The sequence below is a fragment of the Nonomuraea diastatica genome, from assembly GCF_004349015.1.
Lineage (GTDB): Bacteria > Actinomycetota > Actinomycetes > Streptosporangiales > Streptosporangiaceae > Nonomuraea > Nonomuraea diastatica.
On record NZ_SMKP01000004.1, the window covers coordinates 1 to 55,888 of the forward strand.

Consider the following 55,888-nt stretch of genomic DNA (forward strand, 5'->3'; position numbering starts at 1 on the left):
GGTGGGTGGCGGTGCCGAGCCGGGCCTGGGTCCAGGCGATGACGTGGCCGGCGGGCGCCCAACGGGCGGGGGCGGCGAGCGACGCCTCGACGGTGAGCCAGGTCTCGCCCCCCGTCGCGACCGCCACGGCGGGAAGGGGAACGCGCACCGTCGCGCGGGCCGGGCAGTGCGGCACGGAGAGCGTCCCGCTGTGCCAGGGTTCGCCGTCCACTTCCGTGGACCAGCGGAACGCCAGGTGGGCGAGGTCGATCTGGTCGTGTTTGTTGGTGACGGCGACCTCGCCCGCGACCGTGTCCACCGCGATCCCCACGGGCGCGATGGCCGCGCGCAGCTCGCCCAGGCCCGGCGAGGGTGTGCGGTCGGGGAACAGCAGCCCGTCCAGGCAGTAGCGGCCGCCGTTCGGCTGGTAGTCGATGTCGCCGCCGTGCCGGTGGCAGGGGCGGCCGCGCTCGTCGGTCCCGGTCAGACCGTGGTCGATCCACTCCCACACGAACGCGCCGCAGAACCGCTCGTACGACTCCAGGATCGCCTGGTAGCCGGCCAGCGAGCCGGGCCCGTTGCCCATGGCGTGGGCGTACTCGCACAACAGGAACGGCAGCCCGCGCCGCCGCACGTCGTCGGGCGACTCCGAGGTCACCCCCTCCGGTGTCTCCTCCTTGCGCTGCCCGATCCGCTCCAGGTCGTCCAGCGACGGGTACATCAGGCTGTAGAAGTCGGAGTGGCGGTAGCTCGGGTCACGTTCGTAGTGCAGGGGCCTGGTCGGGTCGCGCTCGCGGATCCAGCGTTCGATGTCGCCGAACGCCGCCCCGCTGCCGCTCTCGTTGCCGAGCGACCAGATGACCACGCTGGGATGGTTCTTGTCGCGCTCGACCATCCGGCGGGCGCGGTCGAGCAGGGCGTCGCGCCACATCGGCTCGGCGGGCGGGTTGCCCTCCCAGCCCGCGTAGATGAAGCCGTGCGTCTCGATGTCGCACTCGTCGACGACCCACAGGCCGTACTCGTCGCACATCCGCAGGAACTCGGGGTGAGGCGGGTAGTGGGCGGTGCGGACGGCGTTGACGTTGTGCCGCTTCATCAGCTCGATGTCGCGGATCATGGTGGCGCGGTCGAGCGAGCGGCCGCGTACGGGGTCATGCTCGTGCCGGTTGACGCCGCGGAGGAGGACCGGCCTGCCGTTGACGAGCAGCCGGCCGCCGGCGATCTCGACGGTCCTGAAGCCGACGGGCAGGTCGATCGTCTCGCCGGCGGCGCGGAGGGTGCCGCGGTAGAGGCGGGGGTGTTCGGCGCTCCACGGCTCGACGTGCGCGACCGTGACCTCTTCGCCCGTGGGCACGGCGATGCCGAGTTCGGGGATCTCGACCAGGCCCGGAGCGTCGGCGGTGACCAGGAGCGCGCCGGAGCCGGTGGCGGCGTCGTAGGAGGCCCGGACGGTGAGGTCGTCGATCCCGCCCTCGGGTCTGGCCAGCAGCTCCACGTCGCGGAAGATGCCGGGCAACCACCACATGTCCTGGTCTTCCAGGTAGCTTCCGGACGACCAGCGCTGCACGCGTACGGCGAGCAGGTTGCCGCCGGCCCGCACGAGCCCGGTGACGTCGAACTCGAACGGCAGCCTGCTGCCCTTCGAGTGCCCGAGCAGCTCGCCGTTGAGCCACACGGTGCCGCAGGAGTCGACACCCTGAAAGCGCAGCACGGCCCGGCCGCGCGGCCAGCCTGAAGGCAGGTCGAAGCGGAGCCGGTAGTCGCCGGTCGGGTTGTCGTCGGGCAGGTGGGGCGGGTCGATGGGGAACGGGTAGGCGGTGTTGGTGTAGAGGGGCCGGTCGTGGCCCTCCAGCACCCAGTGCGACGGCACCCTGATCGTGTCCCAGCCGTCGTCGTCGAGCGCCGGGTCGGGGAGCGCGGGCCCCGTCCCCGCGGCGGTGCCCGAGAGGCGGAAGCGCCACAGGCCGTTGAGCGACAGCCGCGGCGCGTCGGAGACGAAGTCCGCGCGCGCCGCCCGCCGCCCGGAGCCCGGCCCGGGGTCCTCGTGGAAGTCGACCATCCGAACGTCCCTCCGGTGAGACAAAACGTTTTAAGCCTATACGCGACGTTCCGTCGGCACCATCCCTCCCTTGCCTCTGACGACCTGCCGCCCAGACACGGGACGCAGGAAACGGGACAGCAACGAAGCGCCATCAGGGCATTGACATGAGGGCGTGAATAAATATATCATTCGATAAATCGTTTTAAGATTGACCACCGGTCCGTCTCGACACGGGGAGGACGCAAGAGCCCCCATGACGCCACCGCCCCCCACCCGCAGCCCTGGCATCCGATTCGGCACGGCTTACTACCCCGAATACCTCCGCGCCCCCGATCCGAAGCGCGACCTCGACCTGATGGCCCAGGCGAAGATCGACACCATCCGCGTCGGCGAATCCGTCTGGTCCACCTGGGAGCCCCGCGACGGCGAGTTCGACCTCGACTGGCTGACGCCGGTCCTGGACGCAGCGCACGAGCGCGGCATCGGCGTGCTGCTGGGCACCCCGACGTACGCCATCCCGCCCTGGCTGCAGCGCAAGCACCCCGAGCTGGCCATCGTGCGCGCCGGCGGGGCCCGCATCCCCTGGGGCGCGCGCCAGGAGGTCGACTTCACCTCGCCCGTCTTCCTGCGCCACGCCGAGCGCGTCATCCGCGCCGTCGTGGGCCGGCACGGCGGCCACCCCGCCGTGATCGGGATCCAGCTCGACAACGAGCCAGGGCTGCACCTCATCCACAACGAGCCGGTGTTCGAGCGGTTCGCGGCCTGGCTCGCCGAACGGTACGGCGACGTCGGACGGCTGAACGAGGAATGGGGGCTTGCCTACTGGTCGCACCGCCTCGGCGACTGGTCCGAGCTCTGGCGGCCCGACGGCAACACCACCCCGTCGTACGACCTCGCGTGGCGGCGCTTCCAGGCCGAGCTCACCACCCGGTTCATCGCCTGGCAGGCCGGCCTGGTCCGCGAGCTGGTGCCCGGCGACCGCGCGCTCACCACGTGCCTGGCCTACCAGCGGCCGGCCCTCGACGACGTACGGTTGTCCGAGCACCTGACCGTCACCAGCGGCAACGCCTACTACCTCGCGCAGGACGCGCTGACCCGCGACGCCGAGGACCGGCCCGCCGAGATCGGCTGGTTCGCTGCCGGGCCCGCCGCGCTGTTCCAGGCGGCCGACCGCATGTACGGCTCCAAGCAGCGCCGCTACTGGGTGACCGAGACGAACGCGACGTCGATCGCCGGATCCCAGCTCAACGTCACGCCCTACGACGGCCAGCTCCGCCAGGCGGCCTGGGCGCTGGTCGCGCGCGGCGCGGAGATGATCTCGTACTGGCACTGGAACACGCTGCACGACGGCGCCGAGACGTACTGGGGCGGCATCCTCGGGCACGCCATGACGCCGGGCCGGATCTACGACGAGATCGCGGCGCTGGGCGCGGAGCTCGACCGGGCACGCGACGACCTCGCCGGGCTCACCCCTGACGCCGACGTCGGGTTCGTCCACTCCCCCGACAGCAAGTGGGCGCTGACGTTCCAGCCGCCGCTCACGCTCGACGGGCGGAGCCCCGACCGCGACTCCTACGAGCGGATCGTCGCGGCGTTCTACCAGGGGGCGAGCGACGCCGGGCTGCAGGCGGGCTTCGTGACGCCCGAGCAGTTCGGGGCCCGGCGCTTCCCCGTCGTGGTGGCGCCCGCCCTCTACTGCCTGTCCGCCGCGACGGCCGACGCGCTCACCGGATACGTGCGCGACGGCGGGCACCTGGTGCTGACCTTCCGCACCGGGTACGCGGACGAGGAGGCGCGGGCGCGGGCCGAGGTGGCGCCGGGGCCGCTGCGCGAGCTGGCCGGGGTGCGCTACCTGGAGTACTCGACGCTGCTCGGCCCTGTTCCGGTGCGCGGGCTCGGGGAGCAGGGGGTGGCCCGCTCCTGGGCGGACGCGCTGGAGCTGGAGGGGGCCGAGGCGCTGGCCCGCTACGACCACCACCACTTCGGCCGCTGGCCCGCCGTCACCGAGCACCGCGCCGGGCGCGGCACGGTGACCTATGTCGGCACCCTGCCCGGCAGGGACCTGGCGGCGGCGCTGTTCCAGCGCATCGCCGCGCGGGTCACCGCCGAGGCGGGCCCGCGATCCGCCGCCCCAGCCCCTGTCACGGCCCCTGTCACCGTGCCGGTCTCCGCCGGCGCGCAGCCGCAGGTCACCGTGCACTCCGCGGTCAACGCGCGCGGCCGTCGGTTGTGGTTCGCGCACAACTGGTCGGACCGCGAGCGCGTGGTGACGGTGTCCCGGCCGGCCGTCGAGGTCACGGGCCGGCGGCAGCCGATAGACCCTGGCCCGCTCCGGCTGGCCCCCTTCGACGTACGGGTGATCACGTGAGCGGTTTCCTGCCGGATTGGCGGTCGTTGCGCCGGCACAGCGTGCCGGCGTGGTTCGGTGAGGCGAAGTTCGGCATCTGGTCGCATTGGGGCCCGCAGTCCGTGGCCCGCTCCGGCGACTGGTACGCCCGCCACCTCTACGGCATGCAGCCCTGGTCCGAGCCGTGGGAACGCGTGCGCGCGGAACGTCAGCACGCCCACCACCGCGCCCACTTCGGCCCCACCCAGCTCGGGGGGGCCAAGGACCTGTTCCACCGGTGGCGCGCCGAGCGCTTCGACCCGGACGAGCTGATCGACCTGTACGTCTCCAGCGGCGCCCGCTACTTCGTCGCCCTGGCCACCCACTGCGACAACTTCGACCTGTGGGACTCCCGGCAACACGACTGGACCGCCGCCCGCGTCGGCCCCCGGCGCGACATCGTCGGCGCGTGGGAGCGGGCGGCCCGCGCGGCCGGGCTGCCCTTCGGCCTCAGCTTCCACCACCACTGGACGTGGCGCTGGCTCGACGTGGCGCACGGGCGCGACCCCGAGACGGGCGAGCCGTACGACGGGGCGCTGACCAGGGCCGACGGCGCCGGCACCTGGTGGGACGGCCTCGATCCCGCGACCCTCTACCCGGAGCGGCACGACCCGGGAGCCCGGCCGCCCGCGCACGTCGCCGAGCGCTTCTACGCCCGCGTCGGCGAGGCGCTCGACCGCTACCGTCCTGACCTGGTCTATCTCGACGACGGCCGGCTGCCGTTCGACGCGGGCAGCGTGGTGGAGTCGGAGCCGGTCAGCACAGCCGGGCTGGAGCTGCTGGCCCGCTACTACAACACGTGCCCGACCGGCGGCATCGTGACGATCAAGGACGTGCCGGACGCCGACCGCACCGCGGTGGTCATGGACTGCGAGCGCCGCCAGCTCGACGAGGCCCAGCCCCACCCGTGGCAGTTCGACACCAGCGACGGCGAGTGGTTCGACTGCGCCGACGATGACCCGATGTTCCATCCGCGCAAGACCCCGCAGCAGATCATCCACCTGCTGATCGACGTGGTCAGCAAGAACGGCTGCCTGCTGCTGAACATCCCCCAGCACGCCGACGGCACCGTCGACGCCCGCGCCCGCGCGCTGCTGGCCGAGGTGGGCGGCTGGCTGCGGGTCTGCGGCGAGGGCGTCTACGGCACGACGCCCTGGCTGCGCGCGAGCGAGGGCACGACGGGAATGGGCGAGGTCAAGGGCTACGAGGGCTACAACGAGGCCGACCGCGCGTACCGGCCGGGCGACATCCGCTTCACCCGCAAGGGCGAGGCCATGTACGCCACCCTGCTCGCCTGGCCGGACGACCGCACGGCCAGAATCACCAGCCTGGGCACCGCGGCGGGGCTGCTGGAGCGCCGCCCGGCCACCGTGGAGCTGCTCGGCCACGGCCCCGTCGGCTGGCGGCTGGCCCCCGACGCCCTCTACGCCGACCTGCCGCCGGAGCCGCCCACCACGGCCGCGTACATGATCAAAATCACCTGAGGAGCCCCTGTCTTGGTGAGCAACCTGCGAACGTGCGACCTGACCGACCCCCTCGGCATCGAGATCACCCGGCCCCCGCTGAGCTGGCAACTGCCCGCCGGCCTCGTGCAGACCGGCTACCACGTGCAGGCGGGCGCCGCGGAGGGAGCGGCCGACCTGTGGGACACCGGCGAGGTCGAGTCCGCCGAGCAGCGCGTGACCTACGGCGGCCCTCCGCCGACGAGCCGGGCCGTCGTGCACTGGCGGGTGCGGGTCCGCGACGCCGGCGGCGCGTGGTCCGCGTGGAGCACGGGCGCGCGGTTCGAGACGGGGCTGCTGGACGCGGACGACTGGACGGCCTCCTGGATCACCCATGCCGGCTGGCACGACACGGGCAACCCGCGCGCCGGTGAGGGGCTCCCGCTGCCACTGCTGGCCGGCGAGTGCACCGTGACGGGGCCGGTCGCGCGGGCGCGGCTGCACGTCGCGGGGCTCGGCGTCTACGTGGCGTCGGTGAACGGCCGGCCGGTGACGGACGCCGTGCTGGAGCCGGCGTACACGGACTTCACCCGGCGGGTGGCGTACGCGACGCACGACGTGACGGCGCTGCTGCGCGAGGGCGCGAACGCGGTCGGGATCGCGCTGGGCCCCGGCATCGCGCACGTGTATCCGCACCAGGACCGCTACATGAAGTTCTACGGCTCCAAGGGCGCGCCGAAGGCGATCGCGCAACTAGAGGTGACCTACAGCGACGGGTCGTCGCACACGTTCGGCACCGGGCCGGACTGGCTGGCCACCGAGGGCCCGACCACGCGCTCGCACTGGTTCGGCGGCGAGGACCACGACGCCCGCCTGTCCGTCGCCGGGTGGGACACGCCAGGCGCCGACCGCTCGGGCTGGCGGCCGGTGACCGTGCCGGACGAGCCGGCCGTCTCGCTGCGCGCGCGGGCCTGCCCGCCCATCCGGGTCACGGAGACGCTCCCCGCGGTGGAGAAGCTGGTCGCCAAGGACGGCACGGCGGTGTTCGACGTCGGCACGGTCGTCGCCGGCTGGGCCGAGCTCCGGCTCGACCTCCCGGCCGGGCGCTACCTGCGGCTGCTGCCCGGCGACCAGCTCGACGACTTCGGCCGCGTGATCCAGTCGAAGCCCACGACGGGCGCGCCGATCTTCAACACGTACGTCACCAAGGACGGCCCGCAGACCTGGCACCCGAGCTTCCGCTACGACGGCTTCCGCTACGTCGAGGTGCAGGGCCTGCCCGAGCACGTCGGCCCCGAGGCGGTGACAGCGCTGGTGCTGCGCGCGGACAACACGCCCACCGGGGTGTTCGAGACGTCCGACCCGCTGGTCAACGACATCCACAGGATCATCGACCGCGCGGTTCGGGGCAACATGTACAGCGTCCTGACCGACTGCCCGCACCGGGAGAAGCTGGGCTGGCTGGAGCAGACCCACCTGCTCTTCGACGTCGTGGCCTACAACTACGACGTGGCCGCCTACTATCGCGAGCTGCTGGTCACGATGGCCGAGGCGCAGACCGGGGACGGGCTGGTGCCGGACATCGCGCCCGAGTACGTCGTGTTCGACGGCCCTTTCAGGGACGACCCCAACTGGGGCGGCGCGATGGTGCGCGTGCCGTGGCAGCTCTACCGCTGGTACGGCGACACGTCCGCGATGGAGCGGCACTACGACGCGATGCGCCGCTACGTGGACTACCTCACCGGGCGGGCGGAGGACGGTGTCCTCGGCCACGGGCTCGGCGACTGGCTCGCCCCCGACCCGTCCACGCCCGTGCCGCTGGTGTCGACGTGGGGCTACTGGCAGGCCGCGCGCACGATGGCGCGTGTCGCCGGGGTGCTCGGCCGCGACGGCGACGCCGCACGTTACAGCGCGCTGGCGGAGCGGATCTCGGCGGCGTTCACCGGCTTCTTCTCCGGCGCCTTCCCCGGCGGGTTCGGCAAGGCCACGCAGGCGTCGGAGATCCTGGCGCTCGACATGGGCGTCGTGCCCGGCGACGTCGTGCCCCACGTGCTGGACCGGGTGAGCGAGGACGTGCGCGGCGGCGGCATCACGGTCGGCGAGGTCGTGCTGCCCGCGCTGTTCCGGGTGTTGTCCCGCGCAGGACGGCACGACGCGTTGTGGGAGTTCGCCGTCTCCACGAGCAACCCGAGCTACGGCTACCAGGTCAGGCACGGCGCCACGGCGCTCACCGAGGCGTGGGACGGCCCGACGCGCGGGCTGTCGCAGAACCACTACATGCTCGGCGCGATCGACTCCTGGTTCTACCGGGGTCTCGGCGGCATCGGGCAGGCGCCCGGCTCGAACGGCTTCCGCCGGCTGCTGATCGAGCCGGCCGCGCCCGGTGATCTGAAGGCGGTGCGGGCGGGCACCGCGACGCCCTACGGGAGGGTCGCGGTGTCGTGGGAGCGGCGCGACGGCGGGTTCGCGCTCGACGTGGAGGTCCCGCCCGGCTCGTCGGCGGAGGTACGGCTGCCGGACCTCGGCCTGCCCCGGCACACCTCCCCCGACGGTGCCGTCGCGCTCGGCGGCCGCTCCTACGAGGTGCCCGCCGGACGCTGGACGTTCGGGGCGAGCCGGTGAACGGGCCGGTGAACGGGCCGGCGAGCGGGTACGACCCGGCGCGCGTCAGGACTCCGCACAAGGCGGGCCGGCTGCTGGTCGAGCCGTCACGGGAGCCCGGCCGCTTCGACAGCCTCTTCGTGGACTGCCCGTTCGTGTGCTCCGACGGCGGCGAATACCTGATGACGTACGTCGGCTTCGACGGGACCGGTTACCAGACCGCGCTGAGCCGCTCACCGGACCTGGAGACGTGGAGCCCCGGCGAGGTGATCCTGCCGCGCGACCCCGGCCATCCCCACCGGCGCCACAACGCGGCGCTCACGTCGATCCTGCGCGACAACCGGCTCGGCTCCGACGGCCAGGTGACCTGGCTGGACGGCCGGGCGCTCGCCACGTACCACGCCTACCCGGAGGCCGGCATGGAGGTCGGCGCCGGCGTCATCGGCTTCCTGGCCAGCGACGACCTGCGGACCTGGAAGGACACCGGCGCGGTGCTGCGCCCGCAGGACGGCGGTGCCTGGGAGCGCGGCGGCCTGTACAAGTCGTGGTTGTTGCGCCACGACGGCCTCTACTACTGCTTCTACAACGCCAAGGACCGCACCTACGGCGGCTGGCGTGAGCAGATCGGCTACGCCGTCTCCCCCGACCTCGAACGCTGGACGCGGCCCAGCCCCGGGCCGGTCGTGCCGCACGGCGGCGAGGGAGCCTTCGACGAACGGTTCGCCTCCGACCCGTGCGTGCTGCGCGACGGCGACTGGTGGGTGATGTTCTACTTCGGGCTCTCCTTCGACGGGCACGCGCGAGAGAGCTACGCGGTCTCCCGCGACCTGCGCACCTGGCGCAAGAGCGGCGAGATCCTCATCGACGTAGGCCCGCCCGGGTCGGTGGACGACACGTACGCGCACAAACCGGCGATCGTCTCGCGGGACGGCCGGCCGTACCACTTCTACACGGCGGCGCGGCGCTGCGCGCCGTACCAGGTCGGCGAGCACACGCAGGTGGAGCGGCGGGGCATCTCGATGGCCCGCGGCTGAAGGACCGACACCCCCTAGCGCAGACGGAGGACTTCGATGGACCAGTTACGCAGAAGGTTGCTGGCCGGCGCCGTGGGCGGCCTGCTGGCCGCCGGGGTGGCCGGTCGTGCGGCCGCCGCCCCGGCCACCGGCACCGTCACCGACCCGGCCGCCGCGGCGTGGGGCCGGGTACCGCGGATCAGGCGGCGCATCACGCCGCCGCGCTTCCCCGGCCGCACCTTCCCGATCACCGACCACGGGGCCGCCGGTGACGGGGGCACCATGTGCACCCAGGCCTTCCGTGACACGATCGCGGCCTGCTCGGCGGCGGGCGGCGGGCGCGTGCTGGTGCCGGCGGGCACGTACCTGACGGGCGCGATCCACCTGGCCGACGACGTCGAGCTGCACCTTGAGGCCGGGGCGACGATCAAGTTCAGCCGCGACCCCGCCGACTACCTGCCCGTCGTGCACACCCGGTACGAGGGCATCGAGCTGATGAACTACTCCCCGTTCATCTACGCCCACGGCAGGACCAACGTCGCGATCACCGGAGACGGCGTCATCGACGGTCAGGCCGACGCCGAGCACTGGTGGGACTGGTCGAACGACCCGCCCCCCACGGAGGGCCCGGACAAGAAGCTGCTCGCGAGCATGGCCGAGGAGGGCGTACCGGTCGCGGAGCGGGTGTTCGGCGAGGGCCACCACCTGCGGCCGAACCTGATCCAGCTCTATCAGTGCCGCAACGTGCTCATCGAGGGCGTCACCGTCAAGGACTCCCCCATGTGGAACATCCATCCGGTCCTGTGCACGAACGTGACCGTCCGCGGGGTCACCGTGGACAGCCCGCACGGCCCGAACAACGACGGCTGCGACCCCGAGTCCTGCGTGGACGTGCTCATCGAGCGGTGCGAGTTCAACACGGGCGACGACTGCGTGGCGATCAAGGCGGGCAAGAACGCCGACGGCCGCCGGGTGAACGCGCCGTCCACGAACGTGCTCGTGGACTCGTGCGTGATGCGCGACGGCAACGGCGGGGTGACCATCGGCAGCGAGACCACCGGCGGGGTGAGCTGGGTGTTCGCGTGGAACTGCACGATGAGCAGCCCTCGCTTGGAGCGGGCGGTGCGCATCAAGACCAACCCCGAGCGCGGCGGGTACGTCAGGGACGTCTACGTCAAGGACATCACCGTGGAGCAGGCGGCCGACGCGGTCGTCGAGGTGGCGCTCAACTACGAGAACAAGCACACCGGCCCCTACTTCCCGGAGGTGGGCCGGATCGACATCCAGCGGCTGCGGGCCGGGCGGGCGCCCAGGGCGTTCAACCTGATCGGCAACCCGGACAATCCGATCCGGGGCGTGCGGGTCACGAACAGCGTGTTCGAGGAGATGACCGAGGACGACGTCGTGACCGACGTGACGGGCCTCGTCCTGCGCAACGTGTGGGTCAACGGCCACCGCGTCTAGCCGCCGGACCGGGGCGGGGCTCATGAGCGGGATGGGAACCGCTGATGGCCCCGGCCCGGCCCAGTGACTGACGGCGCTGTCCGGCAAGCCCGGCCTTGGGCGGCGGCCGGGCGGCGGCCCGCCGGCTCCTATGCCCTCGACGGCGTGGGCGCGGCGAGTCCGGCGGAGGGCCCCCGTCCCAGCAGCAGCGCACCCAGCCAGACGAGCGCCATGCCCACCGCCGCCAGCGCCGCGTCGCGGCCCGTCTGGAACGTCGCCACCGCCATCACGACCACCCCGACGACGGTGACGCCGGCGCCCACGGGGGTGACCCGGCGCAGCGCGGCCAGGATGACGGCCAGCGCCACGAGGGCGGCGAAGAACAGTTGCGCGCCCGCCGAGTAGACCAGCGCCTCAACCCCCGGGTAGCCCTTCACCTGCTCGAACAGCGCCCGCATGGCCGCACCGTCGGCGGCCGTGAAGCCCGCGTACAGGTCGATGGCCAGTTGGACGACGTTGGCGGCGACGCTGAGCAGGGCCGCCGCCACGGCCACGTCCACCGCCGCGCGCCGCCCGCCCGTCACGGGCCCGGCCACGCCGCGCAGCGCCAGGGTCATGACGCCGAACATCGCGAAGCCGGCCAGCCAGACCACGTGAGCGGCCGTCCACCAAGGACCTGGCACGAGGTCGCCGTCAATGGGGCGCATGAGGAGCCAGCCGCCGAGCAGGGCGGCCGGCCCGGCGGTGAAGGACGCTTGGGCCAGGCGGTTCGCGGGGTTCATGGGGATCACGATGCCCCTTCGCGCCTGGCCGGCCCATCAGTGATCGTCCCTGATTTCCCCCTGGCCTGTTCTCAGGGGCGGCGTCAGGTGAAGTAGCGCAGCCATACGTACAACCAGGCCATCGCCGTGCTGAGGACGGTGACGACGATGCCGTACCGGGTGAACTGCCAGAAGCTGATCTTGTGTCCGGTGCGGGCCGCGATGCCGATGGCGACCACGTTGGCGCTGGCGGCGACCGCGGTGCCGTTGCCGCCGAAGTCGGCGCCCAGGGCGAACGCCCACCACAGGGCCTGGCCGGTCTGCGGGTCGGGCACCTGCGCGACGACGCCCTCGACGATGGGGGCCATCGTGGCGATGTACGGGATGTTGTCGAAGAACGCGCCCAGCGCGCTGGAGCCGAACAGCAGCGACGTGGCGGCGAGGAAGTAGTTGTCGCCCAGCACGTCCACGGCCCAGGTGCCGATCGCCTCGATCACGCCGGTGTGGGCCAGGCCCGCGACCATGACGAACAGGCCCATGAAGAACACCAGCGTGGGCCACTCGACCTCGTTCAGCACGTCGTGCACGTTCGAGCGCGACACCAGCAGCATCACCCCGGCGCCCACCAGGGCGACGATCGACGGCTCGGTGTGCACCACGGCGTGCAGCCCGAACGCGACGACGACGACGACGAGCACGGCCAGGCACCGGACGAGCAGCCGCGGGTCGGTGATGGCCCGCCGCTCCTGCAGCGCCGTCACCGCGGCGACGTGCTCCTCGTGGTACTGGAGCGAGTTGCGGAACAACACCCGGGTGAACAGCACGAACACCACGAAGATGATCACCACGATGGGCGCCATGTGCATGAGGAAGTCACGGCTGCGCGGGGATGTGCAGCCGGTTGCACACCATCACGGTGACCGGCGCGACCAGCATGATCGTGGTGACGTTGTCGAGGAACGGCGAGGCCACCGCGGTGATGACCATCAGCCGGTAGGGCCGGCCGCGCGATCGTTTGGCGGCCCAGATCGCGAGATAGTCGAAGAGCCCCGTCTGCTTGATGATCCCGACGATGACCATCATGCCGAACAGCAGGAAGATGACGTTCCAGTCGATGCCCTCGTGCTCGGAGAAGAACACGCCGGCGCCGGGGATCAGTCCGGTCACGGCCATCAGCCCGGCGGCGATGATCACCACCTTGACCTTGCCGACCTTCTCGGTGGCGATGAAGAAGAACGCCACCGTGAAGATCCCGAGCGCGAAGAAGGCGCTCATCCGTCATGCCCCGGCGGCACGGCCTGCTCGCAGGCGGATGGTTCGGGCGCTGGACACGACGGCGTCAAGGATTGCCTTCTGAGAGGTCTCCAACTCCCCTCAGCAGGCCTCGCATGACACGTCCTGTATTCCCGATTCAGGCGCCAGGTGCCTGCTCCGGGATCGCAGGATCGTCTTGAACACAAGGGCCGAACCTGGCGGCCAGTTCAAGGCCTTATCTGGCTCTACGCTCAGAGCCGCAAGCGCGACCTTAGTGCTCCCGATTCGTATCGACGTTCATGGTCCTGCGAAGACGGTTGAGCTAACGGCGTCTGGCGCCGTACCGCACCGTTGCGATCACCTTGTCCCGGCTGCTCCCTCTGCTGGGGTTCCGCGCCCAGGTCGATGATGGCGATCCAAGTCGTGCGTGGCCCGGTCTCCAGATCCTTGGCGACGGCGTCGAGTCGGCCGCGGTCATATCGGATGGCGCTTCGCTGCGCACGCATCCTCAATCCTGAGGCCAGGGATGGCCCTGAAGACGCTGGCTGACCACCCTGCCCTCCCGCCGTAGCTTGCGGCGGACACTCTCACCTCGCTCGGGAGCCTGGCCGCTGTAGGCGGCCACCCGTTCCCAGCTTTCCGGCGGGTTGAGGGCGTAGTCCCACGCGATCCGCTGCTCTGTCGGGCGCAGACGGTCCAGAACGAGCAGAACGTGCGGATCGTCAACGGGCTCGATCCTGGCCAACACCTCATCCTCCAAGCTGACCGTGTGGAGATTGGGCGGTTCCGTCGCCCAGTCCAGGTAGCCGATGCGGCGTCGTTGCACCTGGTGATCGCCAATGAGATCACTGCCGTAACGGGCGCGCTGACGCAGCCGTGAACGCACTGCGGCGTCGTCGAACACGTTGAGTTCGTCGTACCAGTCGTCCGCCAGCAGAGTCAGCGCAAGAGCCTGGACCTGGTCCTCGGAGATTTCTCCGCGGCGAAAGCCGAGGTGATCGTGAAGGAAGTCACGTACCGGCGTCAGATCTCCTACCGCACAGCAGCTCTGACCGCCAGCACCGCGAGGTAGCACGTGTTGCCGAAGAGGACGAGCTTGGTGAGCACATCACGCACGCCATAAGAGGAGTCTACTGCAAACTTAAGCCGACTGCATTTTTGCAATGTGCTGCAGACTCTGCCATGGTCAACCAATGCATGTATCCCGATGCGAGCTACTGCGCTGGCAGTTCGACTTGACCTGGTCGCTGTTCGAATACCACCTGGAGCGGCTGGAGCCCGCGGACTTCCTGTGGGAGCCCGCTTCCCGCTGCTGGACTGTGCGTCCGGACGTCGAGGGGACCTGGGTGCCTGACTGGGCGGAGATCGAGCCCGACCCCGTCCCGGTTCCCACGATCGGTTGGGTGAGCTGGCACATCGGCTGGTGGTGGAGCGTGACTATCGATCACGCTCAGGGCCGGACACCGCGGGAGAGGGCCGAGATCGCTTGGCCAGGTGATGGAAGGACCGCCATCGAGTGGTTGCGCAGCCTCCGTGACGACTGGTCGGCGGTGCTGGATCGCCTCACCGACGCCGACTTGGACGCCACCGCCCCCGCCTTCCCATGGCCAAAGGACTCCAAGCACACGGTCGCCCATACGGTCGCCTGGGTGAATTCCGAGCTGATGAAGAACGTCACTGAGATTGGTCAGCTACGCCTGTTGCGGGCCGCTTCGGGGTGAGGTGAACGATTCGGGGACCGAGACAGGCGAGAGTCTGGTCGGCGACTCACGTCAGGACTGCGCAAGTGATCATTGGGTGGCCCTCCTCAGCGCGCGGCGGCCGCGCTGGGTATCCCCGGCGCCGAGCACGCGGCGGTGACGGTCGGCCCGCTCACCGACAACCGAGGCCGAAGCATCGACACCTCGCCGGCGGCGCTGGCGTCCTGGAGCCTGCTCAAGGGCCGCGTGCCCGGCCGCACCGACGTCATCGTGCGCAGCCGCTGCGTCGGCTGGCTGCAGCGCGACGATCGCGGCCGCGACGTCGCCCGCACCACGGACGGGCCCGTGCCCGGATCGGCCAGCAGCAACCGCGTGCAGGCCGTGACCGCGCTGCTGGCCGCGCTCATCGCGCCCGCGCCCCTGCCCGACCTCGGCCCCGAGGCCAGCACCGCCCGCCGGCCGCGCGCCCGCTCACCACGAGAGCGGCCGATCAGCTCCTTCACCCCGGCCCAGCTGGCCGCCGCCGCGCTGCCCGACAACCTGCCACGCCTGCCCGACGGCTCCTACCGCGTGCACATCAATGACGGCTACGACGACGTCGAGCTGGGCCGCGTGTTCCGCTCCGGCCGCCGCTGGCAGGCCCTGGCCCCCGACGGGCGCGTCGTCGTGCACCGCGCCGCCACCCGTACCGAGGCCGTCGACCAGCTGCTCGGCGAGCCCGGCCCGCTGTTCGGCGACCCCGCCGACACCGTCCTTCACGACCTGTGACAGGGCTGGCCGAATTCGCCGATGCGGGCCCGCGATATGTCGAATCAATTGACATGTCGAATGACTCGACACATGCAAGGTATGACGACAACCGAGCCACCCGCGGGCCCGCGCGGGTCCGCGATGCGGGCGCTGGCCACCTGGGCCGCCACGCAGAAGGACGTCCGGCCCCGGCTGACCGCCGCGGCCTGGCGCGCCGGGGAACGGTTCAACCGGATGTCGAGGTGCTTGACGTCATCCATGGACGCGAGCTGGTCCACGCGGTCGGCGAGCACGGGCAGGCACTCGGCGATCCGCTCGCGGAACCGCTCGATCCCCGCCGCGCGGAGCTGGGCGTCGATGCCCTTCAGCGCGAAGTAGGCGATCTGGAAGTAGCCCTCGCGCGGGATCGCCACGGCCAGCTGGCCCGCGCCGGCGTTGGGGCGCAGCGACGCGATCTCGTCCTCGGGCCTGCGCGGCAGCCGCAGCCACCAGGCGTCGAAGGGCACCGGCGTCTCGCGTGGGGCCAGGCCGGCTGCCGCGCGGACGGCCGACCAGCGGCCGTCCGCGGCCACGGTCAGGTCGGCGCGGATCTCGGTCTCCTCGCCCGCGCCGGTGCGGTCCCGGTAGCGCACGCCCACCACCGCATCCCCATCCCGGAGCACGCTGGTGACCTCGGCGTTCATTCGCAGGGTGAACCGCGGTTCGTCGCGTCCGGCGATCGCGAGCAGATCGAGCAGATCCCACTGCGGCACCATCGCGATGTACGGGTGCTTCACCCTCAGCCGCTTCAGGTCGACGAAGACCAGCTGGCCGCCACCGTCCTTCGGGAAGGAGATCTCGTCCACCCTCGTGTGCGGCAACCGAGCGAAGCGTTCGCCGAGGCCGAGCTCGTCCAGCAGCTGCAGGGTGGTCGGGTGCACCGTGTCGCCGCGGAAGTCGCGCAGGAAGTCGCTGTGCTTCTCCAGCACGGTCACCTCCACCCCTCCGCGGGCCAGCAGTAGTCCCAGCACCATTCCGGCGGGGCCGCCACCGACGATCACGCAGGTGGTTCGCTCGCTCATGGTCGTCCTTCCAGGATCCGGTGGGGGTGGATCGGGAGGTCTCGGACCCGGATGCCGGTCGCATGGTGAACCGCGTTGGCGATCGCGGCGGCCGTGCCGACGATCCCCAGCTCGCCGATGCCCTTCGCACCGAGCGCGTTGACCTGGTCGTCGGTCTCATCGATCCAACCGACCTCGATGTCCGGGACGTCGGCGCAGGTGGCGATGTGGTAGCCGGCGAGGTCGCCGTTGACGAAGTCGCCGAAGCGGCTGTCGAGCACGCTCTCCTCGTGCAGCGCCATCGACAGGCCCATCGTCATGCCGCCCAGCAGCTGGGAACGGGCGGTGTGCGGGCTGAGGATCTTCCCGGCTGCGAAGACGCCGAGCAGCCGGGTCACCCGGACTTCGCCGCTGTCGATGTCGACGCACACCTCGGCGAACTGGGCCCCGAAGGCGTACTTGGCCGTCTGGGCCCCCGTCGGCGTGCCGGCGAGGTCGCCCAGGGTCTGGCCGAGCGCGGTCAGGCCGTCCGGCGGGAGCGGGCGATCGCCCAGCTCGGTGAGCTGGGCCCGGAGCCGCCGGGCCGCGTCCACGATCGCCGAACCCCACGAAGCGGTGCCGGCCGAGGCCCCAGCCGGCGCGGCGAGGGGAAGGCTGCTGTCCCCGATCAGCACGTCGATCCGTTCCGGCGGCATCGCCATGGCCTCGGCGGTGATCGCGGTGAGCACCGTGCGGGCCCCGTTGCCGATGTCCGTCGCGCCGAGGGCGACCGTGCAGCGGCCGTCCGGGTGCAGCCGCAGCTGCGCGGTGGACGGGAACGTGTGCGATGGGTGTGCCGACGCGGCCACGCCGCTGCCGACGAGCCGGTGCCCGTCGCGCCGGGGCGGGGGTCGCCAACCGAACGCCCTGGCGCCCTCGCGCAGGCAGCGCACGAGGTTGCGGCTGCTGTACGGGAGGCCGGTGTCGGGGTCGGCTGCGGGTTCGTTGCGGATGCGAAGCTCGACGGGGTCGAGGCCGCACACCACCGCGAGCTCGTCGACCGCGGACTCGAGGGCGAACATCCCCGGCGCCGCACCGGGTGCCCGCAGCATGAACGGCGTCGGGACGTCGAGGCGCGCCAGGCGGTGCGTGGTGTGACGGTGCGGCGCCGCGTACATCGTACGCGTCAGGACGGCGGCGGGCTCACAGAAGTCGTGGATCGCGGAGGTCTGCGCGACGACCTCGTGGATGACCGCGGCGAGGCGCCCAGCTCGATCGGCGCCGAGCCGGACGCGCTGCACGGTGGGGCTGCGGTAGCCGACGAGGGCGAACATCTGCTGGCGGGACAGCGTCACCTTGACCGGCCGCCCCAGCATCCTCGTCGCCATCACGGCGAGCACCGCGACAGCCTGCGGGCCCTTCGCGCCGAACCCGCCGCCGACGTGCGCCGAAACGACCCGGACCCGGTCCCGCGGCAGGTCGAACATCCCGGCGATCACCCCCTGAATCAGGTGAGCGCCTTGATTCGCGTCGTACAGGACGACGCCCCCGTCTTGCCATGCGGCCACCGTGGCGTGGGGTTCGATCGGGTTGTGGTGCTCCGCGGGCGTGGTGTAGCGCGCGTCGATCGTCACCTCGGCACCCGCCAGCGCCGCCGCGGGGTTACCGATCGTCTGCTCGGGAGGATCCAGTCCAGGAGACGGCGGCGCCACCCTCAGCCGGGCTCCCGGGCGCAGCTCGGCATCGTGGGGTAGCTGCTCGTACTCGACGACGAGCAGGCCGGCGGCGTGCCGCGCGGCCTCGAGTGAATCGGCGAGCACCGCCGCGACGAGTTGGCCGTGGTAGGCGACGCCGTCCGACTGCAGGACGGCGAGCTCGGCCGGCTTCACGAGGACGGCGGACATCGGGTCGGCCGTCGGTGTGTGCAGGCGCGGCGCGTTGGCGTGCCAGAGCACGGCGACGACGCCGGGAACCGCGAGAGCGGCGCTCGTGTCGATCGAGACGACCCGCCCTTTTGCGATCGTGCTCGACACCGGCCAGCAGTGGACGGGACCGTCGAACGAGTGATCGGCGGCGTACCGGGCGGCGCCGGTGACCTTGTCCCAGCCGTCCACGCGGGGACCGGCGACGCGGGGGGTCACGACCGCGCCGCCAGCTCGAGGAGGCTCCGGAGGGTGACATTGCGGAGGAGAGTGATCTTGTGTTCGTTGCCCGGAAGCGGGGAGGCCACTGCGAGCTCGGCGTCCACCGCGCGACCGAACGAGCCCTCGTCGGCCCGCACCCCGACCAGGAGGGCCTCGGCTGTCCGGGCCCGCCACGGCTTCGGCGCCACCCCGCCGAAGGCGAGTCGAACCCGCCGGACGTGACCATCGACCACCTGCATCTCCGCGGCGACGGACACCAGCGCGAACGCGAACGACGCGCGGTCACGCACCTTGCGGTAGAGCGAGGGCAGACCGGACGGTGGCGGCAGCTCTACGGAGGTGATGAGTTCTCCGTGCTCCAGCACCGTCTCGTGCTGCGGCGAGACGCCGGGCAGCCGGTGCAACTCGGCCACCGGAAGGACCCGCGCACGGGCAGCACCCTGCAGCCGGACCCGGGCGTCGAGCATGACGAGCGCGACTGCCATGTCCGACGGGTGCGTGGCGACGCACGCGGCGGACCCGCCCAGGATCGCGAGATCCCGATGATGACCGCCGAGCGCAGCGCACCCGCTGCCGGGCCGCCGCTTGTTGCACGGCATCGCGGTGTCCTGGAAGTAGACGCACCGCGTGCGCTGCACGAGGTTCCCGCCCACGGTCGCGACGTTGCGAAGCTGCTCGGACGCGCCCGCCAGCAGCGCGCGGGCGAGAACCGGGTAGTCGCGGCGCACATCCGGATGCGCAGCGAGGTCGCTGTTGCGCATGCCGGCGCCGACGCGCAGGCCGCCGTCCCCGCAGCGGTCGACGCTCTCGTCACCGATCCCAGAGAGGTCGACGACCACGCTGGGCGCCAGCACACCGCGCTTCATCAGATCAACCAGGTTCGTGCCGCCCGCGAGGTAAGCGGCGTCCGGGTCCTGTGAGACCGCGGCGACGGCGGTCCGGAGATCCGGAGGGCGGTGGTAGGTGAAGGGTCTCATCCGCGCGCCGCCGCGATCGCCCGCACGATGTTGGCATATGCCCCGCACCGGCAGAGGTTTCCGCTCATCCGCTCCCGGATCTCTCCGCCGTCGAGCACCGGCACCGCCTCCAGGTTCTCGGTCCGCGCACTCGGGACGCCGCGCTCGATCTCGTCCAGCAGGCCGACAGCGGAGCAGAGCTGACCAGGGGTGCAGAATCCGCACTGGAACCCGTCGTGCCGGACGAACTCCCGCCGCAGGCGCTCGGCCACGTCGCCGCCGAGGCCCTCCACCGTCACGACCGCGCGGTCCTGCACCGCCACCGTGAGCGCGAGACAGCTCAGCACCCGCCTACCATCGAGCAGGACGGTGCATGCCCCGCACTGCCCGTGGTCACAGCCCTTCTTCGGGCCGGTGACGGCCAGCTTCTCGCGCAGCAGGTCCAGCAATGTCGTCCGCGGGTCGACCGACAGCGCGTGCTCGTCGCCATTGACCCGCACGACCACGTCGACGCGACTCGGGTCCCGGCCTTCGGCGTCCTCCATGACGTCGCTCACCGTCCGGTTGCCGCGACGACGACGCAGGTCAGGAAGAACTCGAGGTGCCGCTCCGCGAGGCGACGCCCGCTCGCCCGTGCCTCGTCCGTGGAGTCGGCGAGCATGTGGATCATCCTGATATGAGCGAGCGGCGCGACCAGCTCCCACGCGAGCTGGTCGACCGGGACGTCCGTCCGGACCGACCCGGCCTCCTGCCACATCCGGAAGAGCTTGCCCAGCTCGTCGAGGGTGCGGCGCGCCCCGGCGCTGACGCCCTCGGCGATCAGCGGGACACCCGGCCCGCCCTCGCGCATCCCGATGCTGATGAACTGCCGCGCACGCGGCAGGTCCCAGGCGTCGAGGACGTGCGCGACCAAGGTGCGCAGGACCGGCCCCGGGCCCTCACCGGGACCAGGAGCGTCAGCCAGCGCGTCGAGGATCGGCCCGGGCCCGCCCACCTCCTCCATCAGGGTGTCGAAGATCGCCTGCTTGCTGGGGAAGTGCCGGTAGAGGGCGCTGTCCTGGATGCCCACGGCCCCCGCGATCGACCGGATCGACGTCGCCGCGTAGCCCTTCTGCGCGAAGCCGTCGAGTGCGGTGTCGAGGATCCGAGCCCGGGTGTCGCGCCCTTCGCTCTTGGGCGGTCGGCCGGATCTACGCCGGCCGGACGGGGTATGTTCCATGAGGACTAAGTTAGCGAGCGACCGCTTACAGGGCAAGGCCACGACGAGACCGACAGGAAGATCATGTGCTCGGCGGCCGCTCGCAGGCTGGAGCGCCGGACGCACCTGGCCCGAGCAGGTGGAGCTCCGCGTCGGCACCGACGGGCACTCGCTTACAACACGTCTACGAACTGCTGCCCCGCCTCGCCGAACGCCGTACTCAGCAGGGCGGCACCCTGTCCGGCGGCGAGCAGCAGATGCTCGCCATCGGCCGCGCCCTCATCACCGGCCCCCGGCTGCTCCTGCTCGACGAACCCTCGATGGGCCTGGCCCCGCTCGTCGTCGCCCAGGTCATGAACCTCATCGCGCGCATCAACGCCGAAGGCGCCTCGGTCCTGCTCGTGGAGCAGAACGCCACCGCCGCTCTCAAGATCGCTCACCGCGGCTACGTCGTCGAAATGAGCCGAGAAGTGAGCCCGAGAAGTGAGCCCGAGAAGTGAGCACGGAAAGGTGAGCATGCGGCAGCGGGACGTGGCCGACGGCACACGCCCGAGAGGGAGCGGTTCGAGTGGTTCGGGCGGTCAGTCGTCCGTCGCGCCCTGTGGCACGGTCGCGAGCACGGCTGGTCGCGCCGGCAGGTTCACGGCGATGGTGCCGGCTCGCATGGCATCTTCCCGTCCGGGGGCGTAACCGGGCGTCCGCGACGGGGTCACGGCGTCGATGCCTGGCGTGGTGAGGTGCATGTCGCTGACTCCAATCCGGCTTGGCCTCAGTCTTGCCGCCGGGCCGCGACCGCCACCATCGGGCCTGGCACCCATATGGGCCGGGGCAGAACGTGTAGCGGCGGCCCTGACAATTGGGAGGTGGGCCGGATGGACAGCGGCCCCCGCAGGCAAGGAACCTGGCGAGATGGACCACCACGCCGAGCCGAGCCTCGTCAGTGCGAGGCTGGGGAGATGACCGAGCGCACCGACCTGCAGGCGGCCACGGCCGCGCCACGGCCGCCTGCGCAGGCGTTGTTCCGGCGGCTGTTCGCGATCAACGGTCTGGTCTACGCGGTGGGGACGCTGGTGCTGGCGATCTCGCCGGCCACGGTGTCGGCGCCTGTAGTGCTGGCCGAGGTGCCGGTGCTGCTGGTGGGGCTGGCCCTGATGCTGGGCGCCAACGCGCTGCTGCTGCGCCGCAGTCTGGAGCCGCTCGACGCGCTGACCACGCTCATGAAGCGGGTCGACCTGCTGCGCACCGGCGACCGGCTGGCCGGCAGCGGCAACAGCGACCTCGCCCACCTGATCGACACGTTCAACTCGATGCTCGACCGGCTGGAGGCTGAGCGCAGCGCGAGGCGGTCGACCTGGCCATCCTCGACATCGCGATGCCGCGCATGACGGGCCTGCAGGCGGCCCGCGAGATCTCCAGGCGCGCGCCCAGCATCCGCATCCTGATCCTCTCGATGTACGACAACGAGCAGTACTTCTTCGAGGCGCTCAAGGTCGGCGCCTCGGGCTACGTGCTCAAGTCGGCCGCCGACCAGGATCTCCTGGAGGCCTGCCGGGCCACGATGCGCGGCGAGCCGTTCCTCTACCCCGGCGCGGTCACCGCACTCATCCGCGACTACCTGCAGCGTGACCGCGAGGGCGAGCGCATGCCCGAGAGCATCCTGACGCCCAGGGAGGAGGAGATCGTCAAGCTGATCGCCGAGGGCAACTCGGCGAAGGACATCGCCGAGACGCTGGTCATCAGCGTGAGCCTGCAGAAGCTCGGCATGCGCGACCGGCTCGAACTGACCCGCTACGCCATCAGGTCCGGTCTCGTCGAGCCGTGACCTCCGCCCGCACGGGCGGGGGTCACGGCTCGCGCGAAGTGGCGTCTCCGCGCGGGAAGCGGGACGTCAGGAGCCGGTCAGGCGCCTGGGGCGTCGAACAGCGCGGTGGCCCGCTCGACCAGCATGGTGCGCCCCTTGATCTCGGAGGCCGCCTCGGGGCCGATGATGCCGTCCTGCCCGGGCAGCTGCCCGGCGCCGCCCTCAGGCCCGAGCGGGACGAGGATCACGGTCGGCTGCTTCTCGTAGGCGGCCGCCTCGCCCGCACCGGTGATCATCGTCCGGAGGTTCGCCGCGAGGAGCTCGCCCTGGGCGCCGGCGTATGCGGCCATGTCGCGGTCGGCGTCGGAGATGTCGCCGATCGCGAAGACCCGTTCGTGACCCTGGACGCGCAGGTGCTCGTCCACCCGCACATATCCGCGCTCGTCACGGGCGAGTGCGAGTGAGCCGCGCAGATAGTCCGTGCGTGGCGTCGCGCCGAAGCAGCGGAACCAGATGTCCGCGGTCATCTTCTCCCCCGCCTCTGTGGCGATCGCGACGGGCGCGGCGGTGGCGGGGGCCGCACCCGGGAGCTCGCGCAGCCTGCTTCCGAGCTTGAGCTCGATGCCGAGCGCGTCCAGCTGCTTGCGCAGCTCGTCGCGGAGCTCCTGGCCGAACGGGCCCGGCAGGATGTCGGGCGCCGCGTCGGCGACGGTCACGTGCTTGTGGGGGAAGAACGCCCTGATCTCCCCGGCGAGTTCGAGACCGGCCGCTCCTGCGCCGATCAGCAGCACGCGCTCCGCAGGGCTTCGTGCGCGTCCGCACCAGGGCCTTGGCCATCTCCGTGTCGGGCTCCTCCATCTTGGCGGGGAACGGGTAGGACGAGCCCGTCGCGAGGACCAGGTAGTCGGGCTCAAGGATGCGGCCCGAGGCGAGCGTCACCCGGCGGCCGTCCGCCGCCACGGCGCGATCACGCAGGTATCGCCCGTGGACCAGCAGCCGGCTGTAGGGCATGAAGATCTGGTCGAGCCACTGCGGCTCGACCAGCGCCCGCCAGGACGCGAGGTTGTGCACGAACGACTCCGACGGGTCCACCAGGGTCACGTCGGCCACGTCGTCGAGCAGCTTGGCCACCTTGTGGCCGCCGTAACCACCGCCGAGGACCACGGCGCTCGGGCGCGTGACGGCACTCTCCACCATGACATCTCCTTGCTAGGAATCGAGGTGCCGCTACAGTATTCATACTCGCTAGGAAAATAAAATCAGCACTGGATGCGCTAGTTTGGAGGTATGGCGACGGCACCTACGCATGACACTCACGAGTGCGTCCGCAGCGACGCCGCGCTGACCCGGGCGTTCACGATCCTCGGCAAACGCTGGAGCGGCGTCGTGCTCGGCTCCCTGCGTGCCGGCCCCGCCGGGTTCCGCGAGCTGTCACGGGCGATCGACGGGCTCAGCGACTCCGTGCTCTCCGACCGGCTGTCCGTGCTGACCAAGGAGGGCCTGATCGCGCGCACCGTCGACGAGGGCCCGCCCGTCACGGTCTCCTACGAGCTGACCGGGAGCGGCAAGGCCCTGATCCCCGCGCTGCACCAGATCTCCGCGTGGGCCGAGGAGCACCTGCGGCCCGAGGGCTGCTAGCCTCCGCGCGCGACGGGTACGGTGAGCGGAGAGCCCCCAGGACACCTGCGTGAGGAAGTGGTTCCCCGTGCTCTACCTCTTCGGCTTCGATCGGATCGGCGTGGCCGTCAGCGACATCTACTTCGTCGACCCCAACCCCATGAAAGGCCAGGAGGGAGCCGAGCACGGCGTGCGCCTGGAGCTGCGCAGGCTCGATTCGGGCGAGCTGAACGGGTCGATCTACTCCGCCAGGCCCATCACCATCGACCGGCCGCTCTGGAGAGTCGACCTGCTGGAGTCGGTCGACGGCACGCCCGGCAGCTTCGACCGCACCCACCACCACCCCGGCACCAGCGGGTGGGAGCCCGGGCAGCGGGTGTTCGACCGGAAGCTGTCCGCCGAGCCGCTGACGTGGCTGGCCGAGCGCCTGGCCGACCTCGAAGACGTCCTCGACCAGGCCGGCGCCGACCGTGACGAGGCGAGCCCCGCCGACGTGGCCGGGCTGCGCGAGCGCGCGCCGGAGATCGTGCAGACGGTCGGCCGGATGCTCGACGGCGTGCGCGCCGGCCGGCTCGGCACCCCGCCCGGCGCACCGGCGACCAGCGTCCGCGCCAGCTGGCTGTAGGAAGGAAGCGCGCGGGCGGTCAGCTGTGATCGCCCGCGACGGGGCGGCGGTGCAGGAGACCGAACCTGCCCCACATGGCCTCCGCCGCCTCGATGGAGGCCCCCGTCCGCGCCGGGTCGACGGCGGCGAGCTGGGTGACCAGCGCCTGCGCCACCGCCATTCCGGCCGTCAGCGACGGGAAGAACGCCTCGCCCTCCGCAGGCACCATCACCACCTCCTCGGCTGCCTCCGCCAAGGCGGGGCTGGCCGCGTCCGTCACCGCGAACACCCGCACGCCGCGCGAGCGCGCCACGTTCGCCGCCAGCACCGTGCTCTCGTACAGCCGCCAGAAGCTGATCGCCACCAGCACGTCCCCGTGCCCGAGGGCGGCCATGGTGTTGGCCAGCTCCGCGTCGCCCAGCGTCACGGCCGTGACGGGATAACCCGCCAGCCGGGCGTTGTGCGCGAGCGCCAGCCCGACGGCGGCGTAGCTGCCGTCGGCGACGATCACCGTGCGGCGGGCGGCGGCGACGGCCTCGGCGATCGTGAGCAGCACACGCTCGTCCATGCGCCGGTTGAGCAGCGCGAGGCTGTCGAGGTCGCGGCGGAGCGACCGGGCGCTGGGCGAGCCGTTGCCGCTGTGCTCGGCGGCGACCTGACCGGCGCTGAGCGAGGACAGGTAGCGGGCGCGCAACTCCTGCTGGAGTGCGGGCCAGCCGGTGAAGCCGAGCGCCTGCGCCGTGCGCGTCACGGTCGCCACGTTGACCCCGGCCAGCTGGGCCAGCTCGCTGGCCGACCCGAACGACGCCCGGCGTGGCTGCGAGAGCAGGACCTCGAGCACGGCGGCGGCCTTGCCACGCAGCCCGCGCCCGGCTAGCCGCGAGCGCAGCCAGTCTTCGAAGCTGTCCGTAGCGCGCTCTTCCACGTGATCCTCTCCTCGCCGGAATCATGCTACGCGCTCACGCCGACGCTGCCATGCAAAGACTATTGCGATTTTGACATTTCGCACTATATGTTGCTTCGCGTTCGACCTACTCGGCCACGACCTGGGAGAGGTTGCCCCATGACCTTGCTGGCCCGCTTGGACCGGCTCCCGCTGAGCCGCCCCCACTACCTGCTCCTCCTGATCGGCGGGCTCGGCTACACCTTCGACGGCATGGACAGCGCCGTGGTCGCGTTCCTGCTGCCGAGCGCGCAGGATGCCTGGGGGCTGTCCAACGGCCAGCTCGGCGTCATCGGGTCCGCGACGCCGTTCGGTTTCCTCTTCGGCGCGACGGTCGCGGGCCTGCTCGGCGACCGCATCGGTCGCAAGAAGGTGATGATGTACGCACTCGCCTTCTACGCCGTCTTCTCGGTGGTCGCCGCGTTCGCCCCTAGCTATGAGGTCTTCCTCGGCGCGCGGGTGCTGGCCGGAGCGGGCGCGGGGGCGGAGAGCGCGATCATCGCGCCGTTCCTGTCCGAGTTCGTGCCGGCCAAGCGGCGCGGGTGGTTCATCGGCGCGCTGGCCGGGTTCTTCTCGTTCGGGTTCGTGATGGCCGCCCTGATCGGACGGTTCGTCGTGCCGACCCTCGACGAGGGCTGGCGGGTCGCGCAGGTGATCACGGCGGTGCCCATCGTGATGCTGTTGTGGTGGCGGCGCTCACTGCCCGAGTCGCCGCGCTTCCTGCTCCAGCAGGGCCGAGCCGACGAGGCCGAGACCGTGGTCTCCGACCTGGAGCGCCGCGTCGAGCACGCCACCGGCCGCCCGCTCCCGCCGGTGCCCGACGCCGCCACCGCACCCTCCACGGAGAGGCCCAAGGTCAACCTGTGGAGCGCGCTCACGTTCCTCTGGAGCCCGGCCATGGCCAGGCGCACCGGGATCATCTGGCTGGTCTGGTTCGTGATCACGTTCTCGTACTACGGGTTCTTCTCCTGGATCCCCACGCTGCTCGTACAGCGCGGCATCACGGTGACCAAGAGCTTCGAGTTCTCGATCATCATCTACCTGGCGCAGATCCCCGGCTACTTCTCCGCGGCCTGGTTGTCGGAGCGGCTCGACCGCAAGAACACCATCGCGCTCTACCTCTCCGGCTCGGCGGTCAGCGCGTTCTGGTTGTCGCAGATGGAGACCCCCGTCACCATCACGCTCGCCGGCGCGGTGTTGTCGTTCTTCCTCAACGGCACGTACGCGGGCGTCTACTCCTACACCCCCGAGGTGTTCCCCACCTGGATCCGGGCCACGGGCACCGGCCTGTCGAGCGCGTTCGGGCGGGTCGGCAGCATCCTCGCCCCGACGATCATCGGTCTGTCGGCCGCGACCCTGGGCTTCGGCGGCGTGTTCGGCCTGACCACGGCGGTGCTGGCGGTCGGGGTGATCTGCGTGGTCGTGTTCGGACTGTCCACGGCCGGCCGGTCGCTGGAAGAACTGACGGAACCTGCCAAGGAGGCGACCCGATGAACGGATTTCCCGAGGTGGAGGAGAGCGTGCGGCGGGAGGTGGGCGTGCGGCTCTTCACGGTGCTCGCCTGGATCCCCGGCCGGCGTACGCTGCGCCGCGTCCACAGCAGCCACCCCGAGCAGTACCCGGTGGGAGGCGAGAAGAGCGTGGAGGTCGCCCAGGGCTGGCTGGCACGGTGCATCGATGGCGGGCAACCGTACCTCGGTGCGGACCGGGCCGCCGTGCGGGAGATCTTCGCCGACCACGAGCTGATCGAGAGCCTGGGGTGCGGGGCGGTCATCAACGTGCCCGTGACCGAGGACGGCCGGGTGATCGGCGTGCTCAACCTGCTCGACGCCGAGGGCCGGTACGACGAGGCGTCGGTGGCCGCCGCCCGGTCGCTCGCGCCCGCGGCCGTGCCCGCCCTGCGCGCGGCCCTCCGGGAAGGTGGCGCATGAGTCTGCTGCTCCGCAACGGCCTGCTGCTCGACGTGACGACCGGCGCGTACACCGAGGCCGACCTGCGCTGCGCCGACGGCCGCATCGTCGAGACCGGCCCCGGGCTGAGCGCGCCTGACGGCACCCGCGTGCTCGATCTCGCGGGCGCTCACGTCGTGCCCGGCCTCATCGACGCGCACGTGCACGTCACCGCCTGCACCGCCGACCTCGGCGCCATCGGCTCCATGGCGCCGTCGTACGTGGCCGCGCACAGCGCCCGCATCATGAGCGCCATGCTGGACCGCGGCTTCACCACGGTCCGCGACGCGTCCGGCGCGGACTTCGGGCTTGCCGCCGCCCAGGCGGAGGGGCTGATCCGCGGCCCCAGGCTGCTGTTCGGCGGCAAGGGGCTGAGCCAGACCGGAGGCCACGCCGACTTCCGCGGCCCTGGCGAGCACCTGCACGACGACCACCCGTGCTGCGCCGGCCTCGGCCGGGTCGCCGACGGCGTCGACGCGGTGCGCACGGCCGCCCGCGACGAGCTGCGCAAGGGCGCGCACCACATCAAGGTCATGGCCTCCGGCGGCGTGGCCTCCCCGACCGACAGGATCGACTCGACCCAGTACTCGATGGACGAGCTGCGCGCGGCCGTCGAGGAGGCCGAGGCCGCCAACCGGTACGTCGCCGCTCACGCCTACACGGCGCGGGCCGTCAACCGGGCGCTGGAGGCGGGCATCCGCTCCATCGAGCACGGCAACCAGATCGACGACGACAGTGTCGAGCTGTTCCTGCGGCACGACGCGTTCCTCGTCCCGACGCTGGTGACGTACTGGGCGCTCAAGGAGGAGGGGCCCGCGTTCGGGCTGCCGGAAGGGAGCCGGCGCAAGGTGGACGAGGTGCTCGGCGCGGGGCTGGCCGCGCTGGAGCGCGCCGCCCGCAGCGGCGTGCGCCTGGTCTACGGCACTGACCTGCTCGGTGGCATGCACCGGCACCAGAACCACGAGTTCCGGCTGCGCTGCGAGGTGCAGCAGCCGATCGACGTGCTGCGCTCGGCCACGACGGTCGCGGCCGAGCTGGCCGGCATGGCGGGCGAGATCGGCACGCTGGACGTGGGCGCGCACGCCGACCTGCTGGTGCTCGACGGCGACCCGCTCGGCGACGCCGGCGTGCTGGCCGGCCCGGAGCACATCCGCCACGTCGTGCAGGCAGGCGTGATCGCCTGAGGGCGTGCCGCCGGGGGGCGGGATGCGTACCGTGGGCAGGGTGATGACGATGGCGCGCACCGCTCTGGTGATCGTCGCGGTGCTGGTCCTGCTCCTCGGGCTGCTCTGGATCTTCCAGCGACGGCTGATCTACCTGCCGGACGGCGCGCAGGTGCCGCCCGCGGGCCAGGTCATCCCCGGGGCGCGCGACGTCTCGTTCACGACGGGCGACGGGCTCACACTCGGAGCCTGGTACGTGCCCGGCGACCACGACGTGACCGTGCTGGTCGCCGGCGGCAACGCGGGCAACAGGCTGCACCGGGCGCCGCTGGCCAGGGCGCTGGCGGCGCGCGGCCTGCCGGTGCTGCTGATGGACTACCGCGGCTACGGCGGCAACCCGGGCGCGCCCACGGAGGAGGGCCTGCGCCTCGACGCGCTCGCCGCGCGGGCCTTCCTGGGCGACGCGCGGGTGGTCTACTTCGGTGAGAGCCTGGGCGCGGGGGTGGTGACCGGGCTGGCGCGCGAGCGCCCGCCCGCGGGGCTGGTGTTGCGCTCGCCGTTCACCGACCTGGCCGCGGCGGGCCAGGTCGCCTACCCGTTCCTGCCGGTCAGGGCGCTGCTGCGGGACCGCTTCCCGGTCGCGGAGCACATCGCGGACGTGCGGGTGCCCGTCGTGGTCGTGTACGGCGCGGATGACACGATCGTGCCGCCCCGCCTGAGCAAGGCCGTGGCGGAGGCGGCGGGCCCGGGTGGCGGCGGGGTCACGACCGTCGAGGTGCCCGGCGCCGGCCACAACGACCTGGCCCTGCTGTCCGGCGAGGAGCTGATCGGCGCCGTGGTGGAGCTGGCCGGGCGGGTCCGCGGGGCGTAGTCCTGGCGCGGCCGGCCGCGCCAGGACGGGGTGCGTGCTAGCCGGAGCAGCCGGTGCCTCCGCCGGCGTGGTAGATCATGTCCTGGTACGTGACGCCGGCCCTGATCGGCGTCTTGCTCGTCAGGGTCTGGACGGTCTCGCCGTCACGCCGGAGCTCGAAGACCGGCGTCGTGCCCGGCACCATCGGCGCCTTGAACGACACCACGCCCGCGCTGGTGACCTCCTTGGTCTTCACGTCGGAGCCCTGCTTGACGACCAGCGTGCCCGGCTCCTTGACGAAGGCCAGCAGTTCGACGTCGTCGACCGGCCCGGGACCCGCCGGGATGGTGAACTTGCCCGCCGTCTGCTTGCTCGTGTCGTAGGGGGCGTTCGCCTTGTGGCTGCGGTGGAAATAGTAGAGGCCGTCGCGGACGATCTCAGGAGCCTTGCCCGTCTTGAACCACGTCGTGTAGTACGTGTTCACGTCGGCGAGCACCTTGCCGCGCACCTTGGAGGGCGCCTGCTGCGACTCGCCGTAGTCGTTCCAGGTGACGAGCTGCACCCAGTCGGCCTTGCCGTCGATCGCGGACTTCCACGAGCCGCGCAGGGTGCTGCTGTTCTGCGCCTCCCAGTAGTGCAGCTCCTTGGCCCTGGTGTCCTCGAAGCCGATCGGGGCCATGTACGTCAGGCCGCGCTCGTGCGTGGCCTCGGAGGCACGACGGAACGCGTCCGTCACCTCCGGCCGGTTCGCCCCCCAGGAGGAGTAGCCGTAGACATGGTCGTCCCACTGGGTCTTGCCGCTGCCGCTCCAGTAGTTGAACATCATCAGCAACGACGTCTTCATGCCCTCGGCGGACAGCTGGTCCCGCACCTTCTGCCACCAGGCAGGCGGCTGGCGGTCGCCGTGGTACGGCGCGAGCAGCACGCTGCCGTCCGGCAGCGTGTACAGCGACGGATGCCCCTTGACCAGCAGGACGTCGGAGACCACCTTCGCGACAGAGGCGCCCGACTCCGTCGGGAAGTCCGGGCTCAGCACGATCTTGAAGCCCGGGTCCACGTTCCTGGCCGCGTCCAGCAGCTCCGGCAGGTGGTTCCAGCGCTGGTCGCTGGAGGTGTGGTGCTCGTAGATGAACCCGTCCAGCCCCTGCGCGATCGCCTGGCGCACCTCCATCTCGAAGTCGAGCCGGCGCCAGTGCGCCTCCGGCCGCACGGAGCGGGTCACCGGGCGGTCCCTGAGGTAGCCGCCCCGGTCCTTGTAGGCGCCGCCGGAGCCGTCAGGGTCGAGCCAGGAGGCGTACTGGTCCTTCGCGGGGTCCTTGTTGTCGATGGACACGGGGAAGGGCGGGAAGTAGAACGCGAACGCCTTCTTGGCGGAGGCCCGCAGCGCGGCGACCGAGGGTTTGTCGAAGGGCAGCGCGGCGCAGGGCGCGGGCGTGCCGGCGGTGTAGGTGACGGTCAGCTTGGGGCCGCGGTCGCCTGTCTCGCGTGAGGAGAACAGGACCGTCGTCGTCTCGTCGGTCCCGGTGAGGGCGAAGGAGTAGGTGCCGTTGCCGGTCACGGCGGCCGAGACGTCCAGCTCGGCCTTCTCGCCGGCGGTGAAGCCGCTGTGCGAGGCGATCACGCCGCCGGTCTCCGGCCGGTCATTCCAGACGGTCCCGGTCTCCGTCCAGTCGCCGGTGACCGTGCGGGCGGACAGCTTCGTGCCGGTCGTCCTGGCGGAGGTGACGTCGAGGGTGGCCTTGACGTTCGTGGCGTCACCGGGGATGCCGGAGACCTTGAACCTGGTGAGCGCGAGCCGCTGCGCGGAGGTCTTGCCGCCGCAGGTCGGGCCGCACACGGACATCCACGTGGCGGTGCCGAAGCTCTTGGAGGGCTCGGCCTGGCTGACGAACACGTCGGCCGTGGCGGGGACGGTGACACGTTCCGCGGACAACGCGGTCGATGACGTGCGCGCCGATAACGGGCGCGCGGATAACGGGTGCGCGGATAACGGGTGCGCGGACGCGGGCGCCGCCGCGGCCGTCATGCCGAGTGACAGGACGACGGCGATCAGCGTGGATCCCACCCGTCGGTGCTGGGAGAACATTGCCCTCCTATGGCGTTCGTGCCGAATGATCACCGTCAAGGTAAGGGCGCGGGTGGATGTCTGCGGTGACTTCAGAAAATGGAACGGGGCAAAGCCCCACAAATCACGCCTGGTCAGCGCATGACACGGGAATGCATCCCCCGCGCCCCACCCCTAGACACCGAGACTCGTTAGGCTACCCTTGCCTATTCAAGACAGCTTGTAACAAAATAGCGGGCACCCCCGCACACCGCAGGAGGCCCATCCCATGACCATCACCGCCGAGGCGGCCGCCCCCGTGGCGCCCGCGCCGGACGGCGCCGGCACGCCCGCCCCCGGCCGCGCCGCGCTCATCGCGTTGCTCGCCCCCATCAGGCCACGGCTCATCGCCGCCGCCGCGTTCCAGCTCGTGTACGCGATCTCGGCGCTCGTGCCCTTCGTGTGCGTGGCGGAGCTGGCCCGCGTGCTGCTCAGCCCGGGAGCCGGCGGCCCAGGCCGGCCCTGGCCGATCGCCGCCCTGGCCGTCGCAGGGCTGCTGATCAGGTTCCTGTCGTTCGGGGCGGCCGGCGCGATCACCCACTTCGCGGACGCCGACCTGCAGCTCCACCTGCGCCGCCGGATGGCCGCGCACCTGTCGCGGGTGCCGCTGGGCTGGTTCGGCGAGCGCAACTCCGGCCACGTCAAGAAGGTGCTCCAGGACGACGTCAGGGAGATGCACCACCTGATCGCGCACGCGGCGCTCGACCTGCTCGCGGCCGTGGTGACCCCGCTGGCCGCGCTGGTCTACCTGCTGTACGTCGACTGGCGGCTCACCCTCGTCGTGCTCATCCCGGTGCCGCTCTTCGCCGCCGCGTTCGCGATCATGATGCGCGGCTACGACGAGCAGATGCGGCGCTGGAGCGAGGCGAACAGCCGGATCAGCTCGGCCGTGGTCGAGTTCGTGCAGGGCATCGCCGTGATCAAGACGTTCGGCCAGACCCGGCGTTCCTACCGGCGCTTCGCCGAGGCCGCCGACGACTTCGCCGACTTCTTCGGCGCCTGGGTGCGCCCCATGCTCCGGCTCAGCGGCCTGTCCATGGCGTTCATCTCGCCGCCAGCCATGCTGTTGGTGTCCGCGGCCAGCGGTGCGCTGTTCGCCGCGAACGGCTGGATCGAGCCGGTCGACGTGCTGCCGTTCGTGCTGGTCGGCGTGGCGCTGACGGCGCCCTTCCTGGTCCTGGACATGGGCTCGATGCGGCTGAGGAGCGCGGCCGAGTCCGCGGGGCGGGTGGCCGCCCTGCTGGACACGCCGCCGCTGCCCGAGCCCGAGACCCCCGTGCGCCCGGTCGGCCACGCGGTCGACTTCCGCGACGTGTCGTTCTCCTACGACGGCACGACGCCCGTGCTGCGCGAGGTGAGCCTCTCGCTGGAGCCCGGCACCGTCACCGCGCTCGTCGGGCCGTCCGGATCCGGCAAGTCCACGCTGGCCAAGCTGCTGCCCCGCTTCTACGATCCCGAATCCGGGCAGGTCGTGGTCGGCGGCGCCGACGTGCGCGCCATCGGCTCGGCGGAGCTTTACCACCATGTCGGCTTCGTCCTGCAGGACGTGCACCTGCTGCGCACGTCCGTGGCGGACAACATCGCGCTCGGCCACCCGGACGCGGGGCGCGAGGAGATCGAGCGTATGGCCCGCGCCGCGCAGATCCACGACCGGATCGTGGAGCTGCCGCGCGGCTACGACTCGGTGATCGGCGAGGACGCCCACCTGTCCGGCGGCGAGGCGCAGCGCGTCGCGATCGCCCGCGCCCTGCTGGCCGACGCGCCGATCCTGGTGCTGGACGAGGCCACCGCCTTCGCCGACCCCGAGTCGGAGTCGGCCATCCAGGACGCGCTGTCCACGCTGGTGGCCGGGCGCACACTCCTGGTCATCGCGCACCGGCTGAGCACGATCACCGGCGCCGACCAGATCGCGGTGCTCGACGGCGGCCGGATCACCGAACGCGGCACCCATGACGAGCTGCTCGCGGCGGACGGGCTCTACGCCCGGATGTGGGCGGCGCACGTACGCGACGACGAGCGGGATTGGACGGCAAGATGATCGGAGAGCTGGGCGCCGTACTCGGCCCGGAACATGGCGCGCGCCTGCGCCGCAGCCTGCTCGCGATGGCCGTGTACGGCGTGCTGCAGGGCCTGTCGTTCGCCATGCTGGTGCCGGTGCTGCGGGCGCTGTTGTCGGGGGAGTCGGTCGGTCCGTGGCTGGCCGCGTTCGCCGCCGTGGTCGTGGCCACCGCCGTCGCCTCCTACGTGCAGGCCCAGTACGGCTACGCGGTCGGCCTGGCCGCCCTGCGCACCCTCTACCACCGGCTCGGCGACCACGTGGCCGGACTGCCGGTCGGCTGGTTCAGCGCCGACCGCGTCGGACGGCTCGGACAGCTCGTCGGCAAGGGCGTCATGGACGTGATGAGCGTGCCCGCCCACCTGCTGCAGGTCGTGGTGAGCGCGGTGGCGGCGCCGGCGACCGTGCTGGTGTGCATGTTCGTCTTCGACTGGCGGCTCGGGCTGGCGGCCCTGCTCACGGCGCCGTTCCTGTGGCTGGCGTTCCGGTGGACGCAGAGCCTGGTGCAGCGGAGCGACACCGCGATGGACGACGCCGGCGCCGAGGGGGCCGACCGGGTGGTGGAGTTCGCCAGGCAGCAGCCCTCGCTGCGGGCGTTCGGGCGCACGGCCGACGGCTACGACCTGCTCGACGACGCGCTGGTGCGGCAGCGCAGCACGCTGCGGCGGCTGCTGCGCACCACGCTGCCAGGGCTGGGCACGGTCGCGCTGACCGTGCAGCTCGCCTTCACCGCGATCCTGATCGCCGGCTGCTCGCTGGCGCTCGGCGGCGCGGTGGACGTGCCGGAGCTGGTTGGAGTGCTGGTGCTGGCCGTGCGGTTCACCGAGCCGCTGCTCGCCGCCGCCGACGTCGGCGGCGAGCTGCGCATGGCGCGCGGCAGCCTGCGCCGCATCAAGGCGGTGCTCGACACCCCGCCGCTGCCGGCCACCGGCACGGCGCGGGCGGGCGAACCGTCGATCGAGCTGGACGGCGTCGGCTTCGCCTACGCCGAGCGGCCGGTGCTGCGTGACGTGAGCCTCACCGTCGCCCCCCGGACCGTGACCGCCCTGGTCGGGCCGTCGGGCTCCGGCAAGACCACGCTCACCCGGCTCATCGCCCGCTTCTGGGACGCGGGCTCGGGTGTGGTGCGGGTGTCGGGGAACGACGTGCGCGACTACGCGCCGGAGGAGCTGATGGCGCAGCTGTCGATCGTGTTCCAGGACGTCTACCTGTTCGAGGGCACCCTGGAGGACAACATCAGGATCGGCCGTCCCGAGGCCACCGACGAGGAGGTACGCGAGGCGGGCCGGCTGGCCCGGGTCGACGAGATCGCCGAGCGCCTGCCCGGCGGCTGGCAGGCGAGGGTCGGCGAGGCCGGCGCCACGCTGTCGGGCGGCGAGCGGCAGCGGGTGTCCATCGCCCGCGCCATGCTCAAGGACGCCCCGATCGTGCTGCTCGACGAGGCCACCGCCGCGCTCGACCCGGAGAACGAGTCCGCCCTGATCGACGCGCTCGCCACGCTCGCCCGCGACCGCACCCTGCTCGTCATCGCGCACCGGCTGACCACGATCGCCGCCGCCGACCAGATCGTCATGCTGGAGGGCGGCGCCGTCGTGGAGCGCGGCACCCACCAGGAGCTGCTCGATCTCGACGGCCGGTACGCTGCGTTCTGGACGGAACGAACGCGAGCCCGTGGCTGGCGATTGACCCAGCCGGCATGAGTCCGGCGAGCCGCCCCCGTCGCGACGTGCTCGTGCGAGGGGCGGGCGCATGAGCGGGGATCGGGGAGCGTGATGGGCGGCGAGCAGACGGGCCACGAGGTTTCCGGGCGAGAGTGGCGCGTGCGCGGCCGCCCGCGCGGCCGTCCCCCGCGCATCACCCGGCCTGCCATCGCCGACGCCGCCCTCGCGGTCGGCTTCGACAACCTCACCCTCGCCACCGTCGCCGACCGGCTCCAGGTCGCTCACTCGGCCCTCTACCGCCACGTCGCCGACCGCGAGGAACTGGTCATGGTGGCGATCAACAGGGCCGTCGCCGCCGCCGCCTGGCCGGAGCCCACCGGTGAGTGGCGCTCCGACCTGGAGGCGCAGGCCGCCGCGCTCTGGCGTCTGCTGGAGCGGCATCCGGGGCTGATCAAGGAGTTCCTCAGGCTCACCCGCTTCCCCGAGCAGGTGATGCTCCGCTTCGGCGCGGCGGTGCGCCGCCTGACCGACTGCGGCTTCACGGTCGAGAACGCCTTCCTCGCCGCCGACACCGTCTTCGACCTGACCATCGACGTGTTCAGCAGGGGCAAGCAGCTCGACGCGCCGGCCGGCGCGAGCGTCGTCCGCGACAGCACGGCCGACGCCTGGGCCGAGGCGGTGGGCCCGGAGCTCGCTCCCATCATGCGGCAGGCGCTCACGGACCCGGCCACGACGTGGTTCGACCGCAAGCTGAAACTGGTGCTCGACGGCGTCGCCGCGAGCCTCGCACCACCCTGAGCCGGGCGAAGGGATGCGGCTCCGGATGGCCGCCGGAGACCTCGTCCATGCGGTCAGCCGGTTCGCGGGGCGTCTGGCGTCTGGAGTCGGTGACCGTCCGGGCGATGCGTGACTCGGCTAGGCTCGGCGACGCCCTGACGACCGCCGTGAACCTGGCGGCCGGCGTTCGGGAGCGCCCGCAGGCTGCGGGAGCCGCCCCTGAGCAGACCTGCGCGCAACTCGCGGACCTGCGCGAACGGGGCGTCGAGGCCCCTCGGCCGGGCGGGCAGGCGGGCGATGAACGACACTTCGGGAGAAGCTGATGCGTATCTTCGGGAGCCGGAAGTGGCCGAGCCTCGACCTCTACTCGCCCGGCGGCCGGGGCGACATCAAGAAGCCGTCCCTGGCCGACTATGACCGGCTCGCGCGGACCGCCCGCGACCAGGGCCGCTCCGCCGTCGGCCGGCCGGGCTGGATGTCCGCCCACCGGAGCCGGATCCGGTCTCTGTTCGCGGTGGTCTTCGGCACCGAAGGGCGCGGGGTGTACCGGTGCCTGGTCACCGCCGTCCTGGACGACGGCTCGGGAGGAAGCTTCACCCTCGACGTGTCCCGCAGGGACTACGATGCCCTGCTCGACGTCACCACGGAGGAACTGGTGGAGATGGCGCACCTGCACCTGCTGCACCTGCCCCCCATCGACCTCGACCCCGATCAGCGGGAGACGTGGGAGCACACGGAGTAACGTCCGCGGGCCCCGCGCGGACGACGCGCGCGCTCTCAGGGTGACGCGGGGAGCAGGGACTCCAGCTCGGTGACCGCGTGGTCGCGGTGGACGTCGAGGGTGGCGACGGCCTCGTCGGCGGAGCGTCGGCGGAGCGCGTCGAGGGTGGCCCGGTGCTCCTTGACGACCCGCTCGCGGTTGCCCCCCTCGCCGTAGTACATCGACCGGTAGGCGTCTGTCGTGTCCCACAAGGTCCTGATCAGCCGGGCCAGCCGGGGCATGCCCGCGCAGTCGAACAACGTCATGTGGAACAGCCGGTTGGCGGTGGCCATGGCGAGCACGTCGCCCGCTGCGGCGGCCCGCTCGACGTCGCTCTGCGCGGCCTCCAGCCGGTCGAAGTCGGCGTCGGTGAGACGGGGCACGGCCCGGCGCACGGCCTCCTCCTCCAGCAGCTCGCGGATGCGGTAGACCTCGCGCAGGTCGTCGAGCGAGAGCGTCGCGACGCAGTAGCCCTTGTGCGCTTTGTAGGTGACCAGGCCCTCGCCCTCGAGCGTCTTGAGCGCCTCGCGCAGCGGCACCCGGCTGACCTGGAGCTCCTCCGCCAGCGCGTCCTGCCTGATGGGGGCTCCGGGGCGCAGGCGGCCGGTCGTGATGGCGCGGCGCAGCTCGGCCAGCACGAACTGCTGGGCCGTCGGCGGCCTGCGCCCTGCCCCGTCCGAACTCACGGCCCCAATATCTCACGAACCCAGGCGTCGTCCTGCCCGAGCTCCGGCGGCGGACGGCGGTAGGAGGGCGGGGTGGCGCCGAGGCGTACGGGGGCGGCGACCTGGCCGGTCCCGCCGAGCCGTACGGACGGCTCCAGGCCGAGCTCCTCGGCGAGCGCGAACGCGCCGGCCAGGTCGTTGATCGGGCCGCAGGGCACCCCGGCGGCGGTGAGCAGCCCGAACCACTCGTCCGCCGGACGTTCCCGCAGGACGGCGTCGAGTGCGGCGACGAGCCCGTCGCGGGCGGCGACCCTGCCCGCGTTGGTGGCGTACCGGGGGTCCACGGCGAGGTCGGGCCGGTCGAGCACCGCGCAGAGGGCCTGGAACTGGCGGTCGTTCCCGGCCGCGATCACCAGCGGGCGGTCGGCCGCGTGGAACACCTCGTACGGGACGATGCTGGGATGCCGGTTGCCCATGGCCTCCGGCACCACGCCGGCGGCGGCGTAGGCGGAGGAGTGGTTGGTCAGCGCCGACAGGAGGGAGGAGAGCAACGACACCTCGACCCGCTGCCCGCCGCCAGGACCACCACCCGGATGCGGCCGGCCGGCTCCGGTGACGTGGCCGCCTTCGCCCGTGTGGTCGCGGTGGCGGAGGGCGGCCAGGACACCGAGGGCGGCGTGCAGGCCGGTGATGACGTCCACGAGAGCCACGCCCGCCTTGGTGCCGGTCCCGCCCGGTTCGCCCGTGACGCTCATCAAGCCGCCCACGGCCTGCGCGATCAGGTCGTACCCCGGCAGCCCCGCCCCGGCGCCCGACCCGAACCCGGTGATCGAGCAGTACACCAGCCCCGGGTTAGGCGCGCGCAGCGCGTCGTAGCCGAGCCCGAGCCGGTCCATCGTGCCCGGCCGGAAGTTCTCCACCAGCACGTCGGCCCGGGTGGCCAGCGCCCGCGCGACCTCCAGGTCCGCCGTGTCGCCGAGGTCGAGGGCGACCGAGCGTTTGTTGCGGTTGACGCCGAGGAAGTAGGTCGCCTGCCCGCCGGGCGCGTACGGAGGCCCCCAGGCGCGGGTGTCGTCCCCCGTGCCCGGCCGCTCCACCTTGACGACCTCCGCGCCCAGATCCGCCAGCAGCATCGTGGCGTAAGGCCCGGCCAGCACCCGGCTGAAGTCGGCCACCAGCAGCCCGGACAGCGCCCCACCGGTCACGCGGGCGCCCCGAGGTAGACGGTCACCGTCCGGGTGAAGAACTCCCTGGCCGCCCGTCCCTGCTCCTTGGGCCCGAATCCGCTCTGCTTGTGCCCGCCGAACGGCACGTACGGGAACGTCCCCGCGGACTCGGAGTTGATGTGCAACACGCCGACCTCCACCCGGTCGACGGCCGACAGCGCCACTCCCAGGTCGCGGGTGAAGATCGCGGCGGACAGCCCGTGGTCGCTGAGGTTCGCCAGGCGCAGCGCCTCCTCCGCGCCGGACGCCCGCACGGCTCCCACGACGGGCCCGAACAGTTCGGTACGCCAGAAGTCCACGCCGGTGCCCGGCAGGTCGAGCACGGTCGGCGGCACGAACCATCCTTCACCGGCGTGCGGTTCCGAGCCGGCCAGCGGCCTGGCGCCCTCGCCGACGGCCCGCGTCACCCCGGCGGTCACCCGGTCGCGGGCGGCCGAGCTGACGAGGGGGCCCATGTCGACGCCCGCCTTCAGCGGGTCGCCCACGACCAGCCGCGCGGCGCGTTCCGCCACCCGTTCGAGCAGCTCGTCGGCCACGCCGGAGTCCGCGATGAGCCGTGAGGTGGCCGTGCACTTCTGCCCGGTGGACCGGAACGCGCCCAGGCACACCTGCTCGGCGGCGTGGTCGAGGTCGGCGTCGGCGAGCACGACGGAGGCGTTCTTGCCGCCCATCTCCGTCTGCACGGGTTTGCCCAGTTCGCCGCAGCGGGCGATGACCGCCCGGCCGACCGCCGTGGAGCCGGTGAACGACACGGCGTCCACGCCGTGGTGGTCGACGATGGCGGAGCCCGCGACGGCCTCGCCGTAGACGAGGTTGAGCACGCCGTCGGGCAGGCCCGCCGCGGTCAGCGCCTGCGCCAGCCGGTACGCCAGCAGCGGCACGAGGGAGGACGGCTTCCACACCACGGTGTTGCCGTGGCTGAGCGCGGGGCCGATCTTCCAGGCGGGGATGATGATGGGGAAGTTGAACGGCGTGATCAGGCCGGCGACGCCGATCGGCTTGCGGACGACGAGGACGTTCTCGCCGGGGCGCGGGGAGGCGTAGACCTCGCCGTTCTCCCGGTCGGCCTCGGACGCGTGATAGCGCAGGATGCGGGCCGCGCCGCGCACCTCGCCGACCGCTTCGGGCAGCGTCTTGCCCTCCTCGCGGGACAGCTCGGCGCCCCACGCGTCGGCCTCGGCGTCCACGAGGTCGGCGGCGGCGGTGAGGACTGCGGCGCGGTCGTGATGGGGGGTGGCCGCCCAGCCGGGCGCCGCCTTCCTGGCGGCGGACACGGCCCGCTCGACCTCGGAGCCGGAGGCGAAGCGCCCGCGTGCCACCACTTCGCCCGGTCGTGCGGGGTTGGTGTCGGCGAACTCCTCGCCGTCCCCCTCGGCCCAGCGGCCGTCGATGAGATTGAGAACGTCCATGGTCAACGCACCCTAACCGTGGCATATTGGATTTTCAATATTGGATCCAAATATGGAGAGGCCATGATCGCACCCACCGCGCTGTTCGCCCTCGACACGCTGCTGACCGACGAGGAACGCGAGATCAGGAGCACGGTCAGGCGCGTCTGCGACCGGGAGATCCGGCCGCACGTCGCCGGCTGGTTCGAGGACGGCGAGCTGCCGGCGCGCGAGCTGGCCCGCACGCTCGGCTCGGTCGGCGTGCTCGGCATGCACCTCGACGGCTACGGCTGCGCGGGCATGGGCGCGGTCTCGTACGGGCTGGCCTGCCTGGAGCTGGAGGCGGCCGACTCCGGGCTGCGCAGCCTGGTGTCGGTGCAGGGGTCGCTGGCCATGTACGCCATCTGGAAGTACGGCAGCGAGGAGCAGAAGCAGGAGTGGCTGCCCGCGATGGCGGCCGGCGAGCGCATCGGCTGCTTCGGCCTGACCGAGCCCGACTTCGGCTCCGACCCCGGGGGCATGCGCGCCACGGCCAAGCGCGAGGGCGGCGACTGGGTGCTGAACGGCACCAAGATGTGGATCACCAACGGCTCGGTGTCGGACGTCGCGGTGGTCTGGGCCCGCACGGACGAGGGCGTCAGGGGTTTCCTGGTCCCCGCGGGCGCACCGGGCTTCACCGTGAACGACGTCAAGCACAAGATCTCGCTGCGCGCCAGCGTGACCAGCGAGCTGGTGCTCGACGGGGTGCGGCTGCCCGGCGAGGCGATGTTGCCGGGCGCCAGGGGCCTGTCCGGGCCGCTGGGCTGCCTCAACGAGGCGCGGTTCGGGATCGTGTTCGGGTCGATGGGGGCGGCGCTCGACTGCCTGGAGACCGCGATCGCGTACGCGGGCGACCGCGAGGTGTTCGCCAGGCCGCTCGCCTCCTTCCAGCTCACCCAGGAAAAGCTCGCCGACATGGCGCTGGAGCTGGGCAAGGGCCTGCTCCTCGCGGTCCACCTCGGGCGGCTGAAGGAGGCCGGCACGATCACCCCCGAGCAGGTGAGCGCCGGCAAGCTGAACAACGTGCGCGAGGCCCTGGAGATCGCCAGGAAGTGCCGCACGCTGCTCGGCGCGAGCGGCGTCACCCTGGAATACCCGGTGATCAGGCACTCCGTGAACCTGGAGTCCGTGCTGACCTACGAGGGGACATCGGAGATCCACGCGCTGGTGCTGGGCAAGGCGCTCACCGGGATCGGCGCGTTCAGCTGACGGGCCGCTGATCAGAACGTCTGCCAGGTCGCCTCGGTGACCTGGCAGGGCCCGCCCTGGTGCACCCGCAGCCGCCCGGCCCGCACGTCGAGCCCGATGGTGGCCAGCGTCTCCCACCGCTGGTCGATCGGCTGCGCCGGGTCGGGGTGTGCGCACACGGGCGCGTCGTCGGGGCCGTGGCTGAGCAGGGCGAGCGCACGTTTGGTGAGGTCGTCGCCGCTCAGCTCCCCTGCGTGGTCGCGCAGGTGCCGCAGGCGGGCGTACGTGCCGGGCCGCTCGGTGGCGTGCCGCTCCCCCTCGGCCAGCGCCGGGTCGAGGAAGTGGTTGCAGTGCAGCAGGACGCCGCCGGGATCGGGCGGGATGACGGCCACGCCGGCCGGGGAGATCTCGATCGCTCCCGCGCCGCCCGCGGTCACGGCGGTGATGACGGTGGAGGCCGAGACCGTGGCCGAGCGGGCGATGCCGGCGGCCTCCTCGACGGTGGCCGCCTCGTCCAGGATGCGGCGGGCGATCAGGTGCACGGGCACGCCGATCTCGGCGGTGTCGGCGTCGTGGCGCAGGATGTTGAAGTGCACGCCCAGGCCCGCCGAGTTCACCCCGATCTTGGCCAGCGCCCCCGACTCGGTGAACGTGCGCACGACGTGCCCGGGGCTGGGCTCGAACTCCCACAACATGGGGGCGTCGCGCAGGTGGTCGTGCCAGTCCCAGGTCTGCACCGTACGCGGCGGCAGGCCGGGGCCCGGCAGCACGACGGAGGTCGAGCACTCCCCCTCGCCGGTCGCGTGGAGGGCGGCCAGGATCTCGGTCCTGGCGTTGACCACGGCGACCTGCCACGGCTCCAGCCCGGCCCCGGACGCGATCCCGGCGACCTCGTCGGCCAGCCGGGGCGCCCAGGCGGCGCTGCGGTCGAGCGCCTGCTCGCCCCACGCGCGGACCTGCGCGGGGGTGGCGCCGGCGACCCTGAACAGGTCGGTGTAGCCGGCGAGGTTGGCGGCGATGGCCGCGCGGCGGTGGGAGCCGAGCTCCTCGCCGCGGGATCGGGGTTCACCCTGGCTGGACGTGAAAGCGGGAAATGTCATGACTCGACCCTCCGCCCTGTCCGTCGGTCCTGTCCATCAGCGCCGTCGGTCAGCGCTGGGCACCCGGCTCTGCGCATCAGCTCCGCGAGTCCCGGGTTCCCGGCGGCCACCGAGTCGCGGACCCTGGCGTACCGTTCCGCGTCGAGGTCCTGGCTCAGCTTGAACATGCTCTGTTCCGTACGCACGTGGACCCGGAACGCCACCACCCCCGGCACCAGAGCGCGGAACCGGTCACGAGACGCCGGAGTGGGCTCCCACGCGGGATCCCGCAGCGACTCCAGGGCCGTGACCGTCCGCTCCACCACGTCGAGCGCGTCGTCCACGAGCTCCACCCGGCCGGTCAGGTGCACGGCCGCGTAGTCCCAGGTCGGCACGGCCGGGTCGGTGGCGTACACGGTGGGCGAGACGTACCCGTGCGGTCCTGAGAAGATCACCAGCACGTCGGGCGAGCCCTCGAACGAGCGCCAGTGCGGGTTGGCGCGGGCCATGTGGCCGAGCAGCGTGCCGCCGGCGACGGCGGCACCTTCGAGGATGACCGGCACGTGCGTGGCGACGGGCACGCCGTCCCCCGCGCTCACGACCAGCGCGAACGGGTTCTCCCTGATCAGTGCGGACACCTGCGCCGGGTCCGCGGCGGCGTAATGAGGGAAGGTGTGCATGCCTATTCCACCGCGCTCAGGACCGCGTCCCAGGCGACCTCGGACGCCAGCGTCCCGAGGCCCGTCGGCTTGACGCCCGCCAGATCCACCTCGTCGGTGGTCATCGCGAACAGCACGTCGCCGTCCGTCAGGGTGTGGAACGGCTGGATGCCGCGGTGCATGGAGCTGTGCACCTGCCTGCCCACCTGGAGCAGCTCGACGTCCGCCAACCGCACGTTCGTCACCATCACGGTCAGCGTGGTGTTGCCCATGACGGCCGGAGCGGGCTCGCCGATCGTCTCGGCGTAGTCGTCGCGCGGGTGGCGCCGGACCCCCTCGTCGGCGTGGTAGTTGCCGCGCACGATCCGGCCGTCCCGGTCCACCACCGTGCCCACGGCGTTGACCACGGTCGCGACCAGCACCTTGGCCTCGCCGAACGCGCCGAACGCGGCCCCCTGCCCGGCGAACTCGGCCCTGCCGAACTCGACCTTGCCCGCGCTGGCCGTGCGGCCCGCGCCACACCGGCCCACGGGGAACCGGCCCTCCCGCGCCTGGCGCAGCGCGGCCCGGCCCAGCTCGGCGTCCGGATAGACGGCGCTGTCGCGGCAGGAGAAGTCGTAGATGACCGCGCCGGACACGAGCTGCAGGTCGTCCCACCTGGTCCGGTTGTCCCTGCGGGCGAGCAGCTCGTCGCTCACCCCCGCCGCCGCGGCCAGCCCGTAGACCGAGCCGCCCGCCAGGCAGATGGCGTGGTTGAAGTCGTAGCCGCCGCTCATCCCGACCGCGCCGCCGCGGGCGTCCACCGCCGTGCGCGCGCCCGCGGGAACGTGGATCACGGTGCAGCCGGTGGGGCCCTCGCCGTACTCGGCGGTGCCGACGTGCACGCCGGGCAGGTCGAACGTCACGGATCCGCGCCCGGGGCTGGGCTGCGGGGTCAGCGGCAGGTCCGCGTTGCGCGGCACCCCCGCGGCGAACGCGGACGGCTGGGCGAGCCGTGGCTCGTCGGTCATAGGGCCTCCAGTAGTTGCCGTGAGTACTCGTGGGCGGGCGCGGCGTAGAAGGTGGCGGTGTCGGCTGTCTCCACGACCTCGCCCGAGCGCATCACCGCGATCCGGTCGGCGACGTAGCGGACCGCGCCGAGGTCGTGGGAGATGAACAGCGCGCTGAAGCCGTACTCCCCCTGGAGATCCTTGACCAGGTTGAGGATCTGCACCTGCACGGACACGTCCAGCGCGCTGACCGCCTCGTCGAAGACGATGAAGTCGGGCCTGGTGACCAGCGCGCGGGCGATGGAGACGCGCTGCCGCTGGCCGCCGGAGAGCTCGTGCGGGTAGCGGGCGGCGAACGACTCCTCGAGGCCGACGTGGCCGAGCATCTCCGTGACCAGATCCCCCTCGGGGCGGCCGAGCACCGTCAGGGGCTCGGCGACGCTCTGGCCGACGCGCATCCTCGGGTTGAGCGACCAGTGCGGGTGCTGGAGCACGGCCTGCATCCGGCCCGCCAGCTCGCGCCGCCGCTTGGGGAAGGGACGGCCGTCGAACCTGACGGCGCCGCTCGTGGGCCGGTGCAGGCCGAGCGCCACCCGGCTGGTGGTCGTCTTGCCCGAGCCGGACTCCCCCACCAGGCCGAAAGTCTCCCCCTTGGTCACGGACAGGGAGACGTGCTTCATGGCGTCCAGCCGGATGCGCCGCAGCGGCGGCCCGGCCGTGAAGGTGACGGTGACGTCGTCGAGTTCGAGGATCGCCTCAGTCCCTGGCGTGTCGCCGGTCATGCCGTCACCTCGCCGGCCCGGTGGCACAGGACGTCCTGGTCGCGCACCCTGACCGGTTGGGGGCGCTCGTGGTGGCAGCGGTCGACGGCGAGCGCGCAGCGCGGGGCGAACGCGCAGCCCGGCGACGGCCCGGTGAGCACGGGCGGCCGTCCCGGCACCGGCTCCAGGCGGGCGCCGTGGGCCGCCGCCGCGGGCGCCGACCCGGCCAGCGCCGCCGTGTACGGGTGGGCGGGCTTGCCGAGCACCTCGCGGGCCGGGCCGTGCTCGACGACGCGGCCGCCGTACATGACCGCGACCCGGTCGCAGCGGCGGGCGACGGCGGGCAGGTCGTGGCTGAGCCACAGCAGGCTCGTCCCCGCGTCGGCGGCCAGCGAGAACACCACGTTCAGCACCTCCTCGCGCACCTGGCTGTCCAGCGCCGCGGTCGGCTCGTCGGCGACGAGCAGCTCGGGCGAGGTGGCCATGGCCATCGCGACCGCCACCCGCTGCGCCATGCCGCCCGACAACTGGTGCGGGTACGCGCGCGCCACGCGCGGGTCGTCGAGCTTGACCCGCTCCAGATGGACGCTGACATCGGCGCCGCGTCCGAGGACGAGCCGGAGCTGGGCGCCGACGCGCATCGTCGGGTCGAGCGAGCCGATCGGGTCCTGGAAGACGAACCCGAGGTGTTTCCTGCGCAGCCGGCGCACCCCCGCCGGGGGCAGGTCGAACACCGGTTCCCCTGCGACCAGCACCTCCCCGCCGCCGCGCCGCGCCGACCGCGGCAGCAGCCGCCCGACGGCGGAGCCGAGCGTGGACTTGCCCGAGCCGCTCTCGCCCACGAGCCCGACCTTCTCCCCTTGCGCGACCTCCAGGTCGGCCCCGTCGAGGGCACGGGTCTCCGCGTAGTCGATCACCAGGTCCCGTACTGAGAGCAGGCTCATGTGAGTGACCTCGTCTCCCGGGGTTCGAGCCGGTCGCGCAGCCCGTCGCCCACCACGTTGATCGCCAGGATCGCCGCCACCAGCACCACCCCGGGGCCGAGGACCAGCCAGGGCGCGGCGATCATGTAGGTGCCGCCCTGCTGGATGAGCACGCCGAGCGAGGCCTGCGGCGGTTGCACGCCGAAGCCGAGGAAGCTCAGCCCGCCCTCGACCGCGATGCCGACGGACAGCGCGTACGTGCCCTGCACGGCGATCGTGCCGGCCACGTTCGGCAGCACGTGACGGCCGAGCACGCGCGGCAGCCGCGCGCCGCTGATGACCGCGGAGGTGACGTAGTCGCGCTGCGACACGGCCACGGCGGCGGCCCGCACCAGCCGGGTCATGAGCGGGATCGTCACCAGCACGATGCTGGCCAGCGCCGCGACCTGGCCGGGGCCGACCACGGCGGCGACCAGGACGGCGAGCACGATCGCGGGGAAGGAATAGAGGACCTCCACCAGGCGCATCACCAGCTCGTTGAGGTAGCCGCCACGGTATCCGGCGATGATGCCGAACGTCGCGCTGACCGCCGCCGTCACCAGCACGGCGATCGACGACAACAGCAGCGTCGTGCCCACGCCCTCCATGACGCGCGGCACCATCGAGCGGCCCAGGTTGTCGGTGCCCAGCCACCAGCCGGGGCCCGGCGGCTGGAGGCGCGGGCCGACGATCGCGTCCGGGTCTCCCCCGGCCCCGGCGAGCGAGCCCAGCGCGAACAGCACCAGGACCAGCAGGCAGGCCAGCCCGCCGAGGGACAGCCGGTCCAGCCTCTTCATGAGCGCCTCCCCGCCGTGACGCCGAGCCGGGGATCGAGCACCCCGACGAGCAGGTCGATGACCACGTTCATGACGATGAACACGCCGGCCGCCAGCAGCACGCCGGCCTGCACGACCGCGTAGTCGCGGCGGCCGACGGCCTGCACGATGTAAGAGCCGACGCCCGGCAGGTTGAACACGTGCTCGACGATCAGCGCCCCGCCCAGCAGGTACGCGGTGATCGTGCCGAGCAGCGTGACCACCGGCGCTGCGGCGTTGCGCAGGATGTGGTGCCTGACGATGAACCACGGCGACTCGCCGCGCCCGACGGCGGCCGTGACGTACGGCTCGACCAGCACGCCCATGACGGCGTCGCGGGTGGTCCTGGCCGTGACGGAGATGGCGAACACCGACAGGACGGCGGCCGGCAGCACCATCGTGGCGAGGTTGCGGGCGGGGTCCTGGGTGAGCGGCACCCATGGGCCGACCTCCAGGCCGAGCGCGTACCGGGAGAAGACGAAGACGACCAGGCTGCCCAGCACGAACTCAGGAACGCTGACGCCGAGCCCGCTGAGCAGCCGCCCGGCGGCCCCGCCGCCGCCCGGGCTCCGGCCCGCGCGCACGGCGGTGAGCACACCGAGGGGCACCCCGGCCAGCACGCTGACGGCCACGGCCAGCAGGGACAGCTCGGCGGTCACCGGCAGGCGGGCCAGCAGCTCCGTGCCGACCGGCTGGCGGCTGATCATGGAGATGCCGAAGTCGCCGCCCGCGACGGCGCCCAGCCAGTGGCCGTACTGCATGAACACCGGCTGGTCCAGACCGTAGCGGGTGGCCAGCTCCGCCTTCTGCTCGGCGGTGGCGAACGGGCCCAGCACGGTCTCCGCGAAGCCGCCGGGCATCAGGCGCACGGCCGCGAAAATCAGCACGGAGACGCCCAGGAGCGTGGCGGCCGAGCTGAGCGCCCGGCCGGACCACCACATCAGCAGCCGCATCGTTACTGGGACTTCTTCACGCGGGCGTCGGCGACCAGGCGCAGCACGTTGCCGTAGCCCTCGGTGGAGTAGAGGCTGGGGCTGAGCGCGTCGCTCCTGAAGGCGACCGTGGCGGGACGGGTGACCAGCGGGATCATCTGCGCGTCAGCGTCGGCCTTGGCGCACACGGCGGCCAGCGCCTTCTCGCGTGCGGCACCGGCGGGCTCCTTGCCCGCCGCGTCGATGAGCGCGTTCAGCTCCTTGTCGGGCGTCATGAAGCCGACGTTGAAGCCGGCCTCCTCCGGGTTCCACCACTTGGTGACCATGCCGGGGTCGGCGTATCCGGCGAACCACGACAGGGCGGCGTCGAACTCGGCGGGCACCTTGCCGTACACCTTGCCGGACCAGCCGGCCTCGTCCATCTGCTCGATCTTGACGGTGATGCCGGCCTGCTGGAGGTTCTGCTGGATGACCTGGGCGACCGCGGGGGCCGGCTGGGTGGCGTAGATGCTGAGCGTGAACGTCAGGTTCTGGGCGCCGGCCTCGGCCAGCAGCTTCTTGGCCTCGTCGATGCCCTTCGAGGCCGAAGGCAGGGCGGCCGGGTCGCAGGCGCCCGGCAGACCCGCGGGGGTGACGGCGCTCGGCCTGCCCTTGCCGCCGAGCGCGATGTCGGCGATCTGCTGCTGGTCGAGTGCGATGGTGATCGCCTGGCGGACCCTGGGGTCGGCGAACTTCGAGCTCCGCGAGTTCGGCGCCTTCGTGTTGAGCATCAGGTAGTAGAAGTCCGTGGTGGCCTGGGTGACGACCTGCACGTCACGGGCACCGGCCAGCATGCCGGCCGAGTCGACGTTGCCCAGCGTGGCCAGGGCGGCGCTGCCGTTCTGCAGGGCGGCGACGCGCGCGGCCTCCTCGGGGGCGATGGTGATGTTGAGGGTGTCGGCCGCGGGCTTGCCCTTCGCCCAGTACTTGTCGTTGCGCTTGAACGTCCACGACACGTCCTGGCGGTGGCTGTCCACCGTGTACGGCCCGGTGCCGAGCAGCGTGGTGGCAGGATCGACCGACTTGTCGTTGACCTCCTTCATCGGCAGGACCGCGGCGGGCACGTTGGCCAGGGCCGCCAGGAACGGCGTGTACGGCTCCTTCAGCGTGACCTTCACCGTGTGGTCACCGTCCTTGGCGACCGACTTGACCGGGCCCAGCTGGCCGCGCCACACCGACTCGGACGCGAGCAGCCGTTCGAAGCTCCCCACCACGTCGTCGGCCGTCATCTTCCTGCCGTTGCTGAACGAGACGTCCTCGCGCAGGTGGAAGACGTACTCGGTGGGCGAGGGCGTCTCCCACTTCTCGGCCAGCAGCGGCTGGACGCTGAAGTCGGGGCCCACGGTGACCAGGGTCTCGTAGGCCAGCGAGAGCAGCTGCCAGGTGGTGGCGACGTCGGCGAGCTGCGGGTCGTAGCCGGTGGCCGCACCGCTGTCGATGTGGACCTGCAGGTTGAGCGTGCCGCCCGAGGGCAGCGCGTCGTCGGCCACGGCGAGGTAGCCGGGCGCGGCCTCCGCCTGCGGGCCGGTGGAGGGCTGGGTGGTCGTTCCGGTGGCGGCGCAGGCCGTAGCCAGCAGGGCGGCCGCGACACCGCAGGCCAGGCGTATGGGACGCATGGGCCTCTACTCCTCTAGTGGCAGGAACGTTCGGCGGCGCTCGGCGGGACGTCGAGCGTGGGGTTCCGGTCGAAGAACCCGACCGGCTTGAGTACGAACCCGCACGTGTCGACCGGCATGATCGGCCAGTCCTCCACGCGGGGGAAATGCGTGAGGCCGAACGTGTGCCACAGCACGATGTCCTGCCCGTCGATGTCGCGGTCGGCCCTGGTGTAGGCGGGCAGTCCCGCGCCGCCGGGATGCTGGTTGACCAGATCCCCGGCGGGGTAACGCTCCGCTGGGTGGTAGCGGGTGACCCACAGGTGCCGCGTGGCGAACTCCGCGCGGCGGCGGATCGAGGAGCCCTCGGCGGCGAGCAGGGTGGGCTTGCCCTCGGGGTACAGCGCGTACCCGACCGGGCGGCCCAGGCGGTTGCGCGCCGAGGGGTTGACGACGTGCCAGGTGCGCTCGGCGGCGAGGTAGGCGTCGCGCCGGGCCTCGCGTTCCGTGCGCAGGCGGGTGACGGCCCTGCCGATGGCGTTGCCGTACGGGTTGCCGGGGCCCATCGGCAGGCGGGTCACCTCGACCTCCTCCACCGCGTTGGCCACGCCGTCCACCGTCATGTCCAGCCGGGCGCTGAACAGGTGCTGGTGGTAGGGGGCCGCCAGCCCGGGCGCGACCTCCGACGCGTACGGGGCGGCCCTGTCGTCGTAGGCGGCGGTGAAGACGATGCCGGTGGCCTTCACCTCCAGCTCGATGGTGCCGTCGAGGTAGAGGTACCAGTAGAAGCCGTAGTCGTAGTTGCCCACGGTGACGAAGAACGAGATGACCAGGCGGCGCTGCCTGCGAGTCTCCCTGGACCCGTTGGCGGGATCGGTGTGCTTCCAGAGCACGCCGTAGTCCTCCTCGTGCATGCAGATGGCGTTCGTGATCACCTTGGGCACGCAGGCGCCGTCCGTGACGACGGCGTCGAAGTACGTGATCTCGCCGAGGCAGTCGCAGCCGAGCTCCAGCGAGTTGGCCAGCTTCCCGAGCTGGTATTCGCCGGTGTCGAAGTAGTTCTGCCAGAACCGGACCGGGCTCGGGTCGCCGTACGGCACCAGCATCTCGGCCACCGACGCCCGGTAGACGACGGGCCTGGTGCGGCCGCCGTCCTCGAATCCGATCTGGTGCAGGGTGAGGCCTTCGCGCATGTCGTAGCCGAGCCGCAGGCTCCACTTCTCCCAGGTGACGAGCGGGCCGTCCACGGTGAAGCTGGGGCCCTCCGGCTGGGTGATGTGGATCGGCTTCTGCGTGGTGCGGTGCGGCCCCTGAGCGTAGTCGCCGGGCTCCGCGGGGACGGGTTGCGGGCCGGTGTCGACGATCTCCATGACCTCGCCCTTGACCAGGTCGACGTATGCGACCAGGCCGTCCACCGGGTGCGCCCACGGCAGGCTCTGCGGTGTGGGCATCACGTGCGCCAGCACCCGCGCCACCCGGCGGCCCTCCTCTGCCGGCAGGCCGTAGTGGCCCGCGCTGAGCGCGGCCAGGTAGACGCCCGCCGGGTCGGTGATCCCGCGGCGCGCGAGCGCCCCGGCCCAGCCCGCGTCGGCCCTGAGCACCTGCCTGACCAGCGCGTGATCCTCGTCCAGCATCGGCACCTGGCCGCTTTCGACCGGGTCGATCGGCGTACGCGACTCCACCCGCGCGCCCGCCTCTCCGGCGCCGAGCGACACGATCACATCGGCGGACGTCTCGGTGGCGAGGTCGATGAGGAGCACCCGGGCGCGGCGGCCGGAGGGCGTGCTCTCCTCGCCGGCCAGCACCTCGTCCTTCGGCGGCTCCTCCAGCCCGAGGTAGGCCACGCGCACCCGCTCGGTCAGCAGGCCCTCGTCGAGCAGGACCCGCCTGACCTCGTCGATCTCCTGCGCGGCGAGGGGATCGAGAGGATGGGGACGCTTCCCGGTGGTCAGGTGCAACACTCCGCCCCTTTCTGATGCCGGAACGTTCCGGCAAAGGTTTCGCGCCAACCTAATGCGGAGGGCGGAAGCTAGACAAGACCCGGAGCCCAGGTGAAACGCATCGTTTACCGGGCGGGCTACGATGCGGGGCGTGCAGACAGACGAGCCGGTCACCATCCTCACCGTCGCCAAGGAGGCGGGGGTGTCCAAGACCACGGCCTCCGACGCTCTGCGCGGCTCCGGGCGGGTGTCCGAGGCGACGCGCGCGGCGGTCGCCCAGGTCGCCGAGCGGCTGGGCTACGTGCCCAACGGCTCGGCCCGCCACCTGCGCAGGGCCAGCACCGGCACCATCGGCCTGCACGTGCCCGAGGTGCTCACCCGCTCGTCCTACTACATGTCATTCGTGTTCGGCGTGGTCGAGCAGGCCGCGCGGCACGACTACGACGTCACGCTGATCACCTCGGGCCAGCGGCGCCCACGCCCGCCGCGTGTCGACGGCCTGGTGCTCGGCGACCCGCTCGGCGGCGACCCGGTGGTGGAGAGCCTGATGGCGACGGGCCTGCCGACGGTCTCCTGCGAACGGTTCCCCGGCGACCGGCAGGCCGACGGCGTGGTGTGGTCCGAGCACGCCGAGATGCTCGCCCGGCTGCTCGGCCACCTGCGGTCGGCGGGGGCGGCACGGCCCGCGCTCATCGTGGCCGGCGACGAGAGCGACTGGGCGGCCAGCCTGCACCGCGGCTATCTCGGCTGGTGCGCCGATCAGGGGGTTGTGCCGCTCGTCCGGCGGGTGTCCTTCGACGCGACGGGCGACGAGATCCGTGCCGCCGCCCGCGACCTGCTCCGTTCGGAGCCGCTCGACGCCCTGGTGTGCGCGCCCGCGGGCGCGGCGACCGAGGTGGCGCCTCTGCTGCGCGAGGCCGGCGGCGACGTGCTGCTCGCCTCGTGCGTCGACAGCGCCGCCACCCGGCTCGCCGATCCGCCGATCACCGCGATCGACCTGCGGCCGCGCGAGGCCGGGGCGAGCTGCGCCGAGCTGCTGTTCGAGCTGCTGGCGGGGGCCGCGCGGGCGGGCACCGAACGGGTGCATCCGATAGAGCTGGCCGTGCGCGCCTCGACCAGCCGGTGACGCGCCGGGCGCGAGCGCCCGGCGCGTGAGGTGGCTCAGCTGAAGTTGACGTCGCTGCAGATGTAGTACGTCTGGTCCATGTGCGAGGCCTTCCAGATCGTGTAGATCACGTGGCGGCCGGTGCGCGAGCCCTTGCTGATGCCGTTGATCATGTACGTCTCGCCGGGCGCGTATCTCGGGGTCTCCCGGACGAGCTCCAGGTGGTTCCAGCCCAGCGGCGTGGTGGTGGCGTTGTAGCCCTGGCGGGTGATGTAGACCCTGATGTAGTCGGCGCCGTGGCGGGCCTGGTCGTTCAGCCGGATGTCGAAGGTGCCGCCGAGGTTGGCCATGGTCCACGGCCCCGGGGTGTCCATCGAGCGGTAGCGACCGTCCTGCGTCCGGCCGGCGCTGCAGAGCTGGCCGTTGGGGATCGCGGCCTGGTGGTTGCCGCCGACGTTGTCGCGGTAGAGCCCGTTCCAGTTCCACATGGCGTTCGTGTTGTCCTGCCAGGCCTGCCAGCACATCGGGTCCTGCTGCTGCATGGCGGGGTTCTGGAAGTCGCTGCCCCAGCGCAGCCAGCAGCCGTAGTTGCGGGACGCCGGGTCGACGACCGAGCCGTGCGCCGACGCCGTACCGATCATGGGGCCGTACAGTGCGATGGCGCAGACCGTCACCAGGGACAACAGCAGCGCGAGGGCGCGCCGCGCCCAGGGTTGGGCCCAGGGGTGAGGTCGGACTCGGGGCATGGCGGTCTCCGTGTTCCGGTCGGGGGTCCGGTGGTTGGGAGCGCTCCTGCCAGGGACGGTATCTGGCCGGGGAAGGTCATACAAATAACGGGATATGTCAACATCTCACCCGTTGTCACCCTGCTTGTGGTGACCTGTGGGATGAGCTGTGGAAAGGGCTTTCCCGAAACCTTTGGGAGTGGGATGAAAGTTTCAACCCCGTGGAGGAAACCAGGCCACCCCCGGGCGTAGTTTTCCGTGACTGACAGTGACGGAAAGCGGGGAAGTAGCATGTGGGCAAGGGCGAGGCTCGCGATACTGAGTGGGTGACCGCAATGGCGACGATCGAACCGAAGAGCGAAACGGCCGCGGATGAGCCGACCACCGGGCGCACGGTTCTCCCAGGTGCGCCGCCGTTCACCGTCGATGACCTGCTCAAGTTCCCCGACGACGGGAACCGATACGAGCTCTGCAACGGGAGCCTACTGGTGAGCCCTGCTCCCAAAAAGCTGCATCAACTCGCCCTCTACCAGCTGCAGCGCATCCTAGACGAAGCCGCGCCACCTGAGCTGGTGCTCCTTTCGACCGTTAATCTGAGAGTCAGCGCCCACGACCTCTACATCCCCGACTTCGTCGTCGCGACCGAAGAGTCGTTGCACACCGACGAGCTCATGTTCTCGCCCGAAGAGCTCCTGCTCGCCGTGGAGGTGGGCAGCCCGAGCACCAGCATCCGCGATGAGGGCTTCAAGGCCCTCGCCTATGCGAAGGCGGGCATCCCGGCCTACTGGCGCATCGACTTGGAGGAAGAGCCGGTCCTCTACGTCTACGAGCTCGACGACGACAGGTATGACGCGCCGGCCGTCCACAAGGCAGGCGCTGTCGCGCACCTGACGACGCCGTTCCCGGTCGGTTTCGATCCCGCCGTGCTCATTCGCGGTCGGCGCTGAGCGCTCGCTCGCCTTGACCTGATCCTCGGTCCTGCCGGCCCCCTCCTGCCAGGAGGACCGAGGTCAGGCGCTCACCCCCGATCGGGGTGTGCGAGCCGCCAGCGACGTGTAGACGGTCACCTCGTCGGGCTGGAGCAGACCGTCCTGGATGGCGCAGATGAGCAGCTTCTCCTTGGTGGGCGCGGGCCGGCCGGCCGCCGCGTACTTGACCCTGGCCCGGTCGATGTACTGCCGCACGGTCCGTTCCTTGATCCCCATCCGCGCCGCCACCGAGGCCTTCGACATCGACTGAAACCAGAACAGCAGCGCCGCCCGCTCCTTGTCGGACAGCTGCGGCCGGTGCGGCCCTTCGTCCGTGGCGATGGCCTGAGCCATCGGGGGTGTCATGCTCGGCCGGTCGGCGGCCACCTCCAGGATCGTCTCCAGACACGAGTCACGGGTCGCCCGCCCCTTGCCGATGAAGGCCGCGGCGCCCGCGTCGAGCACCGCGCGCACCGTCTCGGGCTCCTCGTGTTCGGAGAAGACGATGACCCGCTGCCCGCCGGCGCACAGCTCGGCGACCCGGTCGACGACCATGGTGCCGTTGAGGTTGAGGTCGAGCAGCAGCACGTCGGCGGGTGTGCCGCGGACCGACTCGATGGTGGGCCCCTGCGCGACCAGCTCCACCTGGCCGTGCGATCCGAACCACGAGCGCACGCCGTCCACCACGACCTGGTGGTCCTCCACCAGCGCCACCGTCAGGGGCCCAGTCGTGGGCCCAGTCGTGGACGCTGTCGTGGACGCTGTCGTGGACGCTGTCATGGGCGCTGTCATGGGCGCTGCCAGATGCTGTTGACCCATACCTCCCCTCCCTGCCGCTGATAGGTGACGACGACCCCGCTGGGCTCTCGCACCGGAGCGGGGCTGACCGGCAGGTCGTCGTTGTCGGCGACGACCGCCACGCTCACCATGGCCGACATCGCGGACACGGTCACCCTGGCCCTCGTCCTGGCCCCGTCCAGAGCCGCGACGGGTGCTCTGAGGAGGTCCTCGCGCACGCCGTCAGGCAGCGCGGGCAGGCGCTCGCCGAACGGCGGCGCCGTCACCAGGACCTGCCGCCGCTCGGCCGCGTCGATGTGCTCGCGCAGCACGGACACCAGCTCGTCCGGCACCTCCTCGCGCTCCGTGATGAGCCGCCGCAGCCGCATGGCGCCGGCCGTGCAGTCGCCGCGTACCCGGGAATCGCCGGGGTCGGCCCCGGCGGCGAGCTGCTTGAGCATCGACTCCGCCACCTCGCGGATGGCTTCGTAGCGGCGGAGCCGGTCGGCGTGGATGCGCTGGGCGGACTCGCGCCAGGCGTCGTCGGCGGCCAGCCGGCGGGCCAGCAGCGCGGCGTCCTCGGCGCGCACGCGCAGGGTGTGGCAGCCCGCCATGTAGCCGAGCTGGAGCGTGACACTGCCGACGATGACCATGAGGTATTTGGCGAGGGAGACGCGGTCGACCGTGCCCGTGGCGATCATCGCCACCAGCATGATGCCGGCGTTGGCCGACAGGAACACGATGGCCTCGGCCCGCCAGCGCGGCCGGTTCCACAGCAGCATGACGCCGAGCCAGCCCACCGAGCCCCATCCCCAGTCGATGGGGCCGATCAGGTCCTGCGGCCGGCAGGCCACGATCACCGCGACGTCCAGGACGAGCACGGCGACGGCCAGCTCGCGGGCCCTGGCCGGGCCGGTGAACGTGCGCAACAACGACAGCGCGGCGACGACGCCGATGGCGGTGTAGGCGATCCAGGCGGCGGCCGCGAGCAGGGGCCAGCGGAAGGACTCCCAGCCGGTGATGGTGACGGTGAGGTCGTAGCCCGTGTGCCAGACCGTGGCGAT

At 72.0% G+C, this 55,888-nt stretch carries 53 protein-coding genes (1 of these 53 cut by a window edge); 24 read left to right on the forward strand and 29 right to left on the reverse strand.

Annotated features, from left to right (window positions below):
• Positions 1-2,038, reverse strand: a 2,038-nt coding sequence (locus tag E1294_RS01850; RefSeq protein WP_132503869.1) for a glycoside hydrolase family 2 TIM barrel-domain containing protein, incomplete at its 3' end; no start/stop codon positions are given.
• Positions 2,039-2,273: 235 nt separating this feature from the next.
• Here E1294_RS01850 and E1294_RS01855 point away from each other — a divergent pair.
• Genes E1294_RS01855 through E1294_RS01875 form a run of 5 tightly spaced genes read left to right on the forward strand, consistent with a single transcriptional unit; the run spans position 2,274 to position 10,926 of the window.
• Positions 2,274-4,388: a beta-galactosidase gene (locus E1294_RS01855; protein ID WP_132503870.1), complete on the forward strand. Its 2,115-nt coding sequence runs from the start codon at positions 2,274-2,276 to the stop codon at positions 4,386-4,388.
• On the forward strand, positions 4,385-5,890 hold the full coding sequence (locus E1294_RS01860; RefSeq protein ID WP_132503871.1) for an alpha-L-fucosidase: 1,506 nt from the start codon (positions 4,385-4,387) through the stop codon (positions 5,888-5,890). Before E1294_RS01855 ends, E1294_RS01860 begins: the two co-directional genes overlap by 4 nt.
• A 15-nt stretch (positions 5,891-5,905) precedes the next feature.
• Positions 5,906-8,470 (forward strand): family 78 glycoside hydrolase catalytic domain, encoded by a 2,565-nt coding sequence (locus E1294_RS01865; protein ID WP_132503872.1) that lies wholly within the window; start codon positions 5,906-5,908, stop codon positions 8,468-8,470.
• Positions 8,467-9,483 carry a glycoside hydrolase family protein gene (locus E1294_RS01870; protein ID WP_132503873.1) on the forward strand — a complete coding sequence of 339 codons (1,017 nt, stop codon included), beginning with the start codon at positions 8,467-8,469 and terminating at the stop codon, positions 9,481-9,483. The genes E1294_RS01865 and E1294_RS01870 overlap by 4 nt, the downstream gene beginning before the upstream one ends.
• Before the next feature lie 36 nt (positions 9,484-9,519).
• On the forward strand, positions 9,520-10,926 hold the full coding sequence (locus E1294_RS01875) for a glycoside hydrolase family 28 protein (RefSeq protein WP_132503874.1): 1,407 nt from the start codon (positions 9,520-9,522) through the stop codon (positions 10,924-10,926).
• 128 nt (positions 10,927-11,054) lie between these two features.
• On the opposite strand, the gene E1294_RS01880 is transcribed toward E1294_RS01875, so the two are convergent.
• The 4 genes from E1294_RS01880 to E1294_RS01890 all read right to left on the reverse strand — a co-directional run bounded on the left by E1294_RS01880 (position 11,055) and on the right by E1294_RS01890 (position 13,995).
• Positions 11,055-11,687, reverse strand: a complete 633-nt coding sequence (locus E1294_RS01880) for a hypothetical protein (protein WP_132503875.1) — start codon at positions 11,685-11,687, stop codon at positions 11,055-11,057.
• An 83-nt stretch (positions 11,688-11,770) separates the two neighbouring features.
• Positions 11,771-12,526 (reverse strand): ArsB/NhaD family transporter, encoded by a 756-nt coding sequence (locus tag E1294_RS57685; protein WP_342775001.1) that lies wholly within the window; start codon positions 12,524-12,526, stop codon positions 11,771-11,773.
• A 13-nt stretch (positions 12,527-12,539) separates the two neighbouring features.
• Entirely contained in the window at positions 12,540-12,941 is a 402-nt protein-coding gene (locus tag E1294_RS57690) for an ArsB/NhaD family transporter (RefSeq protein ID WP_342775002.1), read from the reverse strand.
• A 487-nt stretch (positions 12,942-13,428) separates the two neighbouring features.
• Complete coding sequence (locus E1294_RS01890) at positions 13,429-13,995, reverse strand: hypothetical protein (RefSeq protein ID WP_132503876.1); 567 nt, start codon at positions 13,993-13,995, stop codon at positions 13,429-13,431.
• Positions 13,996-14,113: 118 nt separating this feature from the next.
• Here E1294_RS01890 and E1294_RS01895 point away from each other — a divergent pair, with 118 nt between their 5' ends.
• Together E1294_RS01895 and E1294_RS01900 are read left to right on the forward strand one after the other, a co-directional pair.
• Positions 14,114-14,641: a DinB family protein gene (locus tag E1294_RS01895; RefSeq protein ID WP_132503877.1), complete on the forward strand. Its 528-nt coding sequence runs from the start codon at positions 14,114-14,116 to the stop codon at positions 14,639-14,641.
• Positions 14,642-14,713: 72 nt separating this feature from the next.
• On the forward strand, positions 14,714-15,388 hold the full coding sequence (locus E1294_RS01900) for a hypothetical protein (RefSeq protein WP_132503878.1): 675 nt from the start codon (positions 14,714-14,716) through the stop codon (positions 15,386-15,388).
• A 44-nt stretch (positions 15,389-15,432) separates the two neighbouring features.
• On the opposite strand, the gene E1294_RS01905 is transcribed toward E1294_RS01900, so the two are convergent.
• Genes E1294_RS01905 through E1294_RS01925 form a run of 5 tightly spaced genes read right to left on the reverse strand, consistent with a single transcriptional unit; the run spans position 15,433 to position 20,708 of the window.
• On the reverse strand, positions 15,433-16,431 hold the full coding sequence (locus tag E1294_RS01905; protein ID WP_132503879.1) for an FAD-dependent oxidoreductase: 999 nt from the start codon (positions 16,429-16,431) through the stop codon (positions 15,433-15,435).
• Complete coding sequence (locus tag E1294_RS01910; protein ID WP_132503880.1) at positions 16,428-18,530, reverse strand: xanthine dehydrogenase family protein molybdopterin-binding subunit; 2,103 nt, start codon at positions 18,528-18,530, stop codon at positions 16,428-16,430. Before E1294_RS01910 ends, E1294_RS01905 begins: the two co-directional genes overlap by 4 nt.
• On the reverse strand, positions 18,527-19,510 hold the full coding sequence (locus E1294_RS01915; protein ID WP_132503881.1) for an FAD binding domain-containing protein: 984 nt from the start codon (positions 19,508-19,510) through the stop codon (positions 18,527-18,529). The genes E1294_RS01910 and E1294_RS01915 overlap by 4 nt, the downstream gene beginning before the upstream one ends.
• Positions 19,507-20,034, reverse strand: a complete 528-nt coding sequence (locus tag E1294_RS01920; RefSeq protein ID WP_132503985.1) for a 2Fe-2S iron-sulfur cluster-binding protein — start codon at positions 20,032-20,034, stop codon at positions 19,507-19,509. Before E1294_RS01920 ends, E1294_RS01915 begins: the two co-directional genes overlap by 4 nt.
• An 8-nt stretch (positions 20,035-20,042) precedes the next feature.
• The gene (locus tag E1294_RS01925) at positions 20,043-20,708 is read right to left on the reverse strand and encodes a TetR/AcrR family transcriptional regulator (RefSeq protein ID WP_132503882.1); all 666 of its coding nucleotides are present in this window, start codon (positions 20,706-20,708) and stop codon (positions 20,043-20,045) included.
• 65 nt (positions 20,709-20,773) lie between these two features.
• On the opposite strand from E1294_RS01925, the gene E1294_RS01930 reads away from it, so the two are divergent.
• Positions 20,774-21,187: an ATP-binding cassette domain-containing protein gene (locus tag E1294_RS01930; RefSeq protein WP_425465190.1), complete on the forward strand. Its 414-nt coding sequence runs from the start codon at positions 20,774-20,776 to the stop codon at positions 21,185-21,187.
• A gap of 81 nt (positions 21,188-21,268) precedes the next feature.
• Here the strand turns inward: E1294_RS01930 and E1294_RS52320 are convergent, their stop codons facing one another.
• Entirely contained in the window at positions 21,269-21,430 is a 162-nt protein-coding gene (locus tag E1294_RS52320) for a hypothetical protein (RefSeq protein ID WP_165977033.1), read from the reverse strand.
• Between the two features lie 213 nt (positions 21,431-21,643).
• Here E1294_RS52320 and E1294_RS01935 point away from each other — a divergent pair, with 213 nt between their 5' ends.
• Positions 21,644-22,072 (forward strand): HAMP domain-containing protein, encoded by a 429-nt coding sequence (locus E1294_RS01935; RefSeq protein ID WP_132503883.1) that lies wholly within the window; start codon positions 21,644-21,646, stop codon positions 22,070-22,072.
• A complete protein-coding gene (locus E1294_RS01940; protein WP_246082756.1) occupies positions 22,069-22,509 on the forward strand; it encodes a response regulator in 441 nt (146 codons plus the stop codon). The genes E1294_RS01935 and E1294_RS01940 overlap by 4 nt, the downstream gene beginning before the upstream one ends.
• 77 nt (positions 22,510-22,586) lie before the next feature.
• On the opposite strand, the gene E1294_RS54275 is transcribed toward E1294_RS01940, so the two are convergent.
• Entirely contained in the window at positions 22,587-23,279 is a 693-nt protein-coding gene (locus E1294_RS54275; RefSeq protein ID WP_220447504.1) for an FAD-dependent oxidoreductase, read from the reverse strand.
• A 496-nt stretch (positions 23,280-23,775) separates the two neighbouring features.
• On the opposite strand from E1294_RS54275, the gene E1294_RS01950 reads away from it, so the two are divergent.
• Both E1294_RS01950 and E1294_RS01955 read left to right on the forward strand, forming a co-directional pair.
• Positions 23,776-24,126, forward strand: a complete 351-nt coding sequence (locus E1294_RS01950; RefSeq protein ID WP_132503885.1) for a winged helix-turn-helix transcriptional regulator — start codon at positions 23,776-23,778, stop codon at positions 24,124-24,126.
• Positions 24,127-24,175: 49 nt separating this feature from the next.
• The gene (locus E1294_RS01955) at positions 24,176-24,730 is read left to right on the forward strand and encodes a hypothetical protein (protein ID WP_246082757.1); all 555 of its coding nucleotides are present in this window, start codon (positions 24,176-24,178) and stop codon (positions 24,728-24,730) included.
• 19 nt (positions 24,731-24,749) lie between these two features.
• Here E1294_RS01955 and E1294_RS01960 read toward each other — a convergent pair whose 3' ends face one another.
• Positions 24,750-25,634 (reverse strand): MurR/RpiR family transcriptional regulator, encoded by an 885-nt coding sequence (locus tag E1294_RS01960; RefSeq protein WP_132503886.1) that lies wholly within the window; start codon positions 25,632-25,634, stop codon positions 24,750-24,752.
• A 138-nt stretch (positions 25,635-25,772) separates the two neighbouring features.
• Between E1294_RS01960 and E1294_RS01965 the strand changes: the two genes are divergently transcribed.
• Genes E1294_RS01965 through E1294_RS01980 form a run of 4 tightly spaced genes read left to right on the forward strand, consistent with a single transcriptional unit; the run spans position 25,773 to position 29,635 of the window.
• Entirely contained in the window at positions 25,773-27,146 is a 1,374-nt protein-coding gene (locus E1294_RS01965; RefSeq protein WP_132503887.1) for an MFS transporter, read from the forward strand.
• Positions 27,143-27,583, forward strand: a complete 441-nt coding sequence (locus E1294_RS01970) for a GAF domain-containing protein (protein ID WP_132503888.1) — start codon at positions 27,143-27,145, stop codon at positions 27,581-27,583. The genes E1294_RS01965 and E1294_RS01970 overlap by 4 nt, the downstream gene beginning before the upstream one ends.
• A complete protein-coding gene (locus E1294_RS01975) occupies positions 27,580-28,785 on the forward strand; it encodes a metal-dependent hydrolase family protein (RefSeq protein ID WP_132503889.1) in 1,206 nt (401 codons plus the stop codon). The genes E1294_RS01970 and E1294_RS01975 overlap by 4 nt, the downstream gene beginning before the upstream one ends.
• Before the next feature lie 49 nt (positions 28,786-28,834).
• Positions 28,835-29,635 (forward strand): alpha/beta hydrolase, encoded by an 801-nt coding sequence (locus E1294_RS01980; protein WP_132503890.1) that lies wholly within the window; start codon positions 28,835-28,837, stop codon positions 29,633-29,635.
• A gap of 37 nt (positions 29,636-29,672) precedes the next feature.
• Here E1294_RS01980 and E1294_RS01985 read toward each other — a convergent pair whose 3' ends face one another.
• Positions 29,673-31,700, reverse strand: coding sequence for a glycoside hydrolase family 71 protein (locus tag E1294_RS01985; RefSeq protein WP_132503891.1), 2,028 nt, complete (start codon positions 31,698-31,700; stop codon positions 29,673-29,675).
• A 247-nt stretch (positions 31,701-31,947) separates the two neighbouring features.
• Between E1294_RS01985 and E1294_RS01990 the strand changes: the two genes are divergently transcribed.
• From E1294_RS01990 to E1294_RS02010, 5 genes are all read left to right on the forward strand, one after another.
• Positions 31,948-33,756, forward strand: a complete 1,809-nt coding sequence (locus E1294_RS01990; protein ID WP_132503892.1) for an ABC transporter ATP-binding protein — start codon at positions 31,948-31,950, stop codon at positions 33,754-33,756.
• Entirely contained in the window at positions 33,753-35,474 is a 1,722-nt protein-coding gene (locus tag E1294_RS01995) for an ABC transporter ATP-binding protein (protein WP_132503893.1), read from the forward strand. Before E1294_RS01990 ends, E1294_RS01995 begins: the two co-directional genes overlap by 4 nt.
• Positions 35,475-35,546: 72 nt before the next feature.
• Entirely contained in the window at positions 35,547-36,233 is a 687-nt protein-coding gene (locus E1294_RS02000) for a TetR/AcrR family transcriptional regulator (RefSeq protein ID WP_132503894.1), read from the forward strand.
• 104 nt (positions 36,234-36,337) lie between these two features.
• Complete coding sequence (locus tag E1294_RS02005; RefSeq protein ID WP_132503895.1) at positions 36,338-36,535, forward strand: hypothetical protein; 198 nt, start codon at positions 36,338-36,340, stop codon at positions 36,533-36,535.
• A complete protein-coding gene (locus tag E1294_RS02010) occupies positions 36,535-36,954 on the forward strand; it encodes a hypothetical protein (protein ID WP_132503896.1) in 420 nt (139 codons plus the stop codon). Before E1294_RS02005 ends, E1294_RS02010 begins: the two co-directional genes overlap by 1 nt.
• Before the next feature lie 35 nt (positions 36,955-36,989).
• Here E1294_RS02010 and E1294_RS02015 read toward each other — a convergent pair whose 3' ends face one another.
• From E1294_RS02015 to E1294_RS02025, 3 genes are read right to left on the reverse strand one after another with little or no spacing between them, the layout of a single operon-like run.
• Positions 36,990-37,658, reverse strand: a complete 669-nt coding sequence (locus E1294_RS02015; RefSeq protein ID WP_132503897.1) for a GntR family transcriptional regulator — start codon at positions 37,656-37,658, stop codon at positions 36,990-36,992.
• A complete protein-coding gene (locus E1294_RS02020; protein WP_132503898.1) occupies positions 37,655-38,842 on the reverse strand; it encodes a CaiB/BaiF CoA transferase family protein in 1,188 nt (395 codons plus the stop codon). Before E1294_RS02020 ends, E1294_RS02015 begins: the two co-directional genes overlap by 4 nt.
• Entirely contained in the window at positions 38,839-40,272 is a 1,434-nt protein-coding gene (locus E1294_RS02025; protein ID WP_220447506.1) for an aldehyde dehydrogenase family protein, read from the reverse strand. Before E1294_RS02025 ends, E1294_RS02020 begins: the two co-directional genes overlap by 4 nt.
• Before the next feature lie 63 nt (positions 40,273-40,335).
• On the opposite strand from E1294_RS02025, the gene E1294_RS02030 reads away from it, so the two are divergent.
• Positions 40,336-41,499 (forward strand): acyl-CoA dehydrogenase family protein, encoded by a 1,164-nt coding sequence (locus E1294_RS02030; RefSeq protein WP_132503900.1) that lies wholly within the window; start codon positions 40,336-40,338, stop codon positions 41,497-41,499.
• Positions 41,500-41,510: 11 nt separating this feature from the next.
• Here the strand turns inward: E1294_RS02030 and E1294_RS02035 are convergent, their stop codons facing one another.
• From E1294_RS02035 to E1294_RS02075, 9 genes are read right to left on the reverse strand one after another with little or no spacing between them, the layout of a single operon-like run.
• The gene (locus E1294_RS02035) at positions 41,511-42,578 is read right to left on the reverse strand and encodes a C45 family autoproteolytic acyltransferase/hydrolase (RefSeq protein WP_132503901.1); all 1,068 of its coding nucleotides are present in this window, start codon (positions 42,576-42,578) and stop codon (positions 41,511-41,513) included.
• Complete coding sequence (locus E1294_RS02040) at positions 42,575-43,237, reverse strand: FMN-binding negative transcriptional regulator (RefSeq protein ID WP_132503902.1); 663 nt, start codon at positions 43,235-43,237, stop codon at positions 42,575-42,577. Before E1294_RS02040 ends, E1294_RS02035 begins: the two co-directional genes overlap by 4 nt.
• Positions 43,238-43,239: 2 nt before the next feature.
• Positions 43,240-44,226 (reverse strand): P1 family peptidase, encoded by a 987-nt coding sequence (locus E1294_RS02045; protein ID WP_132503903.1) that lies wholly within the window; start codon positions 44,224-44,226, stop codon positions 43,240-43,242.
• Positions 44,223-44,987 (reverse strand): ABC transporter ATP-binding protein, encoded by a 765-nt coding sequence (locus E1294_RS02050; RefSeq protein WP_132503904.1) that lies wholly within the window; start codon positions 44,985-44,987, stop codon positions 44,223-44,225. The genes E1294_RS02045 and E1294_RS02050 overlap by 4 nt, the downstream gene beginning before the upstream one ends.
• Positions 44,984-45,910: an ABC transporter ATP-binding protein gene (locus E1294_RS02055; protein WP_132503905.1), complete on the reverse strand. Its 927-nt coding sequence runs from the start codon at positions 45,908-45,910 to the stop codon at positions 44,984-44,986. The genes E1294_RS02050 and E1294_RS02055 overlap by 4 nt, the downstream gene beginning before the upstream one ends.
• Entirely contained in the window at positions 45,907-46,725 is an 819-nt protein-coding gene (locus tag E1294_RS02060; protein WP_132503906.1) for an ABC transporter permease, read from the reverse strand. Before E1294_RS02060 ends, E1294_RS02055 begins: the two co-directional genes overlap by 4 nt.
• Positions 46,722-47,696: an ABC transporter permease gene (locus tag E1294_RS02065; RefSeq protein ID WP_132503907.1), complete on the reverse strand. Its 975-nt coding sequence runs from the start codon at positions 47,694-47,696 to the stop codon at positions 46,722-46,724. The genes E1294_RS02060 and E1294_RS02065 overlap by 4 nt, the downstream gene beginning before the upstream one ends.
• A gap of 2 nt (positions 47,697-47,698) precedes the next feature.
• Positions 47,699-49,330, reverse strand: coding sequence for an ABC transporter substrate-binding protein (locus tag E1294_RS02070; protein ID WP_132503908.1), 1,632 nt, complete (start codon positions 49,328-49,330; stop codon positions 47,699-47,701).
• A 14-nt stretch (positions 49,331-49,344) separates the two neighbouring features.
• Positions 49,345-51,267, reverse strand: a complete 1,923-nt coding sequence (locus E1294_RS02075) for a primary-amine oxidase (RefSeq protein WP_246082758.1) — start codon at positions 51,265-51,267, stop codon at positions 49,345-49,347.
• 133 nt (positions 51,268-51,400) lie between these two features.
• Here E1294_RS02075 and E1294_RS02080 point away from each other — a divergent pair, with 133 nt between their 5' ends.
• Positions 51,401-52,375 (forward strand): LacI family DNA-binding transcriptional regulator, encoded by a 975-nt coding sequence (locus E1294_RS02080; RefSeq protein WP_220447507.1) that lies wholly within the window; start codon positions 51,401-51,403, stop codon positions 52,373-52,375.
• A gap of 35 nt (positions 52,376-52,410) precedes the next feature.
• Here the strand turns inward: E1294_RS02080 and E1294_RS02085 are convergent, their stop codons facing one another.
• Positions 52,411-53,100 (reverse strand): lytic polysaccharide monooxygenase auxiliary activity family 9 protein, encoded by a 690-nt coding sequence (locus tag E1294_RS02085; protein WP_132503910.1) that lies wholly within the window; start codon positions 53,098-53,100, stop codon positions 52,411-52,413.
• Between the two features lie 314 nt (positions 53,101-53,414).
• Here E1294_RS02085 and E1294_RS02090 point away from each other — a divergent pair, with 314 nt between their 5' ends.
• Positions 53,415-54,026: a Uma2 family endonuclease gene (locus E1294_RS02090; RefSeq protein ID WP_132503911.1), complete on the forward strand. Its 612-nt coding sequence runs from the start codon at positions 53,415-53,417 to the stop codon at positions 54,024-54,026.
• A gap of 63 nt (positions 54,027-54,089) precedes the next feature.
• Here the strand turns inward: E1294_RS02090 and E1294_RS02095 are convergent, their stop codons facing one another.
• Both E1294_RS02095 and E1294_RS02100 read right to left on the reverse strand, forming a co-directional pair.
• Entirely contained in the window at positions 54,090-54,827 is a 738-nt protein-coding gene (locus E1294_RS02095; RefSeq protein ID WP_132503912.1) for a response regulator, read from the reverse strand.
• An 8-nt stretch (positions 54,828-54,835) separates the two neighbouring features.
• On the reverse strand, positions 54,836-55,888 hold the 3' portion of the coding sequence (locus E1294_RS02100) for a hypothetical protein (RefSeq protein ID WP_132503913.1). Its footprint extends 66 nt past the window's final position; 1,053 of the gene's 1,119 nt are visible here — the last part of the coding sequence; its start codon lies off the right edge, out of view — the gene reads right to left on this strand; it ends in the stop codon at positions 54,836-54,838.

Excerpts from the sequence above, each read along its gene's own strand:
- E1294_RS01855 (WP_132503870.1), top strand. The coding sequence starts at position 2,274 with ATGACGCCACCGCCCCCCACCCGCAGCCCTGGCATCCGATTCGGCACG.
- E1294_RS01875 (WP_132503874.1), top strand. The coding sequence starts at position 9,520 with ATGGACCAGTTACGCAGAAGGTTGCTGGCCGGCGCCGTGGGCGGCCTG.
- E1294_RS01880 (WP_132503875.1), bottom strand. The coding sequence starts at position 11,687 with ATGAACCCCGCGAACCGCCTGGCCCAAGCGTCCTTCACCGCCGGGCCG.
- E1294_RS57685 (WP_342775001.1), bottom strand. The coding sequence starts at position 12,526 with ATGGCGCCCATCGTGGTGATCATCTTCGTGGTGTTCGTGCTGTTCACC.
- E1294_RS57690 (WP_342775002.1), bottom strand. The coding sequence starts at position 12,941 with ATGAGCGCCTTCTTCGCGCTCGGGATCTTCACGGTGGCGTTCTTCTTC.
- E1294_RS01895 (WP_132503877.1), top strand. The coding sequence starts at position 14,114 with ATGCATGTATCCCGATGCGAGCTACTGCGCTGGCAGTTCGACTTGACC.
- E1294_RS01905 (WP_132503879.1), bottom strand. The coding sequence starts at position 16,431 with ATGAGCGAGCGAACCACCTGCGTGATCGTCGGTGGCGGCCCCGCCGGA.
- E1294_RS01915 (WP_132503881.1), bottom strand. The coding sequence starts at position 19,510 with ATGAGACCCTTCACCTACCACCGCCCTCCGGATCTCCGGACCGCCGTC.
- E1294_RS01920 (WP_132503985.1), bottom strand. The coding sequence starts at position 20,034 with ATGGAGGACGCCGAAGGCCGGGACCCGAGTCGCGTCGACGTGGTCGTG.
- E1294_RS01925 (WP_132503882.1), bottom strand. The coding sequence starts at position 20,708 with ATGGAACATACCCCGTCCGGCCGGCGTAGATCCGGCCGACCGCCCAAG.
- E1294_RS52320 (WP_165977033.1), bottom strand. The coding sequence starts at position 21,430 with ATGCACCTCACCACGCCAGGCATCGACGCCGTGACCCCGTCGCGGACG.
- E1294_RS01935 (WP_132503883.1), top strand. The coding sequence starts at position 21,644 with ATGACCGAGCGCACCGACCTGCAGGCGGCCACGGCCGCGCCACGGCCG.
- E1294_RS01940 (WP_246082756.1), top strand. The coding sequence starts at position 22,069 with ATGACGGGCCTGCAGGCGGCCCGCGAGATCTCCAGGCGCGCGCCCAGC.
- E1294_RS01950 (WP_132503885.1), top strand. The coding sequence starts at position 23,776 with ATGGCGACGGCACCTACGCATGACACTCACGAGTGCGTCCGCAGCGAC.
- E1294_RS01965 (WP_132503887.1), top strand. The coding sequence starts at position 25,773 with ATGACCTTGCTGGCCCGCTTGGACCGGCTCCCGCTGAGCCGCCCCCAC.
- E1294_RS01970 (WP_132503888.1), top strand. The coding sequence starts at position 27,143 with ATGAACGGATTTCCCGAGGTGGAGGAGAGCGTGCGGCGGGAGGTGGGC.
- E1294_RS01975 (WP_132503889.1), top strand. The coding sequence starts at position 27,580 with ATGAGTCTGCTGCTCCGCAACGGCCTGCTGCTCGACGTGACGACCGGC.
- E1294_RS01980 (WP_132503890.1), top strand. The coding sequence starts at position 28,835 with ATGGCGCGCACCGCTCTGGTGATCGTCGCGGTGCTGGTCCTGCTCCTC.
- E1294_RS01985 (WP_132503891.1), bottom strand. The coding sequence starts at position 31,700 with ATGTTCTCCCAGCACCGACGGGTGGGATCCACGCTGATCGCCGTCGTC.
- E1294_RS01990 (WP_132503892.1), top strand. The coding sequence starts at position 31,948 with ATGACCATCACCGCCGAGGCGGCCGCCCCCGTGGCGCCCGCGCCGGAC.
- E1294_RS01995 (WP_132503893.1), top strand. The coding sequence starts at position 33,753 with ATGATCGGAGAGCTGGGCGCCGTACTCGGCCCGGAACATGGCGCGCGC.
- E1294_RS02000 (WP_132503894.1), top strand. The coding sequence starts at position 35,547 with ATGGGCGGCGAGCAGACGGGCCACGAGGTTTCCGGGCGAGAGTGGCGC.
- E1294_RS02005 (WP_132503895.1), top strand. The coding sequence starts at position 36,338 with ATGCGTGACTCGGCTAGGCTCGGCGACGCCCTGACGACCGCCGTGAAC.
- E1294_RS02010 (WP_132503896.1), top strand. The coding sequence starts at position 36,535 with ATGCGTATCTTCGGGAGCCGGAAGTGGCCGAGCCTCGACCTCTACTCG.
- E1294_RS02025 (WP_220447506.1), bottom strand. The coding sequence starts at position 40,272 with ATGGACGTTCTCAATCTCATCGACGGCCGCTGGGCCGAGGGGGACGGC.
- E1294_RS02030 (WP_132503900.1), top strand. The coding sequence starts at position 40,336 with ATGATCGCACCCACCGCGCTGTTCGCCCTCGACACGCTGCTGACCGAC.
- E1294_RS02035 (WP_132503901.1), bottom strand. The coding sequence starts at position 42,578 with ATGACATTTCCCGCTTTCACGTCCAGCCAGGGTGAACCCCGATCCCGC.
- E1294_RS02040 (WP_132503902.1), bottom strand. The coding sequence starts at position 43,237 with ATGCACACCTTCCCTCATTACGCCGCCGCGGACCCGGCGCAGGTGTCC.
- E1294_RS02045 (WP_132503903.1), bottom strand. The coding sequence starts at position 44,226 with ATGACCGACGAGCCACGGCTCGCCCAGCCGTCCGCGTTCGCCGCGGGG.
- E1294_RS02050 (WP_132503904.1), bottom strand. The coding sequence starts at position 44,987 with ATGACCGGCGACACGCCAGGGACTGAGGCGATCCTCGAACTCGACGAC.
- E1294_RS02055 (WP_132503905.1), bottom strand. The coding sequence starts at position 45,910 with ATGAGCCTGCTCTCAGTACGGGACCTGGTGATCGACTACGCGGAGACC.
- E1294_RS02060 (WP_132503906.1), bottom strand. The coding sequence starts at position 46,725 with ATGAAGAGGCTGGACCGGCTGTCCCTCGGCGGGCTGGCCTGCCTGCTG.
- E1294_RS02065 (WP_132503907.1), bottom strand. The coding sequence starts at position 47,696 with ATGCGGCTGCTGATGTGGTGGTCCGGCCGGGCGCTCAGCTCGGCCGCC.
- E1294_RS02070 (WP_132503908.1), bottom strand. The coding sequence starts at position 49,330 with ATGCGTCCCATACGCCTGGCCTGCGGTGTCGCGGCCGCCCTGCTGGCT.
- E1294_RS02085 (WP_132503910.1), bottom strand. The coding sequence starts at position 53,100 with ATGCCCCGAGTCCGACCTCACCCCTGGGCCCAACCCTGGGCGCGGCGC.
- E1294_RS02090 (WP_132503911.1), top strand. The coding sequence starts at position 53,415 with ATGGCGACGATCGAACCGAAGAGCGAAACGGCCGCGGATGAGCCGACC.
- E1294_RS02095 (WP_132503912.1), bottom strand. The coding sequence starts at position 54,827 with ATGACAGCGTCCACGACAGCGTCCACGACAGCGTCCACGACTGGGCCC.